The organism is Actinosynnema sp. NPDC023794 (genome assembly GCF_040639675.1).
Lineage (GTDB): Bacteria > Actinomycetota > Actinomycetes > Mycobacteriales > Pseudonocardiaceae > Actinosynnema > Actinosynnema luteola.
Window position 1 is genome coordinate 282,614 of the sequence record NZ_JBFAFR010000002.1, and the last position, 57,046, is coordinate 339,659.

The window sequence follows — 57,046 nt, forward strand, 5'->3', positions numbered from 1 at the left end:
GCGTCGTTCCTGGAGAGCGACCTGGTGGTGGCGCTCGGCGCGCGGTTCGGCGACCGGCACACGGGTGACCTGGCGACGTACCGGGGCGACCGGAAGTTCGTGCACGTGGACGTGGAGCCGACGCAGATCGGCAAGGTCTTCGGGCCCGACCTCGGCGTGGTCTCCGACGTGAAGGCGTTCCTGCGGGCGTTGCTCGCCTCGGCGCGGACCAGGACCGGTCCACGTCCGGACAACGCCTGGACGGCGCGGACCCGTGAGCTCAAGGCGACCCTGTTGCGCCGCGAGGACTTCGACACCGTGCCGGTGAAGGCGCCGCGGGTGTTCAAGGAGATCAACGAGTTCTACGGCCCGGACACGTACTTCGTCACGGCGATCGGCCTGTACCAGATCTGGTCCGGCCAGCACCAGAAGACGCACCAGCCCCGGCACTACCAGGTGTGCGGGCAGGCCGGGCCGCTCGGCTGGGAGATACCGGCCGCGATCGGCGTGAAGAAGGCGCTCAAGCACACCGAGCCGGCCGCCGAGGTGGTGGGGATCGTCGGCGACTACTCGTTCCAGTTCCTGGTGGAGGAGCTGGCCGTGGGCGCCCAGTACGACGTGCCGTTCGTGCTGATCATGCTGAACAACGAGTACCTGGGCCTGATCCGGATGGCCGAGGACCACGGCGGCTACGACATGGAGTACGAGGTCGACATCCACTACGACACCGTCGGGTCGGACAACGTCAAGATCATGGAGGCCTACGGGTGCTCCGGCGCCAGGGTCACCGAACCGGGGCGCATCCGGGAGAGCCTGGAGTGGGCCCGCAAGGAGGCCGAGCGCACCAGCCGCCCCGTCCTGGTCGAGATCATGATCGAACGCGAGGGCAACACCGCCAACGGCACCTCGATCGCCGCCGTTCGCGAGTACGAAGAGGTGCCGTGACGGGGCACGTCGTCGTCGCGCCCGACAAGTTCAAGGGCACGCTCGCCGCACCGCGCGTGGCCGCCGCCGTCGCGCGCGGCCTGCGCGACGTGGTCCCCGACCTGGACGTGCGCTGCCTGCCGGTGGCCGACGGCGGCGACGGCACGGTGGACGCCGCGGTCGCCGCCGGGTTCGTCCGGGTCGGCCGGTGGGTCACCGGGCCTGCCGGCAGGCCGGTCCCGGCGAGCTTCGCGGTGCGCGGCGACACGGCGGTGGTCGAAGTGGCCGCGGCGGCCGGCTCGGCGCTGCTGGACCGTCCCGCTCCGATGACGGCGACCAGCAGGGGCGTCGGGGAGCTGCTGCGCTCCGCCCACGACCTGGGCTGCCGACGGCTGGTCCTGGGCGTGGGCGGCAGCGCGTGCACCGACGGCGGGAAGGGGATGCTCGACGGGCTCGGCGGCCGGGACCTGCGCGACGTCGAGCTGGTCCTGGCCACCGACGTCGACAACCCCCTCCTCGGACCGCACGGCGCGGCGGCGGTCTACGGCCCGCAGAAGGGCGCGACCCCGCGCCAGGTCGAGGAGCTGGAGGCGAGGCTGCGCGACTGGGCCGACGAGATCGACCCGTCCTACGCCGACCACCCGGGCGCGGGCGCCGCCGGCGGCATCGGGTTCGCCGCGCTGGCCGTGCTCGGCGCGACCAGGCGACCCGGCATCGACGTGGTGCTCGACCTGGTCGGGTTCGCCGACCACCTGCCCGGCGCCCGGCTGGTGGTCACCGGTGAGGGCTCGCTCGACCACCAGACCGCGCGCGGCAAGGCCCCGGCGGGCGTGGCGAGGGCGGCCGGCGGCGTGCCCGTCGTGGCGGTGGCCGGCCGGTGCGCCGTCGACCCGGCGGAACTCGGCCTCGACGCCGCCTACGCCCTGCTGGACGTCGAGCCCGACCTGCGGCGCTGCCTGGCCGAACCGGAACCGGTCCTGCGACGTCTGGCCGGTCGCATCGCCGCCGACCGGCTGGGAGAGTGACGTGCATGGACCTGGTGCTACGCGCTGCCCGAGTGATCACGCCGGACGGCGAACGCCGTGCCGACGTCGGCGTCGCGGACGGTCGGATCGTCGAGGTGGCCGACCACCTGGACGCCGGGACCGTCGTGACGCTCGCCGACGACGAAGTCCTCCTGCCCGGCCTGGTCGACACGCACGTCCACGTGAACGACCCGGGCCGCAGCGACTGGGAGGGCTTCGAGACCGCGACCAGGGCGGCGGCGGCCGGCGGCGTCACCACGATCATCGACATGCCGCTCAACAGCGTGCCGCCGACGACCACGGTGGCCGCCCTGAAGGCCAAGCGGGAGGCGGCGCGCGACCAGGCGCACGTCGACGTCGGGTTCTGGGGCGGCATCGTGCCGACGAACCTGGACGACCTGGAGGAGCTGCACGACGCCGGCGTGTTCGGCTTCAAGTGCTTCCTGATCCACTCGGGCGTGGACGAGTTCCCGCACGTCACCGAGGACGAGCTGAGGGCGGCCCTGCTGAGGCTGCGCGGACGTGACGCCCTGACGATCGTGCACGCCGAGGACCCGCTCGAGGTCACCGACTCCGGTCCCGGCTACCGCGCCTTCCTCGACTCCCGACCGCACCGGGCCGAGCAGCACGCCATCACCACCGTGGTCGACCTGGCCAACGAGACCGGGGCCAGGCTGCACGTGCTGCACCTGTCCAGCGGCGAGGCCGTGCGGCAGGTGCGGATCGCCAAGGACCTCGGGCTGCGGCTGACCGCCGAGACGTGCCCGCACTACCTGACGTTCGTCGCGGAGGAGATCGGCGACACCGCCACGGAGTTCAAGTGCTGCCCGCCGATCCGTGACGCGGCCAACCGCGAGCAGCTCTGGCGCGCGTTGCGCGAGGACCTGATCGACCTCGTCGTCACCGACCACTCGCCGTGCACCCCGGAGCTGAAGCAGGGCGACTTCGCCACCGCGTGGGGCGGTATCGCGAGCCTGCAGCTGGGCCTGTCGGCGGTGTGGACCCAGGCCCGGCAGCGGGGGCACGCGCTGACCGACGTGGTCCGGTGGATGGCGACCAACCCGGCCGACCTGGTCGGGCTGGGGGCGAAGGGCCGCATCGCGCCCGGCGCGGACGCCGACTTCTGCGTGTTCGCGCCGGACGACGCGTTCGTCGTGGACCGCGCCGCGCTGCGCCACCGCAACCCCGTCACGCCCTACCACGGCCGTCCGCTGGCGGGCGTGGTGCGGCAGACGTGGCTGCGCGGTCAGCCGATCGACGACCGGCCGCGCGGCCGGCTGCTGAGCCACCACGGCTGAGCCGAGGACCGACAGAGGAGCCGCATGACGGAAGCACCCGGCTGGACCCGACTGCCCGACTTGGCCTGCCGCGCGGTCGGCGGCAGCGTGATGTGGGCCAACGACGAGTTCTTCGCCGAACGCGAGAACCTGATCCGCAAGGCCGAGCCGGAGTACCAGACCTACACGTTCGGGCACAAAGGCCAGGTCTACGACGGGTGGGAGACCCGCCGCCGCCGGGAGAGCGGCGAGGACCGGGCGATCGTCCGGCTCGGCCTGCCGGGCGTGATCAAGGGCGTCGTGGTCGACACCGCGTTCTTCAAGGGCAACTACCCGCCGTTCGCGTCGGTCGAGGCCACCTCCGCCACGGGCTACCCGGCGCCCGGCGAACTGGCCGGCTGGGAGACCTTGGTGCCCAAGTCGCCGCTGGGGGGCGACCGCAAGCACTACTTCGACGTGTCCGCGCGCCGCCGCTACACGCACGTCCGGCTCACCATCCACCCGGACGGCGGGGTGGCCAGGCTGCGCGTGCACGGCACGCCGGTGGCCGACCCCGACCTGATCGTGCCGGACGCGCTGGACCTGGCCGCGCTGGAGAACGGCGCGTCGGTCACGGGGTGCAGCAACATGTTCTACAGCGACCCGGGCAACCTCATCGCGCCCGGTCAGGCCACGGTCATGGGCGAGGGCTGGGAAACCGCCCGCCGGCGTGACGACGGCAACGACTGGGTCGAGGTCGAGCTGGCCGCGCCGGGCGTCATCCGGCTCGCGGAGCTGGACACCAGCCACTTCAAGGGCAACGCGCCGGGCTGGGCGTCGGTCCGGGCCCGCGACGCGCGCACCGGCGCGGAGTTCGACGTGCTGCCACGCACCCGGCTCCAGCCCGACACCCGGCACCGCTTCCGCGTCGAGGACGCCGCCGAGGCCACCCACGCGCGGCTCGACATCTACCCGGACGGCGGGATGGCGCGGCTGCGGCTGTTCGGCCGGTTGACCGCTCACGGTCTCAGGGTGATCACCCAGCGCTACCAGGACTTGCGCTGAAAGGCGTCGAAGTTGTCAGCCCATGGGCTGATTGTTGGTGCGACTTCAGTCGGTTGTGGTGCGTTCGGCCGCCCTGGAAGCCTGCGAAAACCCGATTGGGTGAACAGGAACTAGGGAGGAACCTGTGCGACCGATCATCAGGGCGCTCGGCGGTGTCGCCACCGCGTTGGCGCTCGCAGCGGGGACGACATCGGTGGCGTCGGCCGAAACGGAGCCGGCGGCGCGCGGCGCGGGCGGGATCGACTGGCAGCCGTGCCCGGAACTGGCCGAGGTGGAGTGCGGCACGCTGAGCCTGCCGATCGACTGGGCGAACCCGGGCGGCGAGAAGTTCGACCTGGCCGTGGCCCGTCGCAAGGCCACCGACCCCGCCAAGCGCATCGGGGTCATGGTCGTCAACCCGGGCGGTCCGGGCGGCTCGGGCGTGAACTTCGCCCTGGGGGCGGACGGCTACTTCAGCCCGGAGGTGCAGCAGCGCTTCGACATCATCGGGTTCGACCCGCGTGGCGTCGCCCGCAGCCGGCCGGTGCGGTGCTCGGTCGAGGTGCTGCGCGCCCAGCCGTCGACCCACCCGGCCGACCAGCGGGAGTTCGACCGGCTCGCCGCGTACAACCGCGAGCTGGCCGCCGACTGCCGCGAGCACAGCGGTCCGATCTACGACCACGTCGACACCGGCGCGGTCGTCAAGGACGTCGACGCGCTGCGCAAGGCCCTCGGCGAGCGCAAGATCAACTACTACGGCCTGTCCTACGGCACCCTCATCGGCCAGCAGTACGCCGAGGAGTTCGGGCGGAACATCCGCGCCATGGTGATCGACTCCAACATGGACCACAGCCTCGGCACGTGGCGGTTCACCGAGACCGAGGCCGCGACCGCCGAGGACTCGTTCCGCGAGTTCGTGGCGTGGTGCGACCGCACCGAGTCGTGCGCCCTGCACGGCAGGGACGTGGCGGAGGTGTGGGACGACCTGCTGGCCCGCGCCGACCGGGGCGAGATCGCCGATCCGCTCGAGCCGGACCGCAAGGTGACCGCGGACGACATCATCGGCGTCGCGTTCGGCGCGTTCTACGGCCCGGACTGGCAGCGGCTGTCGGAGTTCCTGGTCGAGCTCGGCGCGGGCACGCGGGCGACGTCCTTCGCGGCGGAGGAGACCGCGCGCAACCCGTTCCCGGCCGTGTTCTGCCAGGACTGGGCGATCCGGGTCAAGGACCACCGCCAGTTCTCCGCCCTGGTCGACCGCGCCCGTCAGCTCGCGCCGCACATGCGCGGCTCGTCGCTCGGGCACACCGCCGTGGCGGGCTGCGTCGGCCTGCCGGAGCGGGTGAACAACCCGCAGCACCGGCTCAAGATCAAGGACGCGCCGAAGATCCTGATGCTGAACGCGCTGCACGACCCCGCCACCGGGTACGAGTGGGCCGTCAACGCGCACCGGCAGAGCCGCGACACCACGGTCCTGCTGACCTACGAGGGCTGGGGCCACGGCGTCTACGACCGCAGCGACTGCACCCGCGGCGCGACGGACGACTACCTGCTCAACCTGAAGACGCCGCGTCCGGGTGCGCGGTGCGCGGCCGTCGAGCCCGCGCCGCAGTCGGTCGCGTCGCCGGACGCCAAGCCCGTCCCGGCGGGCCCGACCGCGGCCATCCCGGGCTGGCTGAAGTAGGGGTCGGCACGGCGCCGCCACCACCACCCGGCGGGGGCGGCGCCGGCCGGTCTGGCAGGCTCGGCCGCGACCACGTGGCACGGCGCCCGACCGTTGGTGACCCAGCGTCGTCAGGGCATTGCGCGGGATCACACGAACCACCGCAAAGGCGAGTCGTGCTCGCACGGTCCGTCACCGCAAATCTCGCGGCGACCCGGCCTGGTTGCGGGCGGAACTGCTTGCTTCAACCCCGCGAAACGTGCCTGTAACACCAGGGGTGGGACAGTTCACCTGCACGAAACCTGAGGCGCAACCGCGTGAAACAGGACATACCGATGCTCCCTGCAACCGACGTGCAGTGGAGGTCGACGTGGATACAGGGGACACCGCCTGGGTGCTCACCAGTGCCGCACTGGTGCTGTTGATGACGCCGGGACTTGCCTTCTTCTACGGGGGCATGGTCCGGTCGAAGAGTGTGCTCAACATGATGATGATGAGCCTGGGCGCAATCGCCGTGGTCGGTGTGCTCTGGGTGCTGGTCGGCTATTCGATGGCGTTCGGCACCGATGTCGGCGCCGGTCTGCTCGGCAAGCCGTTCGAGTTCTTCGGCCTCGACGGCCTGCTCGGCAAGGAGTCGTTGTCGGGGACCATCCCGACCACCGTCTTCGTCGCGTTCCAGGCGATGTTCGCCATCATCACGGTGGCGCTGATCTCCGGCGCGATCGCCGACCGGGCGCGCTTCGGGCCGTGGCTGCTGTTCGCCGGCCTGTGGGCCGTGCTCGTGTACTTCCCGGTCGCGCACTGGGTGTTCGACTTCGACGGCAAGGACGCTGACGGCAACGTCGTCGACGCGGGCGGCTGGATCGCCAACAAGCTGCTCGCCATCGACTTCGCGGGCGGCACGGCGGTCCACATCAACGCCGGTGCGGCGGGCCTCGCGCTGGCGCTCGTCCTCGGCAAGCGCGTCGGTTGGCCGAAGGACCGGATGAAGCCGCACAGCCTGCCGCTGGTCGTGCTGGGCGCGGGTCTGCTGTGGTTCGGCTGGTTCGGCTTCAACGCGGGCTCCGCCCTCGGCGCGAACGCGACCGCCGGCGTCACCTTCGTCAACACCCTGGTCGCCACCGCCGCCGCGATGCTCGGCTGGCTGCTCGTGGAGCGCGTCCGCGACGGCAACGCCACCACGCTCGGCGCCGCGTCCGGCGTCGTCGCGGGTCTCGTCGCCATCACCCCGGCCTGCTCGTCGGTCACCCCGCTCGGCGCCATCGCGATCGGCGCGATCACCGGCGCCCTGTGCGCCCTGGCGGTCAGCCTGAAGTACCGCTTCGGCTTCGACGACTCGCTCGACGTGGTGGGCGTGCACCTGGTCGGTGGCCTCTCCGGCACCATTCTGATCGGCTTCTTCGCCAGCTCCTCCGCCCCGGCGGGCATCGACGGCCTCTTCTACGGCGGCGGTGTCGACCAGCTGTGGCGGCAGGTCGTCGGCGCGCTGGCCGTGCTCGCGTACTCGTTCGTGCTGAGCCTCGTCCTCGGCTACCTGGTCAAGCTCACCGTCGGCTTCCGCGCCGACGAGGAGGCCGAGGTCGCCGGCATCGACGAGGCCGAGCACGCGGAGACCGCGTACGAGTTCGGCAGCGGCATCGGCGCCCGTGGCGGCAGCAAGCCCAGTGTCGCCGCCGGCGCCACTGCGGTCCTCGAGGGGAGCAACAAGTCATGAAGTTGGTCACCGCGATCATCAAGCCCTTCACCCTGGACGACGTGAAGGCGTCCCTGGAGCAGCTGGGCGTGCTGGGCATGACCGTCAGCGAGGTCCAGGGGTACGGCAGGCAGAAGGGCCACACCGAGGTCTACCGCGGCGCCGAGTACGCCGTGGACTTCGTGCCCAAGCTCCGCATCGAGGTGCTGGTGGACGACACCGCCGTGGAGAAGGTCCTCGACGCCGTCGTGGAGGCCGCGCGCACCGGCAAGATCGGTGACGGGAAGGTCTGGGTGACGCCGGTCGACACCGTCATCCGGGTCCGCACCGGGGAGCGCGGCTCGGATGCCCTATAGGGATCCGAAGTAGGAATGGGAGACGGCCGTATGGACAACGCCGAGGCGGCCGTCGTCACGGCTGACGACCTGGTGCGAGCACGCGATCGGCTGCTCGCGCCAGGTCGGCGCCGTTTGACGGGGGAGTCGCTGCGCGAGGCGCTGGTGGACCTGCACGAGTTCTGGCTCACCGCGCACGCCTCGCTGTCGGGCGTCGGCGGACCGGGCAGTGGGGTCGCACTGGTCGCCGTGGGGGGTCTGGGCAGGCGGGAGCTGGTGCCCTATTCCGATCTCGACCTGCTCCTGGTGCACAACGGGCACAAGGGCGTGGACGGGATCGCCGAGAAGCTCTGGTACCCGCTGTGGAACTCGGGCATCGGCCTCGACCACTCGGTGCGCACGGTCGGCGAGGCGCTGCGCGTCGCCGCCGGTGACCTGCGCACCGCGTTGGGGCTGCTGGACATCCGCCACATCGCGGGCGACCAGGAGGTCAGCCGACGGCTGACCGACAGCGCCCGGCAGGCGTGGCGCACGGGGGTGCGCACGAGGCTGGACGAGATGGCCGAGTCGGCGTCGCGGCGGTGGGCGCGCAGCGGGGAGATCGCGCACCGCGTCGAGCCGGACCTCAAGCACGGCCGCGGAGGGCTGCGCGACGTGACGCTGCTGGACGCGTTGAGCGCGGCGCAGCTGACCGATCGGCCGTCGGCCGAGGTCAACGAGGCCCGCAAGCTGCTGCTGGACGTGCGCACCGAGCTGCGCCGGGTGGCGGGCAAGCCGCGTGACGTGCTCCGCGCGCAGGACGGCGACGAGGTCGCCACCGCGTTGGGCCTGCAGGACCGCTTCACGCTGGCCCGTTCGATGTCGTCCGCCGCACGCACGATCGTCTACGCCGTGGACGTGGCCATGCGCACAGCGCGCGCTGCCGTCCCTAAGCGCGGGTTGGGCGTGTTCGCCCGTTCCCCGCTCAGGCGGGCCCCGGCCAGACGACCGCTGGACGAGGGCGTCGTGCTGCACGGCTCCGAGGTGGCGTTGGCGCGTGACGCCGTGCCCAGCCGCGACCCCGCCCTGCTGCTGCGCGTCGCCACGGCCGCCGCACGCAGCAAGCACCCGATCGCCCCGGGCACGTTGGCCAAGCTCGCCGACTCGGCCCCGGAGCTGCGCCAACCCTGGCCGAAGGAGGCCCGCGAGGAACTGCTGGCCCTGCTCGGCACCGGGGTGGGCCTGATCGACGTGGTCGAGGCGCTGGACCGCACCGGCCTGTGGGGCAGGCTCTTCCCCGAGTGGGGCGCGGTGCGGGACCTGCCGCCGCGCGACGCGGCGCACACCTGGACCGTCGACCGGCACCTGGTGCAGGCCACCGCGCACGCCGCACGCCTGGTGACGAGGGTCTCCCGGCCGGACCTGCTGCTGCTCGGCACGCTGGTGCACGACATCGGCAAGGGCAGGCAGGCCGACCACTCCGAGGTCGGCGCGGCGATCACCACGCAGATCGCCGAGCGGCTCGGCCTGTGGCCGCAGGACGTGGCCACGCTCACCGCGCTGGTGCGCCACCACCTCCTGCTGCCGCACACGGCGACCCGCCGTGACGTGGAGGACGAGGCCACCGTGCGCCGCGTGGTGGACACGCTCGGCGGCGACCCCGTGCTGCTGGAGCTGCTCTACGCGCTGGCCGAGGCAGACGCCGTGGCCACCGGGCCGGGCGTGTGGTCGGACTGGAAGGCCTCGCTGATCAGGGACCTGGTCGCGCGCTGCCGCACGGCGATGGCGGGCGACCCGCTGCCCGAGCCGGAGCCGTTGGACCAGCGCCAGCAGGACCTCGCGCGGGCCGTGCTGGCCAGCGGCAAACCGGACGTGCTCGTCGACCCGGGCGACCACGCGGCCACCGTGACGGTGGTCGCGCCCGACCGGCCGGGGCTGCTGTCCCGGGCGGCGGGCGTGCTCGCGCTGAACTCCCTGGAAGTGCACGCCGCCACCCTGCGTTCCCACGAGGGCGCGGCCGTGGACGTGTTCACCGTGTCGCCCAGGTTCGGCTCCCTGCCGGACGTGACCCTGCTGCGCGAGCAGCTCACCAGGGCGCTGGACGGCTCCCTCGCGCTGGCGGACAAGCTCGCCGCGAAGGAACGCGACTACGGCGGCCCGCCGCAGGACCCGCCGCCGCCGAAGGTGCTCTGGTTCGACGACGAGTCGACCGGCGCGGTGGTGCTGGAACTGCGCGCGGCGGACCGGATCGGGCTGCTGCACCACGTCGCGGACGCGTTGGAGCAGTCCGGAGTGGACATCGTCTGGGCGCGGGTGTCCACATTGGGCTCCACGGTGGTGGACTCGTTCGCCATCACCTCGCCCGAAGGCGGGAACGGCGACCAGCGGCGGCGGATCGAGCGCGCCGTGCTGCTCGCCGCGCGCTGAGGTTGCGTAGGTCTACGCACAACCGACCGAGGGTGCTCACGCTGCCGGCGGACCCCCGTGCCGGGAGAGGCTTCTCCCCGTGGCACGGGGGACCGCGCGGCCGGGGGGCGCCGGCGGGGTCAGCGCCACCGCGTGGTCGGGAGCGGCCTGTCGAGGGGTTGGGCCGCTCTCGATCACGCCCGGAACTCGTGGTCGTCCGAAACGTCTCTTTAGTATGGATGCGATGACCGCTGTCGCCGTGAGGCCGCGCTCGCTGGTCGTGCTGGCCGGACTGCCGGGAGCGGGTAAGTCGACGCTGCTCGCCGCCGCCGACGCGGGCGGCGCGCCCACCGTCGTGCTGGATTCCGACCAGGTGCGGACCAGCCTCCGGGCCTTCTTCCCCAAGTCCCTGCCGTACCGGCTCTACCGCCCGTTGGTGCACTTCGTGCACCGCGCCCGGATCGTGTGGTTCGCGATCACCACGAGCGGCCTGCTGCTCGTGCACGAGCCGTCCACCCGCCCGACCACCCGCGCCGGCCTCGTCGCCGTCGGCGTGCTGACCAACCGGCCCAGGCACTTCCTGTGGCTGGACGCGAGCCCGGAGCAGGCCCTGTCCGGCCAGGTGGCGCGGGGCAGGCTGATCCGGTCGCGGTCGTTCGCCCGGCACGTGCGCCGCGCGGCCAGGCTGCGCGCCCGGTTCGCCGAGGGCGTGCCGCCGCGCGGCTGGCAGGGCCTGACCCTGCTGACCCGTCGTGACCACCTGCGCCTGTCGGTGACGCCGGCGTGAACGGCTACCCTGAGTACGAGGAACCCACCGACGACGTGCGAGGTCTGGCGGCATCGTGTTCAACACCCTTTCCGACCGGCTCACCTCGGTCCTGCAGAACCTGCGGGGCAAGGGGCGGCTGTCCGAGGCCGACATCGACGCGACCGCGCGCGAGATCCGGGTCGCGCTGCTGGAGGCCGACGTCGCGCTGCCCGTGGTGCGCACGTTCATCGCGAAGGTCAAGGAGCGCGCCAAGGGCGCCGAGGTCAGCCAGGCCCTGAACCCGGCCCAGCAGGTCGTCAAGATCGTCAACGAGGAGCTGGTCGGCATCCTCGGCGGGGAGACCCGCAGGCTGAACCTGGCCAAGAACCCGCCCAGCGTGATCATGCTCGCGGGTCTGCAGGGCGCCGGTAAGACCACCCTGGCGGGCAAGCTCGCCAAGTGGCTCAAGGGCCAGGGCCACACCCCGATGCTGGTGGCGTGCGACCTCCAGCGCCCCAACGCGGTGACCCAGCTGCAGGTGGTCGGCGAGCGCGCGGGCGTGCCCGTGTTCGCGCCCGAGCCCGGCAACGGCGTGGGCGACCCGGTCGACGTGGCCCGCAAGGGCATCGAGGAGGCCAAGCGGGCGCAGCACGACATCGTGCTGGTCGACACCGCGGGCCGCCTCGGCGTGGACGAGGAGATGATGCGCCAGGCCGTCGACATCCGCGCCGCCGTGCAGCCCGACGAGGTGCTGTTCGTGGTCGACGCGATGATCGGCCAGGACGCGGTGAACACCGCCACGGCGTTCCGGGACGGCGTCGGCTTCACCGGCGTGGTGCTCACCAAGCTCGACGGCGACGCCCGCGGTGGCGCCGCGCTCAGCGTCCGCGAGGTCACCGGCCAGCCCATCCTGTTCGCCTCGAACGGCGAGAAGCTGGAGGACTTCGACGTCTTCCACCCGGACCGGATGGCGAGCCGGATCCTGGGCATGGGCGACATGCTCACCCTCATCGAGCAGGCCGAGCAGGCGTTCGACGCCGACCAGGCCGAGGCCGCCGCGGTCAAGATGGGCTCCGGCCAGCTCACGCTCGAGGACTTCCTGGAGCAGATGCTGGCCCTGCGCAAGATGGGCCCGATCGCGAACCTGCTCGGCATGCTGCCCGGCGCGGGCCAGATGAAGGACCAGCTGGCCAACCTCGACGAGCGGCACCTGGACCGGGTGCAGGCGATCATCCGGGGCATGACCCCGGCCGAGCGCGACGACCCGAAGATCATCAACGCGTCCCGCCGGCTGCGCATCGCCAACGGCTCGGGCGTCCGGGTCAGCGACGTGAACGACCTGGTCAACCGCTTCTTCGAGGCGCGCAAGATGATGAGCCAGATGGCCGGCCGCTTCGGCCTGCCCGGCGGTGGCGGCAAGAACAACCGCAAGGGCAAGGGCAAGAAGGGGAAGAAGGGGAAGGGTCGCGGCCCGACGCCGCCGAAGGTGCGCGGTGGGTTCCCCGGCATGCCCGGGATGATGCCCGGCATGCCTCCCCAGGGCGGCGGTCCCGCGCTGCCTCCCGGTCTCGGCGGCTTCGACCAGCTCCCGCCCGGCTTCGACCCGTCGAAGCTGAAGTTCGACAAGTGAGCGGCCTGCACCTGCGGGGCGTCGTCCTCCCCGAGGGTGGCGACCCGCAGGACGTCTGGGTGGTCAACGGGCGGATCCGCACCCGGCCGGTGCCCGGCGCGACCACCGTCAGCAGCGGCGGCTACCTGGTGCCGGGCCTGGTCGACGCGCACTGCCACGTCGGCCTGGGCGCCAGGGGCGCGGTCGACCTGCCCGAGGCGGTCGACCAAGCCCTCGCCGACCGGCGGACGGGCACGCTGCTCATCCGCGACTGCGGCTCGCCGCTGGACACGCGACCGCTGCAGGAGCGCCTCGACCTGCCCCGGATCATCCGCGCGGGCAGGCACCTGGCCAGGCCCAAGCGGTACATCAAGTACCTGGGCGTCGAGATCGAGGACCCGGCCGACCTGCCGTCCGCCGTGGCCGAGCAGGTCGCCGCCGGCGACGGCTGGGTGAAGCTGGTCGGCGACTGGATCGACCGCTCCACCGGCGACCTCGCGCCCCTGTGGACCGAGGACGTGCTCACCGAGGCGATCAAGGTCGCGCACGAGAACAAGGCCAGGGTCACCGCGCACGTCTTCGGCGAGGACGCCCTGCCCGCCCTGCTCAACGCGGGCATCGACTGCATCGAGCACGGCACGGGCCTGACCGACGACACGATCGCGCAGATGGCCCGCAACGGGACCGCGCTGGTGCCGACGTTGATCAACATCGAGAACTTCCCGGACATCGCGGCCGGCGCGGACAAGTACCCGGTCTACCAGGGCCACATGCGGCACCTGTACGAGCGCAACACCGAGACCATCGCGAAGGCGGTCGAGGCGGGCGTGCCGGTGTTCGCGGGCACGGACGCGGGCGGCGGCATCGAGCACGGCCGGATCGTGGACGAGATCAAGGCGCTGCACGGGGTCGGCCTGAGCACCACCCAGGCCCTCGGCGCGGCGTCCTGGGCCGCCCGCGAGTGGCTCGGCTTCCCGTCGCTGACCGAGGGCGCCGCGGCCGACGTCGTGGTCTACGAGGACGACCCGCGTGAGGACCTCGACGCCCTGCGGCACCCGAAGCTGGTCATGCTGCGCGGCCGGATCCACGCCTGACCTCGCGGCGCCCGGTCGGCGGCGGTAGGAAGTCCGCGATGGGGACGGGTGGCGAGGAGTTCTTCCGCCACCCGTGGTGAGTGCTGCCGCCGTCAGGGTGATCTTGAACGGCCTCGGGCAGCACTCCGCCCCACCGGACCACTACGTTCGGACGAGTGGAGGAACAGCAGGACCAGGACACCGGCCGCGCGCACTGGGGCTTCCTGGCGTTCTTCACCGGGCTCGGCGGCTACCACCTCGCCATCCTCGCCTTCACCGCCGCCACGGCCGACCGCTTCGCCGAGGTGGACGTCACCGACCCCCCGGTGCTCGGCCCGCTCCTGCTGCTGGTCTTCCTGCCCAACGTCCTGCTCGGCCTCGGTCCCGTCGTCATCTCCTGGTACCGGGGCAACGGGCCCAACAAGGACTTCGGCCTGGTGCCCACCCTCCGGGACCTGAAGGTCGGCTTGGCCGCCGGCGGCGCGGCGCTGCTGGCCGCCTGGCTCATCGGCGCGCTGCTGCTGCGCATCAACCCGGACCGGTCCGGCTCGCTCGACGAGATCGAAGCGCTCTCCGGCGGCCGGACGGTCTGGCTGGCCGCCGCGGCGCTGTTCGTCTTCCTCGGCGCGCCGCTGACCGAGGAACTGCTCACCAGGGGAGCGCTGTGGCAGGCGCTGGCCCACTACCGGATACCCAGGATCGCGATCCTGGCGCTGACCGCCGTCGTCTTCGCGTTCCTGCACGAGGAGAGCTGGCGCGTGCTCAGCCTGTTCGCGCAGGGGCTGGCCATCGGCGCGGCCCGCATGATCACCGGCCGGGTGGCCTCCAGCGTGGTGGCCCACGCGACGAACAACCTGCTGCCCGCCGTCTACCTCTACACTGGCTGACTAGGGTGGATGGCTGTGACACGACCGGATGAACCGCCCCCGGGGCTGATCGCCAGCGTCCGCGCGGTGGGACGGGAGCCCGAAGCGGTGCACGCGGGCCAGCGGTGGGGCTTCGGCGCGTTCCTGCTCGTCGAAGCGGTGTTCGTGCTCAGCGCGGTGTTCATCACGGCGGTGGCCCGCACCTCGGGCACGGACATCGGCTCGTCGGTGAGCTTCGTCCTGATCGGGTCCATCGTGCCGACGGTGCTGGCCGCGGCGGTCGCGGTCACCATCACCTACCTGCGCGGCAACGGCCCGTTCCAGGACCTCCGGCTCGCCTGGGACTGGGCGGACGTCAAGGTCGGGCTCAAGCTGGGCGCGCTCGGCCTGGTGCTCACCTACGTGGCCGCGGTGATCTGGTCGAGGGTGGTCGGCGACAAGAACGCCACGTCCGCGATCGGCGAGCTGGTGGACGGCGCGGGGCTGCCCCTGGCCGCCGCCGTGGCGATGTTCCTCTACGTGTGCTTCCTGGGCCCGGTGTGCGAGGAAGTGATCTACCGGGGCCTGCTGTGGGGCGCGATCGAGCGGCAGCGCTGGAGCCGGTGGGCGGCGTTCGTGCTGACCACGCTGATCTTCGCGGCCAGTCACCTGGAACCGCTGCGGACGTCGTTGCTCATCGTCATCGCGCTGCCCATCGGCATCGCCCGCCTCATCACCCGCAGGCTCACCGCGAGCGTGGTGGCGCACGTGATCAACAACTTCCTGCCCGGCCTGACCCTGCTCCTCGTCTCCATCGGGGTGATGCCCGCGTGAGCACCCGCGCGATCGACCTCAACAGCGACCTCGGCGAGGGCTTCGGCATCTGGCGCCTCGGCGACGACGAAGCCCTGCTCGGCATCGTGACCAGCGCGAACGTGGCCTGCGGCTTCCACGCCGGCGACCCGTCGACCATGCGCCGGGTGTGCCGCCAGGCGGCGGACGCGGGCGTGGCGGTCGGCGCGCAGGTCTCCTACCGCGACCTGGCGGGCTTCGGCCGCCGGTTCATCGACGCGGACCCGGCCGAGCTGGCCGACGAGGTGCTGTACCAGATCGGGGCGCTGGACGCGTGCGCCAGGGCGGCCGGGACGTCGGTCGAGTACGTCAAGCCGCACGGCGCGCTCTACAACGCCGCGGTGCACCACGACCGGCAGGCCCGGGCCGTGGTGGACGGTGTGAAGGCGTTCGGCGACCTGCCCGTCCTCGGGCTGCCCGGCTCGCGCCTGCTCCACCACGCCGAACGGGCGGGCCTGCGCCCGGTGCGGGAGGCGTTCGCCGACCGCGCGTACACGCCCGAGGCCACCCTGGTGCCGCGCACCGCCCCGAACGCCGTCCTGACCAGCGCGGACGCCGTGCTGGCGCAGGTGCTCCGGCTCGCCGAGCGGGGTGAGCTGATCGCGACGGACGGCGCCGTGCTCAAGGCGGAGGTCGACTCCATCTGCCTGCACGGCGACACGCCGGGCGCGGTGGAGCACGCGACGAAGATCCGTGCGGCGTTGGCCGACGCGGGCGTCCCCGTGGCCCGATTCGTGGTCCGGTAGACCCGTCTGGCAGAATGGTCGGTTGTTCGCCGAGGTCGGTCCCTCTCACCGTGCCATGGCGCCCCAGACACCTGGGCTTTCACCACCCGTGCCCCACTCGGGTGAGGACTGCCCGCACCTGAGCACACGAGAGCACGAGGAGCACCCACACCCGTGGCCGTCAAGATCAAGCTTCAGCGGCTTGGCAAGATCCGTCAGCCGTACTACCGGATCGTCGTCGCCGATGCCCGCACCCGCCGCAACGGCAAGGCCATCGAGACGATCGGCAAGTACCACCCGAAGGAAGAGCCGTCGTTCATCGCGGTGGACACCGACCGCGCGCAGTACTGGCTGGGCGTCGGCGCGCAGCCGACCGAGTCGGTCCAGCGCCTGCTCGAGATCACCGGTGACTGGCAGAAGTTCAAGGGCCTCCCGGGCGCCGAGGGCACGCTGAAGGTCAAGGAGCCCAAGACCAGCAAGGCGGAGCTGTTCGCCGCCGCGCTGGCCGCCGCGGGCGACGCGCCGTCCACCGAGGCGACCACCCCGAAGAAGAAGTCGGCCAAGAAGGACGACGCCAAGAAGGCTGAGACCGAGGCCGCTCCCGAGGCTGCCAAGGACGAGGCGTGAGCTTGTTGGCTGACGCTCTCGAACACCTCGTTCGGGGCATCGTCGACCACCCGGACGACGTCCGGGTGAACCTGGTCACGACCCGCCGCGGTCGCACGCTCGAGGTGCACGTCCACCCGGACGACCTCGGCAAGGTGATCGGCCGCAGCGGTCGCACCGCGACCGCCCTGCGCACCGTGATGGCCGGCATCGGTGGTCGTGGCGTGCGCGTCGACGTGGTCGACACCGACCGCTGAACGCGCACATGGACGTCGTCGTCGGCCGAGTGGCCAAGGCGCACGGGATCAGCGGCGAGCTCGCGGTCGACGTGCGCACGGACTCACCCGAGACCCGGTTCGCGCCGGGCTCGGTGCTGACCGCCAAACTGCGCGACGGCACCTCCCGCAACCTCACCGTCGCAGCCGCCCGGAACCACTCCGGGCGGCTGCTGGTGCGTTTCGAGGAAGTGCTGACCCGTGACGTCGCCGAGACGCTGCGCGGCACCTTGCTGCTCGCGAGCACCGAGGACCTGCCGCCGACCGGTGACCCGGACGAGTTCTACGACCACGAGCTCGAAGGCCTGACCGCCGAGCTCGCGGACGGCACGAGGATCGGCACCGTGCTGGAGGTCGTGCACGGGCCGGGCGGCGAGCTGCTCGTGGTCAAGCGCGAGAACGGCGACGAGGCCCTGATCCCGTTCGTGCGCGAGATCGTGCCCACGGTGGACCTCGCGGGCAAGCGCGTCCTGCTGGACCCGCCCGAGGGCCTCCTCGATGCGGATTGACGTCGTCACGATCTTCCCGGAGTACCTGGACCCGCTCCGCGCCGCCCTGCTCGGCAAGGCGATCGACAAGGGTCTGATCAGCGTCGGCGTGCACGACCTGCGGAACTGGACGCACGACGTGCACAAGGCCGTCGACGACAGCCCGTACGGCGGCGGTCCGGGCATGGTGATGAAGCCCCAGGTGTGGGGCGAGGCGCTGGACGACGTCGTCACCCCGGCCACCCGCCTGATCGTGCCGACGCCGGCCGGTCGGCCGTTCACCCAGCGGTTGGCGCACGACCTGGCCGCGGAGGAGCACCTGGTGTTCGCCTGCGGCCGGTACGAGGGCATCGACCAGCGCGTCGTGGACGACGCGTCGCGCCGGATGCGCGTGGACGAGGTCTCCATCGGCGACTACGTGCTCGTCGGCGGCGAGGTGGCGGTGCTGGTGGTGGTCGAGGCCGTCGTCCGCCTCCTGCCCGGCGTGCTCGGCAACCCGAAGTCGGCCGCCGAGGACTCGTTCTCCGACGGCCTGCTGGAAGGCCCCAGCTACACCCGGCCCGAGGTGTGGCGCGACCTCGCCGTGCCGGAGGTCCTGCGCTCGGGCAACCACAAGGCGATCGACCGCTGGCGGCGCGACCAGTCGCTGCGCCGCACCCGCGAACGCCGCCCCGAACTGCTCGAGGCCCTCCCCGAAGGTGCGCTCGACAAGCACGACCGCAAGCTGCTCGACGAGCTGGACCGAGGGCTGGACTAGGGGCGATTTCGTGCCGCCGCCCCTCGTCTGGCACACTGGACAGGTTGCTGCACCCGGTTCAACTCATCCGGCGTGCGCTAGGCCCGCCCCCGCGCGTGTGTGACTTGAGTTCGGCCGCGCCCCGGGGGAGTACGCAATACACGTGAGGACGAGGACGGACCACCGATGAACACCCTGGACGCTCTTGACGCCCAGTCGCTGCGCTCCGACATCCCCAGCTTCCGGCCGGGCGACACGCTGAAGGTCCACGTCCGCGTCATCGAGGGCTCCCGCGAGCGGGTCCAGGTGTTCCAGGGCGTCGTGATCCGCCGCCAGGGCGGCGGCATCCGTGAGACCTTCACCGTCCGCAAGGTCTCGTTCGGTGTCGGCGTCGAGCGCACCTTCCCGGTGCACTCCCCGAACATCGCCGAGATCGAGGTCGCCTCCCGCGGCGACGTCCGCCGGGCGAAGCTGTACTACCTGCGCGACCTGCGCGGCAAGGCGGCCAAGATCAAGGAGAAGCGCGAGGCGCGACCGGCCTCCTGACGCCGGACACACGCGGAACCAGTAGCCTGCCCACGTGGCAGATCCCGTGCACCGCTCCGCTGACGAAGACGGTCAGGATCCCGCAGTCGAGTCCACTCCGGACTCGGCTGCGGGCGGCAAGTCGAAGAAGGACAAGAAGAAGCCCCCGCTCTGGCGCGAGCTCCTCGTGCTCGGAGCTACGGCCCTGGTCCTCACCATCCTGATCCAGACGTTCCTGGCGCGGGTGTACGTGATCCCGTCGCAGTCGATGGAGGAGACACTCCACGGCTGCCCCGGGTGCAACAACGACCGGGTGCTGGTCGACAAGCTGGTCTACGACTTCACCGAGATCGAACCGGGCGAGGTCGTGGTCTTCCGCGGCCCCGCGACGTGGGGCAACAACGACTTCAACTCCGGCCGGTCGGACAACCCGATCGTGGCAGGCATCCAGTCGGTGGCCTCCTTGGTCGGCCTCGCGCCGCCGGACGAGCGCGACTTCGTGAAGCGGGTCATCGCGGTCGGCGGGCAGACCGTCGAGTGCTGTGACGAGCAGCACCGCGTGAAGGTCGACGGCAAGCCGCTGGACGAGCCGTACATCTACTGGCAGCCCGGCACGTCACCGGAGAACCACGACCCGTTCGAGCCGGTCAAGGTCCCCGAAGGCCACCTCTGGGTGATGGGTGACAACCGCACGAACTCCACCGACTCCCGCAAGCAGGGCGGTGGCGGCGTGGCGGGCACCGTGCCGGAGGACAACGTCATCGGCAAGGCGCGGGTCATCGTGCTGCCGCCGTCGCGCTGGCAGGGCATCGGCGACCACAACCCGCAGTCCCTCGCGCTCGGCGCGCCCGCGTGGCAGAGCGCCATCCCGGCGGGCGCCGGCCTGGCCGCGGCGTGGCCGCTGGTGTTCTTCGGCCGCAAGGTCCGCAGGCGGTTGACCAGGGCCACACAGCCCTGATCGGTAGGCTGACCGGGTGGTGGACGTCGCGTCGTCCCGGGGCTCCTCCGACGAGGGGGAACCGGAGCACGAGGAAAAGGTCGAGCAGTGGCGTGCCCGCGCGCGCAAAACGGCCAAGCGCAAGGGCTCGTTCTGGAAAGAGCTGCCGATCCTGATCGGCGTCGCGGTGGTGCTCGCGGTGCTGATCCAGTCGTTCCTGGCGAAGGTCTACATGATCCCGTCGGAGTCGATGGAGCAGACGCTGCACGGCTGCTCCGACGGCTGCTTCGGCGACCGGGTGCTGGTCGACAAGCTGGTCTACGACTTCGCCGAGGTCGAACCGGGCGAGGTCGTGGTCTTCCACGGCCCCGACACCTGGATCAACCAGGACTTCGTCGCGCCCGAGCCGACGAACCCGCTGGTCAAGGCGTTGCAAGGGCTCGGCTCGCTGATGGGGTTCCCGGCGGCGAACGAGGAGGACTTCGTCAAGCGGGTCATCGCGGTCGGCGGGCAGACCGTGCAGTGCTGCGACGACCGCAACCGGGTCGTGGTCGACGGCAAGCCGCTGGACGAGCCCTACGTGTACTGGGCGCCGGGCCGCAGCACGGTGCAGGAGTCGTTCGCCGAGCTGAAGATCCCCGAGGGCTACCTGTTCGTGATGGGCGACAACCGCAACGACTCGTGCGACTCGCGGTGCCAGGGCGACGGCCGCGAGGGCGGTCTCGTGCCGGTGGACAACGTGGTGGGCAAGGCGCGGGTGATCGTGCTGCCGCCGTCGCGCTGGCAGGGCGTCGGCGACCACAACCCGCAGGTCGTGGCCATCGGGGCGCCCGCGTGGCAGGACGCGCTGCCCGCCGGTGTCGGCCTCGCGGCGGCGTGGCCGGTGCTGCTGCTGGGCAAGCGGGTGAGGTCGCGGTTCCGGGGTTCACGGCTGGGATAGGGTCGAGGGGTGATCCGCAAGCCGCCTCGCGTCCAGGTCCGGCAGACCGCGGGGATCTGGGCCTTCGAGGCCGCGTTGGACCGGCGCGGGTTCGGCCCGGTGGCCGGCGTCGACGAGGCCGGTCGTGGCGCCTGCGCGGGCCCGCTCGTCGTGGCGTCGTGCGTGCTCAAGCCCGGTGACGCGGCGAAGTTCGACGGGCTCACCGACTCGAAGCTGCTCACCGCCGCCGCGCGGGACCGGATGTACGACCTGGTGCTCAAGCGCGCGCTGGACTGCGCGGTGATCGTGATCCCGGCCGCCGAGGTCGACCTGATCGGCGTGCACGTGGCGAACATCGAGGGCATGCGGCGCGCGGTCGCGCGGTTGGAGGCGCACCCCGGGTACGTCCTGACGGACGGCTTCCCGGTGCCCGGTCTCACGGCGCCGAACATGCCGGTGGTCAAGGGTGACCGGGTGGCGGCGTGCGTCGCGGCGGCGTCCGTGCTGGCCAAGGTCACGCGGGACCGGATCATGACCGGTCTGCACGAGGAACTGCCCGTCTACGGGTTCGACGTGCACAAGGGCTACAGCACCCCCGAGCACTCGGCGGCGCTGGTGGAGCACGGCCCGAGTGCGCAACACCGCTGGTCGTATGCGAACGTGGCCGCCGCGGCGCTCCGGCACGGGTTGGCGGCGCCGCACCGGGTGGCGCGCGGCGTGGTCGCGGGCGCCGTGGTCCAGAATGGGACAACCCCGCAGACCAGCGGTGGCAGGCTCGCGACGAGGAGGGGCGCGGATTCGATGATTACCCGCGCGGAGGCGTAATGAGTGCAGAGGATCTCGAGAAGTACGAGACCGAGATGGAGTTGTCGCTGTACAAGGAGTACCGCGACATCGTCAGCCAGTTCTCGTTCGTCGTGGAGACCGAGCGGCGGTTCTACCTGGCCAACTCGGTGGACGTGCAGGTCCGCAACGCGGACGGCGAGGTCTACTTCGAGGTGCGGATGTCCGACGCCTGGGTGTGGGACATGTACCGCCCCGCCCGGTTCGTGAAGAACGTCCGCGTCATCACCTTCAAGGACGTCAACGTCGAGGAGTTGGACAAACCCGACCTCAGGCTGCCAGAGGACGGCCCGTTCAACTCCTGATACCCGCAAAGTCGCAGGGGCCTGCCCGTGAGGGTGGGCCCCTTTGCGTCTGCCGGCCGCTACCACGCGCCACCGACATTTCCCCGGCGGCTGTCCACAGCCCTTGAAGTTGTCCACAGCCGGCGAACTGCCCGTCGCCGGCCCTCCACCACCCCGGCAAGGTCGAACCAAGACCGATTCCGGAGGAGCGGGACATGAACACGGCAACCGACCTGGGCAGGCGTGGCGAGGACGCGGCGTGCCGGTACCTGGAGCACCAGGGCCTGTCGATCCTGGCGCGCAACTGGCGGTGCGACGACGGCGAGCTGGACGTCATAGCCACCGACGGCGCTCGGCTGGTGGTGGTCGAGGTGAAGTGCCGTTCGGGCACCAGCAGGGGCACGCCCCTGGAAGCCGTGACGCCGGACAAGCTGGAGCGGGTCCGGAAGTCGGCCCTGCGCTGGCTGAGCGCCAACCGGATCGGGCGCGTGGAGGTCCGGTTCGACGTGATCGCGATCGAGTGGCCGCCCGAGGGCAAGGTCCGCCTGCACCACCTGCGAGGTGTGTGATGGCGCTCGCGCGAACGTGGTCGGTGGCGTTGTTCGGCGTGGACGGCGTGCCGGTGGAGATCGAGGCCGACGTCGGTGTCGGCACCGTGAAGACCCAGCTCCTCGGCCTGCCGGACGCCGCCCTGCACGAGTCGAAGGACCGCGTGAAGGCGGCGGTGCGCAACAGCGGGCACGACTGGCCGTCCCAACGCGTGACGCTGGGCCTGTCCCCGGCCACGCTGCCCAAGAACGGCTCCGGCTACGACCTGGCCATCGCCTGCGTCGTCCTGGCCGCCGCCAAGGCGATCCCGGGCGAACGCCTGGCCGACACCGTGCTGCTGGGTGAGCTGGCCCTGGACGGCCGGGTCCGCACCGTCCGAGGCGTGCTGCCCGCGCTGCTGGCGGCCAAGCGGTCGGGCCTGACGGAGGCGGTGGTCCCCGTGGACGCGCTGCCCGAAGCCGTCCTGGTGGCCGGCATGACCGTGCACGGCGCCACCACCCTGACCGACGTCCTGTCCTGGCTGGCCGGCGAGCACACCCTGCACCACACCACCCCGCCCGCCATCGCCCCACCACCGGACGGCCCGGACCTGGCGGACGTGGTCGGCCAGCCGGAGGCGAGGTGGGCCCTCGAAGTCGCCGCCGCCGGCGGTCATCACATCCTCCTGACCGGGCCGCCGGGCACCGGCAAGACCATGCTGGCCCAACGCCTGGCCGGCCTCCTGCCGCCGTTGTCGCCGGAGGAGGCCCTCGGCGTCACGGCGGTGCACTCGATCGCGGGTCTGCTCTCCCCGGAGACCCCGCTGGTCGCCACGCCGCCGTTCGTCTCGCTGCACCCGACCACGTCGACGGTGGCGCTGATAGGCGGCGGCTCCGGCATGGCGAAGCCGGGAGCAATGAGCCGGGCCCACCGGGGCGTGCTGTTCCTGGACGAGACGAGGGAGTTCGGCGCGGCGAAGCTGGACGCGCTGCGCACGGCGTTGGAGGAGGGCGAGGTGCGCCTGGCGAGGCGTGACGGCATCGCCCGCTACCCGGCCAGGTTCCAACTCGTGATGGCGACCAACCCGTGCCCCTGCGCACCGCCGAAGGACATCGACTGCGTGTGCCTACCGGCCGCGCGGAGGCGCTACCAGAGCAAACTCTCCGGCCCACTGCTGGACCGAGTGGACCTGCGGGTGGCGATGCGCCCCCTGACCGCCATGAGCAACGCGGACATCGCCCCACCGGAACCGACAGCCGCCGTCCGCGAGCGGGTCCAGAAGGCCAGGACGAGGGCGACGGAACGCTGGGCGGCCCACGGCTGGCTGACCAACGCCGAGGTCCCAGGCCCCGCCCTCAGGCGGGAGTACGCCCTGCCAGGACACGCGACCACCGTCCTGGACCGGGCGCTGACCACCGGAGCCCTGACGGGCCGGGGCGCGGACAGGTGCCTGCGAGTCGCCTGGACCCTCGCCGACCTGGCCGAGGTCGACCAACCGACAGCGGACCACGTGGCCGCCGCCCTGGAGTTCCGAGAGCGCAGGAAATCATGACCGAACCAACCACCACTCAACCAACCCCCACCCAGCCAACCACTGTCCTGCCCCCGGCCCTGCCCGCACCTCCTCCCTCGAACGCGACCCCGGTTCCCCACCCACTCCCAACCCCGGTGTCAGCAGTGCCGGAGTCCGCGTCGTCCCAGGCCACGTCCGTGGACCCTGCGCGGTCGGCGCTCAGGCCGGGCCTGGCCGTGCCGCCCTCAGCGCTGACCGGAGCCGGCCCCGATCCGGACCCGGCAGCCCCGAGGGCGTCACCGCCGGCCTCCCCGACTGGTGTCCCGCCAACCCCGCCCTCCGTGTCGACCTCGCCGACCTCGCCCGCCATGCCGCCCGACGTCACCTCCACCGCAGCGGCGCGGACCGCGGTCGCTTCCAGTCGGGTTGCGGACAACCACCTTGCGGACAACCACCTTGCGGACAGCCACCTTGCGGGCAGTTGGCTTGCGGGCAGTCGGCTCGTGGGCCGCCCGGTCGAGTCTGGTGCGCATTCCGAGCCGGGCTCCGGAGTGCGGAGCGGGATCGACTCGGCGCCGGCCGAGTCGAAGGCGGCTCGGGTGGCGGCGGAGGCGGACATGGGGCGAAGGCCTGAGCCCGGCGAGGTGTTCGCGCCGGTCACGCGCCCCGGCCCCGACGAATGGTGGCGGTCGCCGTGAACACCGACGAGGTCCGGCTGGCCCGGGCCTACCTGTCGCGGGTGGCCGAGCCGCCCGCCACGGCGCTGGTGCGGTTCGTCGCCGAAGTCGGGCCGGTGCGGGCCGCCGAGTTGGTCAGGACCGGGGAGGTGCCGTCCGGGGTCGACAGCCAGACCTCGGCACGGCGGGCGTTGGACCAGGCCGAGCAGGACTTGGAGGCTGCCGCGAAGGTCGGCGGGAGGCTTCTGGTCCCCGAGGACGACGAGTGGCCTCGCTGGCCCTTCAACGCACTGGCCATCGCCGCCGCCAACGGTCTGCGGTGCGGTGTGGAGCCGTTGGCGTTGTGGGTCCGAGGCGAGGCCGATCTCTCCTCGATCACCGAGCGGGCCGTCGCGGTGGTCGGCAGTCGGGCCGCCTCCGGCTACGGGCAGCACGTCGCGGGCGAGTTCGGCTTCGGGCTGGCCGAGGCCGGCGTCACCGTGGTGTCCGGCGCGGCCTACGGCATCGACGGCGCGGCGCACCGGGGCGCGATCACGGCGGGCGGGCTGACGATCGCCGTGCTGGCCTGCGGGATCGACGTCGCCTACCCGTCAGGCCACCGGGCCTTGCTGGAACGCATTCCGAGCCAAGGGCTGCTGGTGAGCGAATACCCGCCGTCCCACACGCCCGCGCGCCACCGGTTCCTGACGCGGAACCGGCTCATAGCGGCGCTGGCCGAAGGCACCGTGGTCGTCGAAGCGGGACAGCGCAGCGGGGCCAAGAACACCGCCGCGTCGACGGCGGCGCTCGGCCGGGTGCTCATGGCGGTCCCCGGGCCGATCACGTCGGTCAGCTCGTCGGGCTGCCACGAGCTGCTGCGTTCGGGGATCGCGTTGCCGGTGACCAGCGTCGCCGAGATCATCGAGTCGACCGGACGGCTCGGCGTCGACCTCGTCGAAGCCACCAGGAACACCGACACCGGACCACCGCAGGGCGAGGCGATGCGGGTCTTCGAAGCGCTGGGCCTGACGTTCGGGCACAGCCCGGAGGCGATCTCCGTCGAATCCGGCGTCGAGTTGGCCAGGGTGCGCGCATTGCTGCCGCAATTGGAACTGGCCAGTCTCGCCGAACGCACGGAAAGCGGTTGGAAGCGCTCCCAGGACGGGAGTTGGCGTGGCGATACTTGACCAAGAGCGCTTGAGGGCGGAGCGTCAGGGGCTATGTCCCCGCCGCCGCCCGCTCGGACACGTCGTGTCGACCTGGTTCGCCTGCGTCGCGCGCTGCCCGCGGACGTGGCGACGGCCTTGGACCGCTACGAACGCCACCTCGCGATGGAACGCGGCCTGTCACCGCACACGGTGCGCGCGTACCTCGGCGACGTGGTCGCCCTGCTGGTCCACTTAGCCGAGGGCACACCCGACAACGCCACCGTGGAAGCGATCGACCTGCCGGGCCTGCGGTCGTGGTTGGCTTCCCAGCACTCCGCCGGCGCGAGCCGGACGACGATGGCCCGACGTGCCGCCTCCGCCCGGACCTTCACCGCTTGGGCATCCCGCAACGACCTGCTCGCCGCCGACCCCGGCCCGCGGCTCAGCGCGCCCCGCCCCCACCGGACCCTCCCCGCCGTGCTGCGGCCGGACCAGGCCGACGCCGCCATGGCAGTTGCCGAAGTAGGCGCGGAACACGGCGATCCGGTTGCGCTGCGTGACCAAGCCGTGGTGGAGTTGTTGTACGCAACTGGTGTCCGGGTCGCCGAGTTGTGCGGTCTCGACCTCGACGACGTGGACTACTCCCAAAGGGTGATTCGGGTTCTGGGCAAAGGCAGTCGCGAACGCACCGTGCCGTTCGGCGTTCCGGCCGAACGGGCTGTACGGCGCTGGGTGGAGCACGGCCGATCCGCCCTGGTCAGCGACCGTTCACACCGTGCACTGCTGCTCGGCGCGCGTGGTGGGCGGCTCGACCCGCGTACCGCCAGGAGGGTTGTCCACGATGTAGTGGGTGCGGTACCTGAGACGGCCGACACCGGGCCCCACGGCCTACGCCACTCCGCGGCCACGCACCTGTTGGAAGGGGGAGCGGACCTGCGCACCGTCCAAGAGCTTCTTGGTCACGCTACGCTCGCAACGACTCAGCTCTACACACACGTCACCGTCGAACGGCTGAAGGCGATCCATGACCGAACCCACCCCCGCTCCTGACGTCGCAGGGGGAGGTTCGCGGACCGCAACCGTGACCTCTCCCTCCGCCGCGCACGTCGGGACCTCGTCGGCGGCGCGCACCCCGGCTGGGACGTACGGTCACCACGTCGCCGCCGAACCGCCGCGCACGAACGGGCACGCGGGTCCCGCGGCGGTCCCCGGCAGGCCCGCGCACGCGGCGTCCGAGTCGCGCACCGCGGACGACGTGGAAGCCGGGATCATCGCGCTGTGGCACACCTACGGCGAGTCACGTCGGCAGGCCATGCGGGACCGCCTGGTGCTGCACTACGCGCCGCTGGTGAAGTACGTCGCCGGTCGGGTGGGCACCGGTCTGCCCGCGCACGTCGACGTGGCGGACCTGATCCAGTCCGGCATCTTCGGCCTGGTCGACGCGATCGAGAAGTTCGAGCCCGAGCGCGGTCTGAAGTTCGAGACGTACGCGATGCAGCGCATCAGAGGCGCGATCCTCGACGACCTGCGCTCACAGGACTGGGTGCCCCGGTCGGTCCGCAGCCGGGCACGTGACGTCGAACGCGCCCTGGAACGCCTGGGCGGTCGCCTCCAACGCACCCCGACCGACCGAGAGCTCGCCGCCGAGCTGAAGATCGGCCTCGGTGAGCTGCGCGAGCTCTACGCCCAGCTCCAGCTCACCAGCGTGGTCGCCCTGGACGAGCTGATCGCCGCAGGCCGCAGCAGCGGTGGCGCGGGCTCGTCACTGGCCGAGTCCCTGCCCGACGAGGGCGCGGAGGACCCGATCGCCACCCTGGTCGACCAGGACAGCCGCCGCCAACTCGCCGACGCGATCGCCCAGCTCGCCGAACGGGACCGCGTCGTGGTCACCCTCTACTACTTCGAGAACCTGACGCTGGCCGAGATCGGCAAGGTCCTGGGCGTCACGGAGTCCCGCGTGTGCCAACTGCACACCCGGGCGGTGCTGCGCCTGCGCACCAAGCTGAACGAGCAGCTGGAGGCCTAGCCCGGCTCCGCCGACGCTCGGTCGGCAGCAGCTGCCAACCGCCGAACGCCCGCCACGGGCCATCGGCGAACCCCACGCGCGCATGCACCGCTCCGGGATCGGAACACTCGGTCTCGCGGAAACAAGCTCGCGGAAACAAGGTCGTCGGCCCGAAGGTCACGAGGAGCTGTTCGGGGTTCGGAGGCCGCGCCACCCGGTCGGGCCGGGAACCCGGACCCGGGCCAGCACCGTCCGGAACCGCGGGCCTTCCGCTGCCTGGCCGGGCGTGAGCACGAACGCGGCGACGCATCACCCGCAGCACCTGTTGCTGTGTGGGCAACGGAGCCCTTTTCCCTCGGTCAGCGCCTGCTCCAGCGCGTCCATCAACCTCTGGAACACCCCGGCCCTGGCCCAGGCGTTGAACCGGGAGCAGAGGTGGACCAGTGCCCACACTCTCGGGCACGTCACGCCGGCCCGACCCGGTGCGGAACGCCACAGGATCCCGTTGACCTGCTCCCGCACCCGACGCGGCAACGGCCCGTCGCCGCCACCGGCACAGGCGGCTCGATCAACGCCCACTCGGCATCGGTCAGGTCGAAACGCGCCACGTGGGTGTTCTACCGGCACACCACCGGGCCCGACCTAGATCCGAACCCCAACAGCTCCTATCCCGCCGCGACTTCGGCACGGAGACGTCCCGGTATCGCCGACACCCGGTATCGCGCTGGACGGCGGCATCGCGAGGGGAGGTGGCTGGGCTCGGCGAGGAGGTGATGCGGTGGGTGCGGTGCCGGCTTTGGGCGAGGTGGCGGGAAGGGAGGGGTTGGGTGGGGCACCCGGCCCGCGCGGCGGTGGCTTGGTGAGGCGGTGGGGCGAGGTGCGGGGCAGGTAGGTCAGAAGGGCTGCGCAGGTCGCAGGGATGGCCAGGTAGAGGGGTGGACTGGTGGGTGAGCGGGGGTGGGCGCGTGGGGGACCGCTGTCGTCCGGCCTCGGCAGGAGGCGGACTCGGCCGTTGGACACCAGGTGCAGTGGGTTGAGGTAGGTGCGGGATCGGGGTGGGGTGGTTCGGACCGCGCCCCAGTGCAGGCAGGCCTCCGCCGGGCAGCCCTCGTGGCCCGGGTTCAGGGTGCCTATCCGCTCGCCTCGCCGTACTGGTTGACCCCGGTGGACGGTCGGGGTGACCGGTTCGTAGGTGGTTCGCAGGCCGCCGGTGTGCAGCAGTGAGACGACCGTTCGATCGGCTACCGGGCCCGCGTGCACGACCACGGCGTCCGCGGCGGCCAGGACGGCGGCGCCCGCGGTGGCGGCCAGGTCCACGCCCCGGTGACCGGGCCCGTACTCCGTCGCCGGGGCCTCGAAGGCGCGGACGACCTGGTGCGGTGGTGCGAGCGGCCAGGCGAAGCGCGGCGCGCGGTGGGCCCTCGCGGGCGTCGGCAGCGCGGCCAGGGGTAGCGTCACCACCGCTGTCAAGGTCAGGACCAGCGGTGTTCGCATGGTGGGAGACATGGGTCCAGCGTTCCGGCGGGGACCGGGGGCTACCAGTGGCTTCGGCTCACCTGTGGACAACTCGTGGGGCTGTGGACAACTGCAGGCCCGGTTCGTGGTTCTCCGGCTCACCGGCGTACACTCGGAGCGCGGCCCGTGTGAGTGCGGGACGACTTCGCGTGCCAATGCAGATCCGACCAGTTTCGGTGTGGTCGAGTCACGGCGTCCAGCGGTCCTGAGGCGAGACGTCCTCCGGTTCGGACGGCGGCAGGGGCACCAGGGCGGCGGTCCGACCCGGCCCGCCGCGACCAACCGGAACGCGCGCCGGCCCAACGCCAGGCGCGCCTGAACGAAGAGGTGCGAACCCGGCCATGGCCGTCGTCACCATGAAGCAGCTGCTCGACAGCGGCGTGCACTTCGGGCACCAGACCCGTCGCTGGAACCCGAAGATGAAGCGCTACATCTTCACCGAGCGCAACGGCATCTACATCATCGACCTGCAGCAGACGCTGACCTACATCGACCGGGCTTACGAGTTCGTTCGGGAAACGGTCGCGCACGGCGGTTCGATCCTGTTCATCGGCACGAAGAAGCAGGCGCAGGAGGCCATCGCCAACGAGGCCCTCCGCGTCGGCATGCCCTTCGTGAACCAGCGCTGGCTGGGCGGCATGCTCACCAACTTCTCCACGGTCCACAAGCGCCTCCAGCGGCTCAAGGAGCTGGAGTCGATGGAGCAGACCGGCGGTTTCCAGGGTTTCACCAAGAAGGAAATCCTGATGATGAACCGCGAGAAGGACAAGCTGGAGCGCACGCTCGGCGGTATCCGCGACATGTCCAAGGTGCCCAGCGCCGTGTGGATCGTGGACACCAAGAAGGAGCACATCGCCGTCGGCGAGGCGCGCAAGCTGAACATCCCGATCGTGGCGATCCTCGACACGAACTGCGACCCGGACGAGGTCGACTACCCGATCCCGGGCAACGACGACGCGATCCGGTCCGCCGCGCTGCTGACCAAGGTGGTGGCCGAGGCTGCCGCCGCCGGTCTGATGGCGCGCTCCGGCGCCCGCACCAAGGCCGCTGACGGCGCGGACAAGCCCGAGCCGGGTGTCGACGAGCCGCTGGCCGAGTGGGAGCAGGAGCTGCTGGTCGGCGCCGACGCGCCCGCCGCACCGGCTGCCGCCGAGGCCCCCGCTGCCGAGGCGCCCGCCGCCGACGGCAGCGAGCCCGTCCAGTCCTGATCCGTCCGCACGCCGCGCCTGCCCTGATCACGGTGGGCGCGGCGTGCGCACAGGACCAGCGCTGAACAGCTGGAACCGCACCACCCCCAAGCGCGTAAACGCGTCGGCGAGCGAGCCGACGACCAGACCGCAGAAGGAACGGAAATCGCACGATGGCGAACTACACCGCCGCTGACGTGAAGCGCCTCCGCGAGCTGACCGCCGCAGGCATGATGGCCTGCAAGAAGGCGCTCGAGGAGACCGACGGCGACTTCGACAAGGCGGTCGAGCTCCTGCGCATCAAGGGCGCCAAGGACGTCGACAAGCGCGCCGAGCGCACGACCGCGAACGGCCTGGTCATGGCCGAGGACGGCGTGATGATCGAGCTGCGCTGCGAGACGGACTTCGTCGCCAAGAACGCCGACTTCCAGGAGCTGGCGGCGCGGATCGTCGCGGTCGCCAAGGCCACCCGCCCGGCTGACGTCGAGGTGCTCAAGGCCACCGACCTCGACGGCAAGGCCGTCGACGCCGTCGTCCAGGAGTTCTCGGCCAAGATCGGCGAGAAGCTGGAGCTGGCCAAGGTCGCCATCTTCGACGGCACCGTGACCACCTACCTGCACCGCCGTGCCGCCGACCTGCCGCCCGCCGTCGGCGTGGTGGTCGAGTACACCGGCGACGACACCGACGCCGCCCGCGGCGCCGCGATGCAGATCGCCGCGATGCGTCCCCGCTACCTCACCCGCGACGAGGTCCCCGCGGACGTGGTGGCCAACGAGCGCCGCATCGCCGAGGAGACCGCTCGCGAGGAGGGCAAGCCGGAAGCGGCGCTGTCCAAGATCGTCGAGGGTCGCGTGAACGGCTTCTTCAAGGACGTCGTGCTCCTGGAGCAGTCGTCCGTGACGGAGTCCAAGAAGACCGTCAAGGCCGTGCTGGACGAGGCCGGTGTCACCGTGACCCGCTTCGCCCGGTTCGAGGTCGGCCAGGCCTGATTCGCGTGAGGGCGGGGTTGCGCGCAGACGTCGCGACCCCGCCCTTGCCGTGTCCAGAGGAGTACCTGTGAGCGCAGAGGTAGACCACGCGAAAGCGGAGCACGCCGACGACGAGCCGATCCAGGGCTACCGCCGGGTGATGCTCAAGCTCGGCGGCGAGATGTTCGGCGGTGGCGGTGTCGGCGTCGACCCCGACGTCGTGCAGACCGTCTCACGCCAGATCGCCGCGGTCGTCCGAACAGGGGTCCAGGTCGCGGTCGTCATCGGCGGCGGCAACTTCTTCCGCGGCGCCGAACTGCAGCAGCGCGGCATGGACCGCAGCCGCGCCGACTACATGGGCATGCTCGGCACCGTGATGAACTGCCTGGCCCTGCAGGACTTCCTGGAACGCGAGCACGGCATCGAGACCCGCGTGCAGACCGCCATCACGATGGGTCAGATCGCCGAGTCCTACATCCCCCGCCGGGCCATGCGGCACCTCGACAAGGGGCGCGTGGTGATCTTCGGCGGCGGCGCGGGCATGCCGTACTTCTCCACCGACACCACCGCCGCGCAGCGCGCGCTGGAGATCGGGTGCGAGGTCGTGCTGATGGCCAAGGCCGTGGACGGCGTCTACACGGCGGATCCCAAGACCGACCCGGACGCGTTGATGTTCGACAACATCACCCACCGCGAAGTGCTCGAACGCGGCCTGAACGTCGCCGACGCGACCGCGTTCAGCCTGTGCATGGACAACAACATGCCGATCATGGTCTTCAACCTGCTCACCGAGGGCAACATCGCGCGAGCCGTGCGCGGTGAGAAGATCGGCACACTGGTGAGCACCCCCGGTGGTCGCCCGTCCTTCTAGACCTGCTGGGATTCGAGCCGAACTGCGCACACCAAGGGAGTCAGTCGTGATTGACGAGACCCTCCTCGACGCCGAGGAGAAGATGGAAAAAGCGGTGTCCGTGGCGAAGGAGGACCTGGCCGCGGTGCGCACCGGCCGCGCCAACCCCTCGATGTTCTCCCGCATCGTGGTCGAGTACTACGGTTCGCCGACCCCCCTGAACCAGCTCGCCAGCGTCGCCATCCCGGAAGCGCGCATGGCGGTGATCAAGCCCTACGACGCCACCCAGCTCAACGCGGTCGAGAAGGCCATCCGCGACTCCGACCTGGGCGTGAACCCCAGCAACGACGGCTCGATCATCCGCGTGGTGATCCCGCAGCTGTCCGAGGAACGGCGCCGCGAGATGGTCAAGGTCGCCAAGGGCAAGGGCGAGGACGCCAAGGTGTCCATCCGCAACATCCGCCGCAAGGCCAAGGAAGAGCTGGACCGCCTGGTCAAGGACGGCGAGGTCGGCGAGGACGAGGGCACCAGGGCCGAGAAGGAACTGGAGAACGTCACCCACCGCTACGTCGCCCAGATCGACGAGCTGGTCAAGCACAAGGAAGCCGAGCTGCTCGAGGTCTAGTCGGTCACGTCGGTTCGGCGGGTCGGGCCACGAGCCCGCGCGCTTTTCCCCGGCCGGTCTGCGGCCGTGATAGGAGCACAACAGGTGTCAGGCGGCGGTGACCAGGGCGCGCCGGAGAAGAGCGCGTCACGCGCGGGGCGCAACCTGCCCGCGGCCATCGCCGTGGGCGTCGGCTTGGGCGCCGTCATCCTCGTCGCGCTGCTCACGGTGCGGGAGCTGTTCGTCGGCGTCGTCGCCGTCGCCGTCGCCGTGTCGACGTACGAGCTGGCGGGTGCGCTCAAGCGCGGCGCGGGCATCCGGGTGGCCCTGCTGCCCGTGCTGGTCGGCGGGCAGGCCGTGGTGTGGCTGGCCTGGCCGCAGGAGCGCGGCGGCGTGCTGGGCGCGTTCGTGGTGACGATCCTGGTGTGCCTGCTCTGGCGGCTCAAGGACGGCGCGGACGGCTACCTGCGCGACGTCACCGCGTCCATCTTCACGGTCGCCTACGTGGCCGTGTTCGCGTCGTTCGCGGTCATGCTGGTCGTGCCGGACGACGGAGTGTTCCGCGTCCTGGCGTTCCTGATCGGCGTCGTGCTGTCCGACACCGGCGGCTACGTGGCCGGCGTGCTGTTCGGCAAGCACCCGATGGCCCCCACCATCAGCCCGAAGAAGTCCTGGGAGGGTTTCGCGGGCTCGATGGTGGCGGGCATGGTCGGCGGCGCGCTCACCGTCGGCCTGATGCTGGACGGCCAGTGGTGGCAGGGCGTGCTGTTCGGCGCGGCCCTGGTCGTCACCGCGACGGCGGGCGACCTGGTCGAGTCGCTGATCAAGCGCGACCTCGGGATCAAGGACATGGGCACGCTGCTGCCCGGCCACGGCGGCCTGATGGACCGGATGGACTCGCTGCTGCCGTCCGCCGTGGTGGCGTGGCTGCTGCTGCACGCGTTCGCGGTCTGACCGCCTGGCGGCCCTTCGCGCCTCAGTCGTCGTAGGGGTCGTCCACCCGCGTTTCGGTGGCCTCCTCCTCCGACAGCGGCGTGGTGCGGGACGGGTCGATCACCGAGAACACCGCGCCCGTGTGGTCGGCGACGACCGTGATCCGGCCGAACGGCGTGTCGTAGGGCTCCACGGTGACGCGTCCGCCCAGCTCGAGCACCCTGGACGCGGCCGAGTCCGTGCCGATCTCCGGCGCGGCCGTGAAGTAGACCATCCAGTGCGCGGGGGTGTCCGGCGCGAACGCCCGGCCCATCCGCTGGCGCCCGAGCACGGTGTGCCCGTGGACGGCCCAGATCGTGTAGTCGACCGCCTGACCGTCACCGATCTGGGTGATCTCGTACCCGCACAGGTCGCGGAAGAACTCGTCCGCGGCGTGCCCGTCGCGCGTGTTCAGCTCGGCCCACGCGTACGCGCCGTGCCCGTCCGCGCCGAACACCCAATCGGGTGGAACGTGCCGGAACCCGACCACCGCGCCGGTCGGGTCGGCGAGCACGGTGACGGTGTCCGACGGCTCGCCGAGCACCTGACCGCCCAACGCGTGCGCCTTCTCGGCGGTGGCGCGGGCGTGCGGCGTGTTCAGGTAGAGCGTCCACGCGCTCGGCTCGTCGGCGACGACGAGCTCGGCCACCGGCACGCCGTCCACCAGGGCGATCGCGTTGCCGCCCGCGTCGGAGAAGTACCAGCCGAACAGCCCGGAGTAGAAGTCGATCGTGGCCTGGAGGTCCGTGGTGGCGATGTCGACCCAGCACGGCGCGCCGTGGTGCAACTCGGCCAAAGCGGGAGAATTGGGGACGATCGACACCGCGTACCTCCTGCAAGCCGCCTATTCGATCACGCTACGGCTCTAGAGTCGTCCCGTGAAGGGATTCGTCCGTGCCGCGTTGGCCGCTGTCCGGCCTGTCGACGTCCTGCCGAGCCCGAACATCTGGCACTGGCCCGAGCTCTACGAGGTCGAGAACCGCGCCCAGGACGTGGACGGCGCCATCTGGCGCACGCTGCGCGAGCAGTGCGACTGGGCCGGCCGGGACGTGGTCGACGTCGGCTGCGGTGACGGGTTCCACCTGCCGGTGTTCGCGCGGGACGCGCGCTCGGTCATCGGCGTCGAGCCGCACGCTCCGCTGGTGCGGCGCGCTCGGGCGCGTGTGGCGGACGTGCCGAACGCCGAGGCGGTGGCCGGTCCCGCGCAACGCCTGCCGTTGCGCGACGCGACCGCGGACCTGGTGCACGCGCGCACGGCGTACTTCTTCGGTCCCGGCTGCGAGCCGGGCATGCGCGAGGCCGACCGGGTGCTGCGGCCCGGCGGCGCGCTCGCGATCGTGGACCTCGACGGCCTGGCCGAGCCCTACGGGCCGTGGCTGTGCGCCGACGAGCCGCGCTACAACCCCGTGGACGTGGAGCGGTTCTTCGCGGATCAGGGGTTCTCGTTGCGCCGCGTGCGCGCGCTGTGGCGGTTCGAACGCCGTGCGGACCTGGAGGCGGTGTTGCGCATCGAGTTCTCCGAGGAGGTCGCGGAGAAGGCCATCGCGCGCACGCCCGGCCTGTCGTTCGAGGTCGGCTACCGCGTCCACGTGAGGCGCAAGCCGGCCGGGATTGTGCTGCCCTGAGCGCGCTCACCTAGGATTCGGGGCGTGGAGAACAGGAACGCGGGCAGGGTCGGCCGGCAGGTCGGCGTCATCGGTCTCGGCTGCTGGCAGCTCGGCGCCGACTGGGGCCAGGTCGAGGAGTCCGACGCGCTGGCGGTGCTGCACGCCGCCGCCGACACCGGCGTGAACTTCTTCGACACCGCCGACGTCTACGGCGACGGCCGCAGCGAGACGCTGATCGGCAAGTTCCTCCGCGAGCGCGGCGACGCGGGCATCACGGTGGCCACCAAGATGGGCCGCCGCGTCGACCAGACGCCGGAGAACTACAACCGCGAGAACTTCCTGGCCTGGAACGACCGGTCGCGCGCCAACCTCGGCGTCGACACGCTCGACCTGGTCCAGCTGCACTGCCCGCCGACGCCGGTCTACTCGACCGACGAGGTGTTCGACACCCTCGACGAGCTGGTGGAGGCCAAGCGGGTCGCCGCCTACGGCGTGAGCGTGGAGACCGTCGAGGAGGCGCTCACCGCGATCGCCCGGCCGGGTGTCGCGAGCGTCCAGATCATCCTGAACGCGCTGCGGCTCAAGCCGCTGGAGCGGGTGCTGCCCGCGGCGGCGGAAGCGGGCGTGGCGATCATCGCCCGGGTTCCGCTCGCCTCGGGGCTGCTGTCCGGCAAGTACACCGCGTCGACCACGTTCTCCGCCGACGACCACCGCAACTACAACCGCAACGGTGACGCGTTCGACGTCGGCGAGACGTTCTCCGGCGTGCCGTTCGAGGTCGGGCTGGAGGCGGTGGAGCGGCTGCGCGCCCTCGTGCCGTCCGGCGCGACCATGGCGCAGTTCGCGCTGCGGTGGGTCGTGGACCAGCCGGGCGTCACCGTGGTCATCCCCGGCGCGCGCAACGCCGAGCAGGCTCGGGCCAACTCGGCCGCCGCGGACCTCGCGCCGTTGTCGGCGCAGGACCGGGACGAGGTGCGGGCCGTGTACGACTCGCTGATCCGGCCGCTGGTCCACGACCGCTGGTAGATCACTCTTCCGGGTCGTCTTCCTCGACGTCGAGCTCGCCGAGGATCGCGTACAGCTTGCGGCGGGCCTCGCTGAGGACCTCGACGGCCCGCGCCTGCTGCTCACGCGTGCCCGCGTGCGCCATCTGCTGCATGGCCGCGCCGAGGTGCCGTGCCGCCGTGCGCAGTTTCGCCGCGTGCTGGTCGAGGTCGTCGTTGACCTGCTGCCACGGCGGCGCGCCGTCGAGCTTCGCGGCCGTGTCCCGACCGGTCTCGGTCAGCGTGAACAGCTTCTTGCCGCCCGCCTCCTCGGTGGAGGCGACGAGGCCCTCGTCGGCCAGCATCTGCAGGGTCGGGTAGACCGAGCCGGGGCTGGGCCGCCAGAGGCCGTCCGTGCGGCCGGAGATCTCCTGGATCATCTCGTAGCCGTGCATGGGACGTTCGGCGAGCAGCGCCAGGACCGCCGTGCGGACGTTGCCCTTGCGCTGCCTCCCGCCGCGACCCCGTCCCCGGCCGTGCCCCCGGAAGCCGGGCGGTTCGGGCGGGATCGGGGGGCCGCCGAACGGCTCGGGCGGTGGCGGGGGACCGCCGAAGGGGCCGAAGCCGCCGCCGAAGCCGAACCCCTGTCGCGGGTCACCGAAGCCGTGCTCGCGGTGGTGCCGGTGTTCGTGGTGCCTGTGTCCGTGGAAACGCATCTTCGTGCTCCTCGTATCGATCGGTTGCGACGTGTCGACGATATATCGGAATGTATCGCGATGCAACGGTGATGGCGATCGCAGTCGGCGTGGTCATGGGTGCGGCGTGCGCGTGGGACACTGGAGGGCGCTATGACTGCCCTCCCCCTCGTCTTCGACGCGCCCAAGCGCGGGCTGCCGCCGCGCCACCTCGCCGACCTCTCCGCCGACCAGCGTCGAGAGGCCGTCGCCGAACTCGGTGAGAAGCCCTTCCGCGCCGCGCAGCTGTCGAACCACTACTTCGGCCGGCTGACCGTCGACCCCGACGCGATGACCGACATCCCCGCCGCCGCGCGGGAACGCCTGGTGACCGACCTGATGCCGCCGTTGTGGACGGAGCTGCGCAGCGTCGAGGCCGATGGCGGCACGACGCGCAAGACGTTGCTGCGCGCCCACGACGGCACGTTGGTCGAGAGCGTCCTGATGCGCTACCCGGACCGCGCCACGCTGTGCATCTCGTCGCAGGCGGGCTGCGGCATGGCGTGCCCGTTCTGCGCGACCGGTCAGGGCGGCCTGACCCGGAACCTGTCCACGGCGGAGATCGTGGACCAGGTGCGGCGCGGTGCGGCGGCCATGCGTGACGGCGAGCTGCCCGGCGGGCCGGGACGGCTGTCGAACATCGTGTTCATGGGCATGGGCGAGCCGTTGGCCAACTACAAGCGGGTGGTCGAGGCGGTGCACCGCATCTGCGACCCGGCTCCGGATGGTCTGGGGATCTCCCAGCGTTCGGTGACGGTGTCGACGGTGGGTCTGGTGCCGGCGATCCGGAAGCTGACCGAGGAGAACCTCCAGGTCCGCTTGGCGGTCTCGCTGCACACGCCGGACGACGAGCTGCGCGACACGTTGGTGCCGGTGAACACCCGGTGGAAGGTGGCCGAGGTGCTGGAGGCGGCTCGCGGCTACGCCGATCGCACCGGTCGGCGGGTGTCGATCGAGTACGCCCTGATCCGCGACATCAACGACCAGCCGTGGCGTGCGGACATGCTGGGCAAGCTGCTGCGTCGGCACTTGGGCCAGTTGGTGCACGTGAACGTGATCCCGCTGAACCCGACGCCGGGCTCGAAGTGGGACGCGTCGCCGAAGCCGGTGGAGCGCGAGTTCGTCCGGCGGGTCAACGACCAGGGCGTCGCGTGCACCGTGCGCGACACGAGGGGCCAGGAGATCGCCGCCGCCTGCGGCCAGCTCGCGGCCGAGGGCTAGTTTCCTCGATCGAGTGCTTTCCTTGGTCGCGAAACTTGGGTCGAGGCAGAAACTTTCCTGGTGAGCCAATTTTCCTCAGGCAAGAAAGTGGACCCCGGGGAAAGTTTGCTTGGCTCTCGTTGCTCGGCTGTGACAGTGTGGCGCGGTGGACGCTGTGGCCGAGCCAGGTGAAGAGCAGCTACTGCGCAGCGGTGTCGAGCAGCTCGCCGACCTGCTCGGGCCGACCTGGGAGCTGGTGCCGCGCACCGACACCGCGGAACGTGGCGGTGTCGATGCGCTGGTGGACGTGCGACCGTAGGCGCTCGCCGCGCACCGGTCCGCGATCACTGTGATCGGTGCTCAGGCGGTGTACCTGCGCACGACGAACGCGGCGCTCCAGAGCGCGGCGTTCACCTCGGACGGCGACCTCGCCCTCGACCCCGCGGCCCTCGGGGACGAGCCGCTGGTGGACGAGGCGTTGAGCGCGGCCGGGTTCAGGCTCCGCTACGCGAGCCAACCCGGTCTGTGGGTCCGGTCCGAAGTCGTGGGGGAACGCGAAGTCGAGGTCGAGCTGGACATCCTCGCCGGTAGCTCCCTGACGACGGGTGGTCGCGCCGCCAGGATTCCGCCGCACGGCAGGATGTCGGCGAAGAAGGTGCCGGGGATCGAAGTCGCCGTGATCGATCGCTCGCCGATGCTGGTGAAGAGCCTCGACCCGGACGACACCCGCGCGGTGGAAGTCGCCGTCGCGGGCCCGGTGGCACTTCTGGTGTCGAAGGCGTTCAAGGCCAAGGACCGCCTCGATGACGCGGCCCGCAGCCGTCCGGGCCGTCTCGTGAACAAGGATGCGGCCGACGTGTTGCGGATCATGATGTCGGTCCCGCCCAAGGTCGTCGCCGCTTCGTTCGCGGCTGTGATCCGCGATCCCCGGGTCGGGCAGGTCGCGATCGACGGCCTGGAGTTGTTGCGGAAGCAGTTCGGTGCCGCGGGCACGCCCGGCGTCCTCATGGCGGTCGAAGCACTCGCCGGCGACCTGGAGGCCGAGCGGGTTCGCGCGCTGGCGCCTGCCTACGTCCGCAACCTCGGCGGGGCGTAGCAGCCGACCGGGCCCGGATGAGGGGCCGGTCTCGGGTGGGCTAGCGGCGCCAGGAGGTGCGGCTGCGGACCTGGTCCCAGATCAGCAGGGCGGCCATGGTGAGGCCCGTGAGGACCACCCAGAGGTTTTCGGTCTGGCCGTGGTGGTTGCCGATCAGCAGGGAGAAGACCGCCAGGGTGGAGAGCCAGCCCGCGATCTTGATGCCCTTGGGGAAGGTGCCGTGCCAACCCCACTCGGCCGACGGCTCGTCGTGGGGGTCGACCGCCGGACGCTTGTCCAGTTCCGAGGACGAAGACACAGCCGCACGACCTTCCTGCCCGATCACGTTCACCAACGGCGTCATCGTCGCACACCCGCGCGCCAGGCGAGACGTGAGGTGCGCGGCACCGCCGTGACGTCTACCCTCGGCCCTCGCGCGTGTTCGCCGCGTGTTCGCATCGCACCCCGCCAGGCCGGAACGGGCGCGCAGTCGCCCAGAAGGGCGACGAGGTTGACCGAACGGTTCCACCCGGCCGAGGGCCGCACGCCGGACACCTTCGCGCCGGTCGAAGTCGGCCTGCGCGCCGTCACCAAGCGCTTCTCCGACCAGACCGCGGTGGACGACGTCACGTTGCGGATCCACGAAGGCGAGTTCTTCTCCGTCCTCGGCCCGTCCGGCTGCGGCAAGACGACGTTGCTGCGCATGATCGCCGGGTTCGAGGACCCGACCGCGGGCCGGATCGAGCTGGACGGCGTGGACGTGGTCGGCGTGCCGCCCTACCGGCGCGACGTGAACACGGTCTTCCAGTCGTACGCGCTGTTCCCGCACATGTCGGTGTGGGACAACGTCGCCTACGGCGCCAAGCGCAAGGGCGTGCGCGGCGCGCGGCTGGAGCAGGTCGTCGGGGAACACCTGGAGCTGGTCCGGTTGGAGCGGTACGCGAAGCGGCGGCCCGCGCAGCTCTCCGGCGGCCAGCAGCAGCGCGTCGCCATCGCCCGCGCGCTCGCGGCCGGGCCCCGGCTGTTGTTGCTGGACGAGCCCCTCGGCGCGTTGGACGCGGTGCTGCGCAAGGAGCTGCAGATCGAGCTGATGCGCATCCAGCGCGAGGTCGGCACCACGTTCCTCTACGTCACGCACGACCAGGAGGAGGCGCTGGTGCTTTCCCACCGCGTCGCCGTGATGAACGCGGGCCGGGTGGCGCAGGTCGGCTACCCGGAGGACGTCTACGAGCGCCCGGCCACCCGGTTCGTCGCCGGTTTCATCGGCACGTCCAACATCCTCGACGCCCGGGTGTCCGGTGTGGACGGTCGCTGGGTCGTGCTCGAGGCGCCGGGCGTCACCGGCCTCCGGGCGCCGCTGAACGGCCACCGGGTCCGCCACGGGCAACCGGTCGCGGCGACCGTGCGCCCGGAGAAAGTGCACCTGCACGACCTCGCCGACGAACCGCCGACGGGCTGGTGCGTGCTCACCGGCACGGTCCGCGACGTCGTCTACGCGGGCGTGTCCACGCAGTACGTGGTGGATGTGCCGGGCGGCGGGGAGCTGGTCGCGTTCGTGCAGAACACCCGCCGCGTCGCCGACGCGGGCTCGCCGGGGCAGGCCGTGCGGATGGCCTGGGACCCCGACTTCACCGTGTTGCTGGGGAGCGCCGATGACTGAGCGGACACTGCGGATCGCCCGACTCTGGGACCCCGCGGACGCGAAGGTGACCCGCCGGACCGTGCTGCGGTCGACGGCGTTCTTCGCCCTCGCCGCGACCGGGGCGTGCGGCGTCGGCGACGCGCCTCCGACCGGCACGAGCGGCGCGCCCACGTCGAGCGCGAAAGCGGGCAACGCGGTCGACGAGCCGAAGCTCAACTTCTACAACTGGACCGACTACATCGCGCCCGACACGTTGTCCGGCTTCAAGGACGCCTCGGGCATCGAGGTCACCTACGACAACTTCAGCTCCAACGACGAGATGGAGGCCAAGATCGCCTCCGGCGCGGCCGGGTACGACCTGGTGGTGCCCAGCGACAACTTCCTGCGCCGCTTCCTGCGCTCCGGGCTGCTCTCGCCGCTGGACCACGACCTGCTGCCGAACCTGGCGAACCTCGGCAAGCGGTTCACCGAGGCCGACTACGACCCGGGCAACGCCTACTCCGTCCCGTGGGCCTGGGGCACGACCGGCCTGGCGTACTCGAAGTCGCAGCTCGGCGACGTGACCGGGTTCTCGGCCTACGACCTGGCCGCCGCGCAGGGCCGCGCCACGATCCTGGACGAGGCGCGCGACGCGCTGGCGCTCGGCCTGCTCAAGCTCGGCCACGACCCGAACACCACCGACGCCGGGCAGATCGCCGAGGCGGTCGAGGTGCTGCTGGAGCTGAAGGGGAAGCTCGGCCAGATCACCTCGGACGTGATCGAGCCGCTGACCTCGGGCCAGACGCCGCTGGCGCAGGCGTACTCCGGTGACGCCTTCCAGGCCCGCGACGGGAACGACGACCTGGCCTACGCGATCCCGGTCGAGGGCGGCCTGTCCTACGTCGACCTGCTGTGCGTGCCCAAGGACGCGCCGCACGCGGAGAACGCGCACCGGTTCATCGACTACGTGCTGGAGCCGTCGGTCGGCGCGGCGCTGGCCAACGCCATCCGCTACGGCAGCCCGAACGAGGCCGCGAAGCCCATGATCGAGCCGGAGCTGCTGGACGACCCGCTGGTCTACCCGTCGGACGAGCAGCTGGCCAAGCTGCCGTTCACCAAGGACCTCGGCGCGGACGTGGAGGCCCGCTACGCCGACGCGTGGACCAGGGTCAAGACCGGCTGATGGCCCGGCCGCGGTGGCTGGTCGCCACCGGTCTGCTCGCGCCGACCGGGGTGTGGCTCGGCCTGTTCCTGATCGCGCCGCTGGCGCTGGTGGTGCAGTTCAGCTTCGCCACCCGCGACACGGGGGTGGCGCGGGCCGTGCTGCCGTGGACGCTGCGGGCCTACGCGACGGCGCTGGACCCGGCGTTCCTGCCGATCTTCGGCCGCACGCTGGCGTACGCGGGCGTGACGACGGCGTTGTGCCTGCTCCTGGGCTTCCCGCTGGCCTGGTTCATCGCCCGGCACGCCGGGCGGCACCGGACCGCGCTGCTGGTGGCGGTGCTGGTGCCGTTCTGGTCGAGCTACCTGGCCCGGATCTACGCGTGGAAGGCGCTGCTGGACGGCGAGGGGCTGGTCAACCGGCTGCTGGGCGCCGTGGGGCTGGGCCGGGACGGCGGGTTCCTGCTGACGCACGGCGCGGTGGTGGTGGGGCTGACGTACGGCTTCCTGCCGTTCATGGTGCTGCCCCTGTACGTGGCGTGCGAGCGGTTCGACCACCGGCTGGTGGAGGCGTCGTACGACCTGGGGCACGCGCGGGCGTCGACGTTCTTCCGCGTGGTCCTGCCGGGCGTGTTCCCGGGCGTGCTGGCCGGGTCGTTGCTGGTCTTCGTGCCGTCGGCCGGTGACTTCGTCACGCCGAAGCTGCTCGGCGGCGTGGGCCAGTCGACGTTCGGCAGCGTGATCGACGACCAGTTCCGCGGCGGCAACAACTGGCCGCTCGGGTCGGCGATGGCGGTGTTGCTGCTGGTCGTGCTGGTGGCGCGCGGCCGGCGAGGGGAGGACGTGCTGTGAACCGCCGCCCGTGGGCGCTGGGCGGTGTCGCCGCGCTGGTGTTCGCGTTCCTCTACGCGCCGATCGCGTGGCTGGCGCTGGTGTCGTTCAACGACTCGCGGTCGCTCAGCCGCCTCACCGGGCTGTCGGTCCGCTGGTACGTGGCGCTGTTCGGCGATTCTCGGGTGCTCGACGCGCTCGGGCTGAGCCTGCGGCTGGCGGTCACGAGCGCCGTCGTCGCCACGGCGGTCGGCACGTTGGCCGCGTTCGGCCTGCGGCGGGCGTTCCCCGGCCGGGGCGCGTGGACGGTCCTGTTGAGCCTGCCGCTGGTGGTGCCCGAGGTGGTGCTGGGGGTGGCACTGCTCGGGTTCTGCGTGAAGCTCGCGGGCATCCCGCTCGGGTTCGGCGCACTGCTGGCCGCGCACGTCGCGTTCTCGCTGAGCTTCGTGGTGGTCGTGGTGCGGTCGCGGGTGGCGGGCATGGACCACCGGCTCGAAGAGGCCGCCGCCGACCTCGGCGCCGGCCCGCTGGTGGCGTTCCGCACGGTCACGTTGCCGCTGGTCGCGCCCGCGGTGGCGGCGGGTGCGGCGTTCGCGTTCCTGCTGTCGTTCGACGACGTGGTGACGTCCAGCTACCTGACGGGTGTCGGCTCGACCACGCTGCCGGTGTTCGTGTACGCCCAGGCCGGCCGCCGCGGCGTGTCGCCGGAGATCGTCGCGCTGTCGACGGTGATGGTGGCGGTGAGCGCGGCGCTGCTGATCGCCGGCGTGCTCGTGGTCGCCTGGCGGGCCCGCCGCGCGTCACCTGCGTCAACTTTCGTCGGAGACGGTCGAGACCAATGAACGCGGCCGTCCGACGGCTCGTTCTTTACCGTGGTCCCCTGTGACGTCTGTCGTTCAGCGGCTCCGGCCCGCCCTGCCGGATCTCCGGGAGGCGCCCGCCGCGTTCCTGCGCGCCCACGCCGAACGCCTCGGGCAGGTCACGCCCTGGCGCGTGGGGCGCGAGGTGCTGGCCATCGTCGTGTTCCTCGGCCTGGACGTGTTCCCCGGCTTGGTCTCGGGCAACTCGCGGCTGTCCGGCTGGACGCTGATCGCGCTGGGCGTCGGGTACGTGGTGATCTACCTGTCGAGGCTGCTGTTCCCCGCGCTGGCCCTGCTGGCGGTCACGTGGGTCGTCTTCAGCTCCGAGCACGGCGGCGTCGCGCTGGTGGTGATGCTCTCCTACGCCGCCGGCTACCGGATCGCGCCGTGGCAGCGCTCGCTGCTCACCGCCGTCCTCGCGCTCGCCCTGCACATGTTCGCCTGGGGCGTGTCCGCGCCCGGCCTGTCCGGGCCGTTCGGCCAGTGGGTGATGCTGACCGTCTACTGCATGGTCGTGGCGCTGCCGTTCCTGGTCGGCCGGTACGTCGCGCAGCGCAACGCGCTGGTCGCGGCGTTGCAGGAACGCGAGGAACGGGTGGTGCGCGAGCGGCGGATGGTGTCGCGCCAGGTGCGGCTGCGCGAGCGCAACCGGATCGCGCAGGACATGCACGACAGCCTCGGCCACCGGCTCAGCCTCATCTCCGTGCACGCGGGCGCGCTGGCCCTGGACACCGGACTCGGCGAACGCCAGCGCGAGGCCGTGCAGGTGCTGCGCAGCGCGGCCCTCACCGCGATGGAGGAGCTGCGCGGCGTCATCGGCGTGCTGCGGCGCGACGAGGAGCCCGAAGAGGACCAGGTGCGCCGGACGGTCGATGCGATCGACGAGCTGGTCGACGGCGCGCGGCGGGCCGGCGTGCGGGTCAGCCTGGTCCGCGGCGGCCAGCCCGTGCCGCTGCCCGCGAAGGTCAGCCACGCCGCGTACCGCATCGCCCAGGAGGGCCTGACCAACGCGAACAAGCACGCGCCGGGCGCGAGCGTGCAGGTGACCGTGAAGTACGAGCCGGACGCGCTGGTGGTGGAGGTGCGCAACAACCCGCCTCGGGCGAAGCTGCCCAGCGGCGGCGGCTTCGGGCTGATCGGGCTCGGCGAGCGGGTGCGGCTGGCGGGCGGCATGCTGCACGTGGGCGAGCTGCCCACCGGCGGGTTCCGCATCGCGGCCGTGCTGCCGTACGAGGACACCGCCGCGGCGGGCGACGAGCCGTCCGACGAGGAGCGGCCCGAACCCGCGAAGCCCACCGGCATCCGCAAGTGGGCGGGCGTCGGTTCGATCGTGCTGGCCGGGATCGTGGTGCTGGTGGTCGTCGGCGGCTACACGTGGATCGGGTCACAGCCCGTCACCAAGGTGGTGTCCGAGGAGTTGTACGACTCGGTGTCGGTCGGGCAGTCGGAGGCGGAGGTGATGGCCAAGCTGCCGGGCGGGGCCGAGCCGCCGCTGGGCGACATCAACTCCGACGCCGATCCCGAGCCCGCCGGAACGCGGTGCGAGTACCGCGTGGCCGACGTGCAGACCTACTCCTCGCGAGCGACCAAGATCGTGCGGTTCTGCTTCGCCGACGGCACGCTGGTCGAGAAGAACACCCACTTGCAGGAGTTGTGACAGTGATCCGGGTCCTCATCGCCGACGACGAGCCGCTGATGCGCGCGGGCATCAAGGCCATCCTCGGCACCGCCGACGACATCGAACTGGTCGCCGAGGCCGGTGACGGGCGGGAAGCGGTCCGCATCGCCCTGGAACGGCGGGTGGACGTCGCCGTGCTCGACATCCGGATGCCCCGCATGGACGGGCTGGCCGCGGCACGCGAGCTGCGGACCGTCGCGCCCTCGGTGCGGGTGGTGATGCTCACCACGTTCGGCGAGGACGACAACATCGTCCGCGCGCTGTCCGACGGCGCCGCCGGGTTCCTGCTGAAGGACTCCGCCCCGGAAGAGCTGCTGCGCGCCGTGCGCGCCGTTCACTCGGGCGAGGCCTATCTGTCACCCATGGTGACGAGCCGGGTGGTGGGCATGGTCGCGCAGGTGGGTCAGCCCCGCCGGCAGGAGGCGATGCGCCAGGTCGAGGGGCTGACCGAACGCGAGGTCGAGGTGCTGGCCCTGCTCGGGCTCGGGATGTCCAACGCCGACGTCGGGCAGCGGCTGCACATGAGCGAGGCGACTGTGAAGACCTACGTGAGCAGGCTGCTGGCCAAGCTCGGGCTCACGAACCGGGTGCAGGCGGCGTTGCTGGCGCGCGACGCGGGCCTGGCGAACTGAGCCGCGCGCAGGGGTGTGCCCCGTCGGCTTCCCGACGGGGCACACCCCGAGTGGTTATCTGCTCCGAGCGTCGTCATGCCCGAGCACGGTTGCCGCGGTTGCCGGTCACCATGCGGTACACGCCCAGCACGATCAGCGAGCCGAGGATGGCGAGCAGCCAGGTGCTCAGGTCGAAGAACGTGTTGATGTTGGTCCCGAAGATGGCCTGGCCGACGAAACCACCGATGATGGCGCCGACAATGCCGAGCAGCATCGTGATGATGATGCCGCCGGGGTCCCGACCTGGCATGATGGCCTTGGCGATGGCACCCGCGATGAGGCCGAGGACGATCCAACCCAAGATGCCCACGGGGGCTCTCCTTCCTGATGGCCGCGACGGGGGATCCGTCGGGGCGCTTGGTCGAGGAATGCCCACGTTCGAGTGATACCACGCCCTCGTTACCGTTCCGTTATCCAAGTACCGCTGTGCGGGCCATCAGGTCGGCTCGGGAACAATGGGCGGTGATGAGCACACCACGCACGGTCCTGGTACTCGGGTCGACCGGGTCGGTCGGCACCCAGGCCCTCGACGTCATCGCCGCCAACCGCGACCGGTTCTCCGTGGTCGGACTGGCCGCCGGCGGTGCGGACCCGGCCGCCCTCGCCGCGCAGGCCGTCGAGTTCGGGGTCCAGGCCGTGGCCGTCGCCCGGGCCACCGCGGTCGAGGACGTCACGCTCGCCCTCTACGCCGAGGCGCAGAAGCGGGGCTACGCGCGGGGCGCGTTCAAGCTGCCGCGCATCCTGGCCGGCCCGACCGCGATGACCGACCTGGTCGACTCCACCCCCGCCGACGTGGTGCTCAACGGCATCACCGGCTCGATCGGCCTGGCGCCGACGCTGCACGCGCTCAAGGCGGGCGCGACGCTCGCCCTGGCCAACAAGGAATCGCTGATCGCGGGCGGTCCGCTCGTGCTCAAGGCGGCCGAGCCGGGCCAGATCGTGCCGGTCGACTCCGAGCACTCCGCGCTGGCCCAGTGCCTGCGCGGCGGACGGCCCGACGAGGTGGCCAAGCTCGTCCTCACCGCCTCGGGCGGCCCGTTCCGCGGTCGCACCCGCGCCGACCTCGCCGACGTCACCGCGCGTGAGGCCATGGCGCACCCCACGTGGTCGATGGGGCCGGTCATCACCGTCAACTCGTCCACCCTGGTCAACAAGGGCCTGGAGCTGATCGAGGCGCAGCTGCTGTTCGGCGTGCCCTACGACCGCATCGACGTGGTCGTGCACCCGCAGTCGGTCGTGCACTCGATGGTCACCTTCACCGACGGCTCCACGCTCGCCCAGGCCAGCCCGCCGGACATGAAGCTGCCGATCGCGCTGGCGCTGGGCTGGCCCGACCGGATCCCCGGCGCCGCCGCCGCGTGTACTTTCGACGTGGCGACGGCGTGGACGTTCGAGCCGCTGGACGACGAGACGTTCCCGGCGGTGAGGCTGGCCAGGCAGGCGGGCTCCGGCGGTGGCTGCCTGCCCGCGGTCTACAACGCGGCGAACGAGGAAGCGGTCGCGGTCTTCCTCGGCGGCGGCACCTCGTTCACCTCCATCGTGGACACTGTGGCGGGAGTGCTCGCGGAGGCGGACGGCTGGGCGCACGAGCCGGTCGACGTCGACGAAGTCCTCGCGGCGGAGCAATGGGCCCGGGCGCGGGCGCGGGAACTCGTGGCCACTTCGGTGGGGTCTGGAAGGGACTGACGTGCTCGTTTTCCTGGGCATTCTGCTGTTCGCCCTGCTCATCGGCATCTCGATCGCGCTGCACGAGCTCGGCCACCTGGCCACCGCGAAGATGTTCGGGATGAAGGTGACCCGGTACTTCATCGGGTTCGGGCCGAAGATCTGGTCCTTCCGCCGCGGTGAGACCGAGTACGGCCTCAAGGCCATCCCGGCGGGCGGCTTCTGCGAGATCACCGGCATGACCGCGCTGGAGGAGGTCGCGCCGGAGGACCGGCACCGCGCCTTCAACAAGCAGAAGACCTGGAAGCGCGTGGTGGTCCTGTCCGCAGGCTCCATCACCCACTTCATCGTGGGCTTCATCATCCTGTACTTCATGGCCTTCACCATGGGCATCCCGAACCTGCGTGACAGCGCGCTCATTGCCGAGGTCGCGCCGTGCGTGCAGAGCAGCACCGACGCCGAGTGCGCGCCCGGCGCGCCGTCGCCGGCCAAGGACGCGGGCTTCCAGGCGGGCGACGAGATCGTGGCTGTGGCGGGCGCGGCCACGCCCACCTGGGCCGACGTGCTGACGAAGACGCGGGAGCGGACCGGCACGACGGAGTTCAAGGTGCTCCGCGACGGCGAAGAGCTGACCCTCACCGCCGACGTCGCCCGCGTCGAGCGCGAGATGGAGCGCAAGGACGGCACGCGCTACAAGGAGCAGGTCGGCGCGATCGGCGTCATCCAGCAGCGCAACTTCGAGTACAACGCGTTCACCGCGATCGGCGGCGCGACCCAGTTCACCGGCACGATGTTCGAGAACACCTGGCGCGGTCTGATCAACTTCCCGAAGAAGATCCCGGCCGTGATCGAGGCCATCGGCGGCGGCGAGCGCGACATCGACAGCCCGGTCAGCGTGGTCGGCGCGAGCAGGCTCGGCGGCGAGGCGGTCGACCGGGGCCTGTGGCAGCTGTTCTGGCTGATGCTGGCGGGGCTGAACTTCTTCGTGGGTGTGTTCAACCTCCTGCCGCTGCTGCCGCTTGACGGTGGTCACATCGCCGTCAACCTGTACGAACGGGTGCGAAACTGGATCCGAAAGCTGCGCGGCCTTCCGGATGGCGCACCGGTCAACTACCTGCGACTGTTGCCGCTGACCTACTTCGTGATCTTCGTCGGCGGATCGGTCACGTTGCTGACGATCACCGCGGACATCGTCAACCCGATCAAGCTCTTCCAGTGATCACAGTGAGAGGTGCGTAGTTCATGAGTGACGGCGTCATGCTCGGCCTGCCGGCGATGCCTCCTCCGGTGTTGTCGGAGCGGCGCAAGACCCGCCAGCTCATGGTGGGTTCGGTCGGTGTCGGCAGTGAGTTCCCCGTCTCGGTGCAGTCCATGACGACGACGGTGACGGCGGACGTGAACGCCACGCTCCAGCAGATCGCGGAGCTGACGGCGGCGGGCTGCGACATCGTGCGGGTGGCGTGCCCGTCGCAGGACGACGCGGACGCGCTGGCGGCGATCGCGAAGAAGTCGCAGATCCCGGTGATCGCGGACATCCACTTCCAGCCGAAGTACGTGTTCGCGGCGATCGAGGCCGGGTGCGCTGCGGTGCGGGTGAACCCCGGGAACATCAAGAAGTTCGACGACAAGGTCAAGGAGATCGCGGCGGCGGCCCGGGACCACGGCACGCCGATCCGCATCGGCGTGAACGCGGGGTCGTTGGACCCGCGGTTGATGGCGAAGTACGGGAAGGCGACGCCGGAGGCGCTGGCGGAGTCGGCGCTGTGGGAGGCGTCGTTGTTCGCCGAGCACGACTTCCACGACTTGAAGATCTCGGTGAAGCACAACGACCCGGTGGTGATGATCCGGGCGTACGAGCTGCTGGCCGAGCAGTGCGACTACCCGTTGCACCTGGGTGTGACGGAGGCGGGCCCGGCGTTCCAGGGCACGATCAAGTCGGCGGTGGCCTTCGGCGCGTTGTTGCGGCAGGGCATCGGCGACACGATCCGCGTCTCGCTGTCGGCTCCCCCGGTCGAGGAGGTGAAGGTCGGGCACCAGATCCTCCAGTCGCTCAACCTGCGCCCGCGCAAGCTGGAGATCGTGTCGTGCCCGTCCTGCGGTCGCGCCCAGGTCGACGTCTACACGTTGGCGGAGCAGGTCACGGCCGGTCTGGAGGGCATGGAAGTGCCGCTGCGGGTCGCCGTGATGGGCTGCGTGGTGAACGGGCCCGGTGAGGCGCGCGAGGCCGACCTCGGTGTCGCCTCGGGCAACGGCAAGGGCCAGATCTTCGTGAAGGGCAAGGTCGTCAAGACCGTGCCGGAGCACCAGATCGTGGAGACGCTGATCGAAGAGGCGATGCGGATCGCCGAGGAGATGGGCGAGACCGCCGAGGGCGGCGAACCGGTCGTCACGGTCGGCTGAGGGCGGCCGGGAGTGGGCCGGCAGTCGGCTGAGCGGGTGGCGGACGCGCGGGTAACGCGGTCGATCTGGCAGGCTTGACGGCGTGCTGAGGTTGGCTGGCGCGCGCTTGCTCGACGAGCGGGACCTGACCGAGGTCCTCGCCGTGCTCGCGGCCGACCCGGTGGCGTCCTGCATGGTCGCCGCACGGGTCGAGGTCGCGGGTCTCGACCCGTGGCGGCTCGGCGGCGAGGTGTGGGCGTACGACCAGCGGTCGCTGCGCGGCGGCCGGGTCGACGCGCTGTGCTTCGCCGGTCCGAACCTCATCCCGCTGCGCGGCAACACGCAGGCGCTGCGCAGCTTCGCCGACCGCGCCCGCCGCCGGGGCCGCATGTGCTCGTCGCTGGTCGGGCCCGCCGAGCAGGTGCTCGGCCTGTGGGAGGAGCTGTCCCCGGACTGGGGACCGGCCCGCGAGGTGCGCGCCGACCAGCCGTTGATGGCGTTGGGCGGCAGCCCGTCGATCCCGCTGGACCCGCTCGTGCGGCAGGTCCGGCCGGACGAGCTCGACCGGTACCTGCCCGCCGCGATCGCCATGTTCATCGAGGAGGTCGGCGTCGACCCGTGCGCCGAGGACGGCGGCGTGTCCTACCGGGCGCGGGTGGCCGAGCTGATCGCGGGCGGGCGGGCGTTCGCCCGGTTCGAGGGCGGCGACGTGGTGTTCAAGGCCGAGATCGGGGCCATGTCGGCGCAGGTCGGCCAGATCCAGGGCGTGTGGGTGCGGCCGGACCGCCGTGGGCACGGCATCGGCGCGGCGGGCACCGCGGCGGTGGCCGAACACCTGGTCAGGGCCCTGGGCCGGACCGCGTCGCTGTACGTGAACTCCTACAACGACGTGGCCAAGGCGGCGTACCGCAAGATCGGGTTCTCCCAGGTCGGCCAGTACGCGACCGTGCTGTTCTGAGACCGTCGCGGCGTGCGGTCGGCCGCACCGGGCATACTCGGCGCCGTGATCGCGCGCAAGCCGTCCCTGTCCCGCTTGGTCCTTCCCGGGGTGGTCCTGCTGCTCGTCAGCGGCTGCGGCCTGTTCTCGTCCCGTCCCGGTCCGGACCAGGTGGCGGGCGATTTCCTGGCCAAGCTCGCCGCCGGCGACGTCGACGGCGCGGCCGGCCTGACCGACGACCCGGGCGGCGCGAAGGACGTGCTGGGCAAGGTCCGCGAGGTGCTCAAGCCCGAGGGGCTGACCACCAAGGTCGAGCAGGTGCGCTCGGCGGGCGAGTCGACCACCGCCGACGCGACCGCGCAGCTGGACTGGGACCTCGGGCACGACCACGCGTGGAGCTACCAGACGAAGTTCGACCTGCGGCGCGAGGAGGACGACTGGAAGGTGCACTGGGCGCCGTCCGTCGTGCACCCGAAGCTCGCGGTGCAGCAGTCGCTCGGCGTGGCCGAGGTGAAGCCCGCGCTGGCGCCCGTGCTCGACCGGGACGGCACGCCCCTGCTCGCGCCGGAGCAGGTCGTGTCGATCCTGCTCAACGCCCAGGAGGCCGGCGACGTCAACGCGGTGGCCGGTGCGCTGGCCGCGGCGCTGACGCCGATCGACCCCTCGATCACCCAGTCGGCGATCACGGACGGGGTGTCGAAGGTGCCCGCCGGGCAGGGCTACCAGGTGGCGGCGCTGCGGGACGCGGACTACCGGACCGTGAAGCCCGCGATCTACGAGCTGCCGGGGGTGCGGTTCACCACGCAGACGAGCCTGCTGGCGCCGTCGCGCACGTTCGGCTCGCAGGTGCTGCCCGCCGTGCGCAAGGCGGTGGAGGAGGAGATCGCGGGCAAGGCCGGGCTGCGCGTCTACACGGTGAACGCGGCCGGTGACGAGGTGGAGACGCTGCACGAGCAGGCGCCGGAGCCGGCGCAGGCGATCTCGACCGCGTTGAGCCGGAACGTGCAGGTGGCGGCGGAGGACGCGCTGGAGCCCGTGCCGCAGGCCGCGATGCTCGTGGCGCTGCAGGCGTCGACCGGCGACATCCTGGCGGTGGCGCAGAACGACCCCGCCGACGCGGAGGGCCCGATGGCGCTGACCGGCCGTTACCCGCCGGGGTCGACGTTCAAGATCGTGACGGCGGCGGCGGCCCTGTCGTCCGGGCAGGCGACGGCGGACAGCCCGCTGCCGTGCCCGGGCAAGGCGGTGATCGACGGTCGCCGGATCGTGCCGAACGACCACGAGTTCGACAAGGGCACGATCCCGCTGCACTCGGCGTTCGCGTTCTCGTGCAACACGACGTTCGCGCAGCTCGCGGCCGGGATGGCGCCGGACGCGCTGACCAAGGCGGCGGACTCGTTCGGCCTCGGGGTCGACTTCGAGATCCCGGCGATCACCACGATCACCGGCTCCGTGCCGCCGGCCACCGACGTGGTGGAGCGGGCGGAGGACGGCTTCGGCCAGGGCAAGCTGCTGGCCAGCCCGTTCGGCATGGCCCTGGTGGCGGCGACGACGGCGACGGGCAAGATGCCGGTGCCCACGCTGCTGAAGGGCCGGGAGACGAAGGTGGACCACACCCCGACCCCGCCGACGCCCGCCGTGCTGGAGCCGTTGCGGGCGATGATGCGGGAAGTGGTCGAAACCGGCACCGCGCCGCAGCTCAAGCCGTACGGGGACGTGCGGGGCAAGACGGGCACGGCGCAGTTCGGCGACGGCACGAACTCGCACGGCTGGTTCGTCGGCTACCGCGGCGACATCGCGTTCGCGACCCTGCTCCTGGGCACCAACAGCTCCGCGCCGGCAGTCGACGCCACAGCCCGCTTCCTGGCCGCGTTGGGCTGAACGGCCCAACACGGACCTCGACGCGTTCGTGGCCTACGACAAGCCACTCCTGACCGCCGCCGACCAGATGGGGCTGCCGATCGCCTCGCCCGGAACGGTCGAACCGACGGCGTAACGGACACGTGGCGCATGCCCCGTCACGCTGAGCCGTAATCTGGAGGGCATGTCCGTGCGTGCCGTCCTCCAGCCAGGTGTGCTGTCCCCGCGCCGTCCGGTGCCCGCCCAGATCGAGCGGCCCGAGTACGTCGACCGACCCGAACCCAAGCGCAACACCGATCCCTGGGTGCAGCCGCCCGAGGTGATCGAGGCGATGCGCGTCGCGGGCAGACTGGCGGCGCAGGCGTTGCAGGAGGCGGGCAAGGTGATCGTGCCCGGCGTGACCACCGACGAGATCGACGCCGTCGCGCACGAGTTCCTGTGCGACAACGGCGCGTACCCGTCCACGCTCGGGTACCGCGGTTTCCCCAAGTCCTGCTGCACCTCGCTGAACGAGGTCATCTGCCACGGCATCCCCGACACGACCGTGGTCGAGGACGGTGACATCGTCAACGTCGACGTCACCGCCTACATCGGCGGCGTGCACGGCGACACGAACGCCACCTTCCTCGCCGGCGACGTGAGCGAGGAGGCCCGCCTCCTGGTCGAACGCACGCACGAGGCCACCATGCGCGCCATCAAGGCGGTCAAGCCGGGACGGCAGCTCAACGTGGTCGGCCGCGTCATCGAGTCCTACGCCAACCGCTTCGGCTACGGCGTGGTGCGCGACTTCACGGGGCACGGCATCGGCCGCACCTTCCACAGCGGCCTGGTCGTGCTGCACTACGACGCGCCGCACGTGCCCACGGTGATCGAAGAGGGCATGACGTTCACCATCGAGCCGATGATCACCCTCGGCGGCATCGAGCACGACCTGTGGGACGACGGCTGGACGGTCACCACCCGCGACAAGAGCTGGACCGCCCAGTTCGAGCACACCATCGTGGTCACCGCGGACGGCGCGGAGGTCCTCACCGTCTGCTGAGCAGCGGCACCAGGGTCTCCGCCACCTCGTGGGGTGACGTCACCGCGCCGAGGTGGTGGCTGTCCAGCTCCACCACGGGCCAGCCGAGCTCACGTGCCGCCGAGGCGGCGGCGTCGTAGGCGGGGCTGAGCTTCACGTACGAGCACGGCCCGGTCCACGCCACGGTGGGCCGGGGCTCCTTCAGGAACGCCAGCGGCACCTCGGGCGCCTCGGCCACGATCTCCTCCAGCAGCCGCACGTCCGGCACCATCGCCGACAGCACCTCGGGCGCGAACCACAGGTCCCAGCGCGGCATCAGCCCGTCCCGCGCGATGGTCTTCAGGTGCGCCATCCGCTCGGCGGGCGCGTCGTCACGCCAGCTCCGGCCCGGCGTGGGCAGGTCGGCGTCGAGGAACACCAGCCCCCGCACGGGCGTCTCCAGGGCGTCGGCGAACGCGGGCAGCAGCGGACCGGCGCCGCTGTGCCCCACGAGCACCAGGTCGCCCTCGACCAGGGAGTCCTCCACGGCGTCGGCGAACACGCCGAGCAGCCGCTGGTGGACGGGCGCGGCGTTGACCGTCACCCGCAGGTCGAGCAGCACCACGGGGTGACCGAGTTCGGCCAGCGCGTCGGCGAGCGGGCGCATGCTCGCGGGCCCGAGGTAGGGGCTGTGCACCAGGACCGCGGTTGGGGGGACGTCGACCATGCCGTGGATGATGTCAGCCCGGACCGACAACGAGGGGACATTGTGCGCAGTGCGTTGCTGGTGGCCGGCACCACGTCGGACGCGGGGAAGAGCGTGCTGGCGGCGGGTCTGTGCAGGTGGCTCACCCGGCAGGGGGTGAGGACGGCCCCGTTCAAGGCCCAGAACATGTCCAACAACTCGGTCGTGACGGCCGACGGCGGCGAGATCGGCCGCGCGCAGGCGGTGCAGGCCGCCGCGTGCGGGCTGGCGCCGAGCGTGCGGTTCAACCCGGTGCTGCTCAAGCCGGGCGGGGACCGCAGCTCGCAGGTCGTGGTGCTGGGCCGGGCGGTCGGCGAGGTGTCCGCGTTGTCCTACCGCGAGCGCAAGGCCGAGCTGTTCGCCACGGTCCTGACCACGCTGGACGGCCTGCGCGACGATTTCGAGGTGGTCGTCTGCGAGGGCGCGGGCTCGCCCGCCGAGATCAACCTCAGGGCGAACGACATCGCGAACATGGGCTTGGCGCGGGCCGCGGACCTGCCGGTGCTCGTGGTCGGCGACATCGACCGGGGCGGGGTGTTCGCGCACCTGTTCGGCACGGTGGCCCTGCTCGACCCGGCCGACCAGGCGCTGGTCGCCGGGTTCGTGGTGAACAAGTTCCGCGGCGACCCGGCGTTGCTCGAACCGGGCCTGCGGCAGCTGAACGCCCTCACCGGACGTCCGGTGCTCGGCGTGCTCCCGTGGCGGGAGGAGCTGTGGCTGGACGCGGAGGACTCCCTGTCCTACGCGGCGGACGGCGTGATCGGCCGGCCCGAGCCGCCGCGCGGCGACCAGTGGCTGCGGGTGGCCGTGGTGCGGTTGCCGCGGATCTCGAACGCCACGGACGTGGAGGCCCTGGCGTGCGAGCCGGGCGTGTCGGTGCGGTTCGTCACCGAGCCGTCCCGGCTGGCCGACGCGGATCTGGTGGTGGTGCCGGGGTCGAAGGCGACGGTGGACGACCTGCGGTGGCTGCGCGCCACCGGCCTGGCCGACGCGATCGCCGCGCACGACGGTCCGGTGCTCGGCATCTGCGGCGGGTTCCAGATGCTCGGCCGGACGATCGAGGACGCGGTGGAGTCGCGCGCGGGCGCGGTGGCGGGGCTGGGCCTGCTCGACGTGGACGTGCGGTTCGAGCCGGACAAGACGCTGGGCACGCCGCACGGCGACGCGTTCGGCGAACCCGTGACGGGCTACGAGATCCACCACGGCGTGGTCACCCGCAACGCCGAGGAAGGGCTGGTCACCCTGCCGGACGGCACGCCGGAGGGCGCGCTGCGCGGCCGGGTCGCCGGCACGCACTGGCACGGGTTGCTGGAGAACGACGGCTTCCGCCGCGCGCTCCTGCGCTGGGCCGCCGGCCACGCGGGCCGGCAAGGATTCACCCCCGCGCCGGACGTGGACTTCGCCGGACGGCGGTCCGCGCAGCTCGACCTGCTCGGCGACCTGGTCGCCGACCACCTCGACACCGACGCGGTGTGGGCGTTGTTGGAGAAGGGCGCGCCACCGGGACTTCCGGTCATCCCTCCCGCGGGTGCTCCACCTGTCACCTGACGGCATCCGACCGCGGTGCGCGCGACCGACAAGTCGCGCGGTTGTGCCACCGGTGGGCGGAGTCGTGCGGACGACCGGCTCGGCGACGGCGGCGGGCGGCTGCCCGACCGGCAAGCCGGGCGGACCAGCCCGCCTGGACCCGTCGTGGGCCGTGCGGTCGCATCCGTGCGTGAGGGAATCAGGGCGGTCCGAGTGGACGCTTGATTAGATGTCCGCGGTCACGCGGAGGGACGGGCGGAAGACGGCGCACACGTCACACCTCCGCTCACGGGTAGTCACACAGTGAAGGTACCGGGGGCGGGCCGGGGGATACGTCGCCCGTTCGGGTCAAGCGGGTTTGTCGAGGGGCACGAGCTCGGCCCAGCCGGGTTCGGCGGCCCGCTCCACCCACCCGCCGGCCACTTCCGCCGCACGTCACCGGTCCGCGTCCGGGCGTCGGTCAGCTTGGCCGTCGTGCGCACGCCGAAGTCCGTGCGACCCTCGAACACCGCGCCCCGGAACACGGAGTCGCCGAACGTGACCCGCCGGAAGTCGGCCAGGTCGGGGAAGCGCGTGTCGCGGAAGTCGGCCGTGCCGGTGAACTCGGTGCCGCGGAACGCCGCCGGGCCGACGAACGTGGTGCCGGCGAACGACGCGGACTTGACCCGGGCGAGGGTCAGGGTGGGCTTGACCAGCGTGGCGTTGGACAGGTCGAGCGTGATGTCGGCCCAGAACACCTCGGGCGCGTCCGGTCGCAGGTGGGCCGCCGGCAGCGCGGTCGCGGTCTGCCGGACCTCCAG

58 protein-coding genes (2 of these 58 cut by a window edge) are annotated in these 57,046 nt (G+C 71.7%); 51 read left to right on the forward strand and 7 right to left on the reverse strand.

Going from position 1 to position 57,046, the window contains the following annotated elements:
* The 28 genes from gcl to AB0H12_RS05975 all read left to right on the forward strand — a co-directional run.
* On the forward strand, positions 1 to 924 hold the 3' portion of the coding sequence (gene gcl / locus AB0H12_RS05840; RefSeq protein ID WP_499621771.1) for a glyoxylate carboligase. Its footprint begins 774 nt before the window's first position; 924 of the gene's 1,698 nt are visible here — the last part of the coding sequence; its start codon lies off the left edge, out of view; its stop codon occupies positions 922 to 924.
* Positions 921 to 1,928, forward strand: a complete 1,008-nt coding sequence (locus tag AB0H12_RS05845) for a glycerate kinase (protein WP_499621134.1) — start codon at positions 921 to 923, stop codon at positions 1,926 to 1,928. Before gcl ends, AB0H12_RS05845 begins: the two co-directional genes overlap by 4 nt.
* Before the next feature lie 5 nt (positions 1,929 to 1,933).
* Positions 1,934 to 3,226, forward strand: a complete 1,293-nt coding sequence (gene allB, locus AB0H12_RS05850; protein ID WP_499621135.1) for an allantoinase AllB — start codon at positions 1,934 to 1,936, stop codon at positions 3,224 to 3,226.
* A gap of 24 nt (positions 3,227 to 3,250) precedes the next feature.
* Positions 3,251 to 4,249 carry an allantoicase gene (gene alc / locus AB0H12_RS05855; RefSeq protein WP_499621137.1) on the forward strand — a complete coding sequence of 333 codons (999 nt, stop codon included), beginning with the start codon at positions 3,251 to 3,253 and terminating at the stop codon, positions 4,247 to 4,249.
* Between the two features lie 124 nt (positions 4,250 to 4,373).
* Entirely contained in the window at positions 4,374 to 5,909 is a 1,536-nt protein-coding gene (locus AB0H12_RS05860) for an alpha/beta hydrolase (protein ID WP_499621138.1), read from the forward strand.
* 349 nt (positions 5,910 to 6,258) lie between these two features.
* Positions 6,259 to 7,602, forward strand: a complete 1,344-nt coding sequence (locus AB0H12_RS05865) for an ammonium transporter (protein WP_499621140.1) — start codon at positions 6,259 to 6,261, stop codon at positions 7,600 to 7,602.
* On the forward strand, positions 7,599 to 7,937 hold the full coding sequence (locus AB0H12_RS05870; RefSeq protein WP_230567690.1) for a P-II family nitrogen regulator: 339 nt from the start codon (positions 7,599 to 7,601) through the stop codon (positions 7,935 to 7,937). Before AB0H12_RS05865 ends, AB0H12_RS05870 begins: the two co-directional genes overlap by 4 nt.
* A gap of 30 nt (positions 7,938 to 7,967) precedes the next feature.
* A complete protein-coding gene (locus AB0H12_RS05875) occupies positions 7,968 to 10,322 on the forward strand; it encodes a [protein-PII] uridylyltransferase (RefSeq protein ID WP_499621142.1) in 2,355 nt (784 codons plus the stop codon).
* Between the two features lie 223 nt (positions 10,323 to 10,545).
* On the forward strand, positions 10,546 to 11,088 hold the full coding sequence (locus tag AB0H12_RS05880) for an AAA family ATPase (protein ID WP_499621144.1): 543 nt from the start codon (positions 10,546 to 10,548) through the stop codon (positions 11,086 to 11,088).
* A 55-nt stretch (positions 11,089 to 11,143) separates the two neighbouring features.
* A complete protein-coding gene (gene ffh, locus AB0H12_RS05885; protein ID WP_498784882.1) occupies positions 11,144 to 12,679 on the forward strand; it encodes a signal recognition particle protein in 1,536 nt (511 codons plus the stop codon).
* Positions 12,676 to 13,752, forward strand: a complete 1,077-nt coding sequence (locus AB0H12_RS05890) for an amidohydrolase family protein (protein WP_499621146.1) — start codon at positions 12,676 to 12,678, stop codon at positions 13,750 to 13,752. Before ffh ends, AB0H12_RS05890 begins: the two co-directional genes overlap by 4 nt.
* Positions 13,753 to 13,907: 155 nt before the next feature.
* Positions 13,908 to 14,618 (forward strand): CPBP family intramembrane glutamic endopeptidase, encoded by a 711-nt coding sequence (locus tag AB0H12_RS05895; protein WP_499621148.1) that lies wholly within the window; start codon positions 13,908 to 13,910, stop codon positions 14,616 to 14,618.
* Positions 14,619 to 14,627: 9 nt separating this feature from the next.
* Positions 14,628 to 15,410, forward strand: a complete 783-nt coding sequence (locus AB0H12_RS05900) for a CPBP family intramembrane glutamic endopeptidase (protein ID WP_230567684.1) — start codon at positions 14,628 to 14,630, stop codon at positions 15,408 to 15,410.
* Positions 15,407 to 16,174 carry a LamB/YcsF family protein gene (locus AB0H12_RS05905; protein WP_499621149.1) on the forward strand — a complete coding sequence of 256 codons (768 nt, stop codon included), beginning with the start codon at positions 15,407 to 15,409 and terminating at the stop codon, positions 16,172 to 16,174. The genes AB0H12_RS05900 and AB0H12_RS05905 overlap by 4 nt, the downstream gene beginning before the upstream one ends.
* Before the next feature lie 153 nt (positions 16,175 to 16,327).
* Entirely contained in the window at positions 16,328 to 16,780 is a 453-nt protein-coding gene (gene rpsP / locus AB0H12_RS05910; protein WP_499621150.1) for a 30S ribosomal protein S16, read from the forward strand.
* A complete protein-coding gene (locus AB0H12_RS05915) occupies positions 16,777 to 17,016 on the forward strand; it encodes an RNA-binding protein (protein WP_015104447.1) in 240 nt (79 codons plus the stop codon). The genes rpsP and AB0H12_RS05915 overlap by 4 nt, the downstream gene beginning before the upstream one ends.
* An 8-nt stretch (positions 17,017 to 17,024) precedes the next feature.
* Positions 17,025 to 17,543, forward strand: coding sequence for a ribosome maturation factor RimM (gene rimM, locus AB0H12_RS05920; RefSeq protein ID WP_230567682.1), 519 nt, complete (start codon positions 17,025 to 17,027; stop codon positions 17,541 to 17,543).
* Positions 17,533 to 18,279, forward strand: coding sequence for a tRNA (guanosine(37)-N1)-methyltransferase TrmD (trmD, locus tag AB0H12_RS05925; RefSeq protein ID WP_230567681.1), 747 nt, complete (start codon positions 17,533 to 17,535; stop codon positions 18,277 to 18,279). The genes rimM and trmD overlap by 11 nt, the downstream gene beginning before the upstream one ends.
* A 165-nt stretch (positions 18,280 to 18,444) precedes the next feature.
* On the forward strand, positions 18,445 to 18,804 hold the full coding sequence (gene rplS, locus AB0H12_RS05930; RefSeq protein WP_499621153.1) for a 50S ribosomal protein L19: 360 nt from the start codon (positions 18,445 to 18,447) through the stop codon (positions 18,802 to 18,804).
* Between the two features lie 34 nt (positions 18,805 to 18,838).
* Positions 18,839 to 19,741: a signal peptidase I gene (gene lepB, locus AB0H12_RS05935; RefSeq protein ID WP_499621155.1), complete on the forward strand. Its 903-nt coding sequence runs from the start codon at positions 18,839 to 18,841 to the stop codon at positions 19,739 to 19,741.
* 16 nt (positions 19,742 to 19,757) lie between these two features.
* A complete protein-coding gene (gene lepB, locus AB0H12_RS05940) occupies positions 19,758 to 20,660 on the forward strand; it encodes a signal peptidase I (RefSeq protein WP_499621156.1) in 903 nt (300 codons plus the stop codon).
* A 9-nt stretch (positions 20,661 to 20,669) separates the two neighbouring features.
* The gene (locus tag AB0H12_RS05945) at positions 20,670 to 21,464 is read left to right on the forward strand and encodes a ribonuclease HII (protein ID WP_499621157.1); all 795 of its coding nucleotides are present in this window, start codon (positions 20,670 to 20,672) and stop codon (positions 21,462 to 21,464) included.
* Positions 21,464 to 21,787 carry a DUF2469 domain-containing protein gene (locus AB0H12_RS05950; protein WP_015104440.1) on the forward strand — a complete coding sequence of 108 codons (324 nt, stop codon included), beginning with the start codon at positions 21,464 to 21,466 and terminating at the stop codon, positions 21,785 to 21,787. The genes AB0H12_RS05945 and AB0H12_RS05950 overlap by 1 nt, the downstream gene beginning before the upstream one ends.
* Positions 21,788 to 21,981: 194 nt before the next feature.
* Positions 21,982 to 22,335 carry a YraN family protein gene (locus tag AB0H12_RS05955; RefSeq protein ID WP_499621158.1) on the forward strand — a complete coding sequence of 118 codons (354 nt, stop codon included), beginning with the start codon at positions 21,982 to 21,984 and terminating at the stop codon, positions 22,333 to 22,335.
* Positions 22,335 to 23,846 (forward strand): YifB family Mg chelatase-like AAA ATPase, encoded by a 1,512-nt coding sequence (locus AB0H12_RS05960; protein ID WP_499621159.1) that lies wholly within the window; start codon positions 22,335 to 22,337, stop codon positions 23,844 to 23,846. Before AB0H12_RS05955 ends, AB0H12_RS05960 begins: the two co-directional genes overlap by 1 nt.
* A gap of 655 nt (positions 23,847 to 24,501) precedes the next feature.
* The gene (gene dprA / locus AB0H12_RS05965) at positions 24,502 to 25,650 is read left to right on the forward strand and encodes a DNA-processing protein DprA (RefSeq protein WP_499621160.1); all 1,149 of its coding nucleotides are present in this window, start codon (positions 24,502 to 24,504) and stop codon (positions 25,648 to 25,650) included.
* 33 nt (positions 25,651 to 25,683) lie between these two features.
* On the forward strand, positions 25,684 to 26,661 hold the full coding sequence (locus AB0H12_RS05970; RefSeq protein ID WP_499621162.1) for a tyrosine recombinase XerC: 978 nt from the start codon (positions 25,684 to 25,686) through the stop codon (positions 26,659 to 26,661).
* Complete coding sequence (locus AB0H12_RS05975) at positions 26,636 to 27,637, forward strand: FliA/WhiG family RNA polymerase sigma factor (protein ID WP_499621163.1); 1,002 nt, start codon at positions 26,636 to 26,638, stop codon at positions 27,635 to 27,637. Before AB0H12_RS05970 ends, AB0H12_RS05975 begins: the two co-directional genes overlap by 26 nt.
* Before the next feature lie 621 nt (positions 27,638 to 28,258).
* Here the strand turns inward: AB0H12_RS05975 and AB0H12_RS05980 are convergent.
* Positions 28,259 to 29,122 carry a peptidoglycan DD-metalloendopeptidase family protein gene (locus tag AB0H12_RS05980; RefSeq protein WP_499621164.1) on the reverse strand — a complete coding sequence of 288 codons (864 nt, stop codon included), beginning with the start codon at positions 29,120 to 29,122 and terminating at the stop codon, positions 28,259 to 28,261.
* A gap of 350 nt (positions 29,123 to 29,472) precedes the next feature.
* Here AB0H12_RS05980 and rpsB point away from each other — a divergent pair, with 350 nt between their 5' ends.
* From rpsB to AB0H12_RS06005, 5 genes are all read left to right on the forward strand, one after another.
* Positions 29,473 to 30,339, forward strand: coding sequence for a 30S ribosomal protein S2 (rpsB, locus tag AB0H12_RS05985; RefSeq protein WP_499621165.1), 867 nt, complete (start codon positions 29,473 to 29,475; stop codon positions 30,337 to 30,339).
* 152 nt (positions 30,340 to 30,491) lie between these two features.
* Positions 30,492 to 31,307 carry a translation elongation factor Ts gene (tsf, locus tag AB0H12_RS05990; RefSeq protein WP_230567668.1) on the forward strand — a complete coding sequence of 272 codons (816 nt, stop codon included), beginning with the start codon at positions 30,492 to 30,494 and terminating at the stop codon, positions 31,305 to 31,307.
* 139 nt (positions 31,308 to 31,446) lie between these two features.
* Entirely contained in the window at positions 31,447 to 32,157 is a 711-nt protein-coding gene (gene pyrH, locus AB0H12_RS05995; RefSeq protein ID WP_051772088.1) for a UMP kinase, read from the forward strand.
* Between the two features lie 46 nt (positions 32,158 to 32,203).
* A complete protein-coding gene (frr, locus tag AB0H12_RS06000; RefSeq protein WP_230567667.1) occupies positions 32,204 to 32,761 on the forward strand; it encodes a ribosome recycling factor in 558 nt (185 codons plus the stop codon).
* A gap of 84 nt (positions 32,762 to 32,845) precedes the next feature.
* A complete protein-coding gene (locus AB0H12_RS06005; protein WP_499621166.1) occupies positions 32,846 to 33,694 on the forward strand; it encodes a phosphatidate cytidylyltransferase in 849 nt (282 codons plus the stop codon).
* Between the two features lie 22 nt (positions 33,695 to 33,716).
* Here the strand turns inward: AB0H12_RS06005 and AB0H12_RS06010 are convergent, their stop codons facing one another.
* The gene (locus AB0H12_RS06010; protein ID WP_499621168.1) at positions 33,717 to 34,535 is read right to left on the reverse strand and encodes a VOC family protein; all 819 of its coding nucleotides are present in this window, start codon (positions 34,533 to 34,535) and stop codon (positions 33,717 to 33,719) included.
* A gap of 55 nt (positions 34,536 to 34,590) precedes the next feature.
* On the opposite strand from AB0H12_RS06010, the gene AB0H12_RS06015 reads away from it, so the two are divergent.
* Together AB0H12_RS06015 and AB0H12_RS06020 are read left to right on the forward strand one after the other, a co-directional pair.
* Positions 34,591 to 35,337 (forward strand): class I SAM-dependent methyltransferase, encoded by a 747-nt coding sequence (locus tag AB0H12_RS06015; RefSeq protein WP_499621169.1) that lies wholly within the window; start codon positions 34,591 to 34,593, stop codon positions 35,335 to 35,337.
* Between the two features lie 24 nt (positions 35,338 to 35,361).
* Entirely contained in the window at positions 35,362 to 36,345 is a 984-nt protein-coding gene (locus tag AB0H12_RS06020) for an aldo/keto reductase (protein ID WP_499621171.1), read from the forward strand.
* 1 nt (position 36,346) lies between these two features.
* On the opposite strand, the gene AB0H12_RS06025 is transcribed toward AB0H12_RS06020, so the two are convergent.
* On the reverse strand, positions 36,347 to 37,018 hold the full coding sequence (locus tag AB0H12_RS06025; RefSeq protein WP_499621172.1) for a PadR family transcriptional regulator: 672 nt from the start codon (positions 37,016 to 37,018) through the stop codon (positions 36,347 to 36,349).
* Positions 37,019 to 37,150: 132 nt separating this feature from the next.
* Between AB0H12_RS06025 and rlmN the strand changes: the two genes are divergently transcribed.
* The 3 genes from rlmN to AB0H12_RS06040 all read left to right on the forward strand — a co-directional run bounded on the left by rlmN (position 37,151) and on the right by AB0H12_RS06040 (position 39,332).
* Positions 37,151 to 38,257: a dual-specificity RNA methyltransferase RlmN gene (rlmN, locus tag AB0H12_RS06030; RefSeq protein ID WP_499621174.1), complete on the forward strand. Its 1,107-nt coding sequence runs from the start codon at positions 37,151 to 37,153 to the stop codon at positions 38,255 to 38,257.
* A gap of 154 nt (positions 38,258 to 38,411) precedes the next feature.
* Positions 38,412 to 38,555 carry a hypothetical protein gene (locus AB0H12_RS06035; protein WP_499621176.1) on the forward strand — a complete coding sequence of 48 codons (144 nt, stop codon included), beginning with the start codon at positions 38,412 to 38,414 and terminating at the stop codon, positions 38,553 to 38,555.
* Between the two features lie 48 nt (positions 38,556 to 38,603).
* The gene (locus AB0H12_RS06040; protein WP_499621178.1) at positions 38,604 to 39,332 is read left to right on the forward strand and encodes a hypothetical protein; all 729 of its coding nucleotides are present in this window, start codon (positions 38,604 to 38,606) and stop codon (positions 39,330 to 39,332) included.
* A gap of 40 nt (positions 39,333 to 39,372) precedes the next feature.
* Here AB0H12_RS06040 and AB0H12_RS06045 read toward each other — a convergent pair whose 3' ends face one another.
* A complete protein-coding gene (locus AB0H12_RS06045) occupies positions 39,373 to 39,630 on the reverse strand; it encodes a DUF2631 domain-containing protein (RefSeq protein ID WP_499621180.1) in 258 nt (85 codons plus the stop codon).
* 192 nt (positions 39,631 to 39,822) lie between these two features.
* Here AB0H12_RS06045 and AB0H12_RS06050 point away from each other — a divergent pair, with 192 nt between their 5' ends.
* From AB0H12_RS06050 to AB0H12_RS06075, 6 genes are read left to right on the forward strand one after another with little or no spacing between them, the layout of a single operon-like run.
* Positions 39,823 to 40,971, forward strand: a complete 1,149-nt coding sequence (locus tag AB0H12_RS06050) for an ABC transporter ATP-binding protein (protein ID WP_499621181.1) — start codon at positions 39,823 to 39,825, stop codon at positions 40,969 to 40,971.
* Positions 40,964 to 42,115, forward strand: coding sequence for a polyamine ABC transporter substrate-binding protein (locus AB0H12_RS06055; RefSeq protein ID WP_499621183.1), 1,152 nt, complete (start codon positions 40,964 to 40,966; stop codon positions 42,113 to 42,115). Before AB0H12_RS06050 ends, AB0H12_RS06055 begins: the two co-directional genes overlap by 8 nt.
* Positions 42,115 to 42,945 (forward strand): ABC transporter permease, encoded by an 831-nt coding sequence (locus tag AB0H12_RS06060; protein ID WP_499621185.1) that lies wholly within the window; start codon positions 42,115 to 42,117, stop codon positions 42,943 to 42,945. Before AB0H12_RS06055 ends, AB0H12_RS06060 begins: the two co-directional genes overlap by 1 nt.
* Positions 42,942 to 43,766 (forward strand): ABC transporter permease, encoded by an 825-nt coding sequence (locus tag AB0H12_RS06065; protein ID WP_499621186.1) that lies wholly within the window; start codon positions 42,942 to 42,944, stop codon positions 43,764 to 43,766. The genes AB0H12_RS06060 and AB0H12_RS06065 overlap by 4 nt, the downstream gene beginning before the upstream one ends.
* A gap of 40 nt (positions 43,767 to 43,806) precedes the next feature.
* Positions 43,807 to 45,441 (forward strand): sensor histidine kinase, encoded by a 1,635-nt coding sequence (locus tag AB0H12_RS06070; RefSeq protein WP_499621188.1) that lies wholly within the window; start codon positions 43,807 to 43,809, stop codon positions 45,439 to 45,441.
* Positions 45,442 to 45,443: 2 nt separating this feature from the next.
* Positions 45,444 to 46,094 (forward strand): response regulator, encoded by a 651-nt coding sequence (locus tag AB0H12_RS06075; protein ID WP_499621189.1) that lies wholly within the window; start codon positions 45,444 to 45,446, stop codon positions 46,092 to 46,094.
* A 73-nt stretch (positions 46,095 to 46,167) separates the two neighbouring features.
* Here the strand turns inward: AB0H12_RS06075 and AB0H12_RS06080 are convergent, their stop codons facing one another.
* Positions 46,168 to 46,443, reverse strand: a complete 276-nt coding sequence (locus AB0H12_RS06080) for a GlsB/YeaQ/YmgE family stress response membrane protein (RefSeq protein WP_230567651.1) — start codon at positions 46,441 to 46,443, stop codon at positions 46,168 to 46,170.
* 155 nt (positions 46,444 to 46,598) lie between these two features.
* Between AB0H12_RS06080 and dxr the strand changes: the two genes are divergently transcribed.
* The 6 genes from dxr to map all read left to right on the forward strand — a co-directional run bounded on the left by dxr (position 46,599) and on the right by map (position 54,016).
* The gene (gene dxr / locus AB0H12_RS06085) at positions 46,599 to 47,819 is read left to right on the forward strand and encodes a 1-deoxy-D-xylulose-5-phosphate reductoisomerase (RefSeq protein ID WP_499621191.1); all 1,221 of its coding nucleotides are present in this window, start codon (positions 46,599 to 46,601) and stop codon (positions 47,817 to 47,819) included.
* A 1-nt stretch (position 47,820) separates the two neighbouring features.
* Entirely contained in the window at positions 47,821 to 49,017 is a 1,197-nt protein-coding gene (locus tag AB0H12_RS06090) for a M50 family metallopeptidase (protein WP_499621193.1), read from the forward strand.
* Positions 49,018 to 49,040: 23 nt separating this feature from the next.
* Positions 49,041 to 50,198, forward strand: coding sequence for a flavodoxin-dependent (E)-4-hydroxy-3-methylbut-2-enyl-diphosphate synthase (gene ispG, locus AB0H12_RS06095; protein ID WP_230567648.1), 1,158 nt, complete (start codon positions 49,041 to 49,043; stop codon positions 50,196 to 50,198).
* 82 nt (positions 50,199 to 50,280) lie between these two features.
* Positions 50,281 to 51,135 carry a GNAT family N-acetyltransferase gene (locus tag AB0H12_RS06100; protein ID WP_499621195.1) on the forward strand — a complete coding sequence of 285 codons (855 nt, stop codon included), beginning with the start codon at positions 50,281 to 50,283 and terminating at the stop codon, positions 51,133 to 51,135.
* Between the two features lie 45 nt (positions 51,136 to 51,180).
* Positions 51,181 to 52,995: a penicillin-binding transpeptidase domain-containing protein gene (locus AB0H12_RS06105; RefSeq protein ID WP_499621197.1), complete on the forward strand. Its 1,815-nt coding sequence runs from the start codon at positions 51,181 to 51,183 to the stop codon at positions 52,993 to 52,995.
* Between the two features lie 163 nt (positions 52,996 to 53,158).
* Positions 53,159 to 54,016, forward strand: coding sequence for a type I methionyl aminopeptidase (gene map, locus AB0H12_RS06110; protein WP_499621199.1), 858 nt, complete (start codon positions 53,159 to 53,161; stop codon positions 54,014 to 54,016).
* Here the strand turns inward: map and AB0H12_RS06115 are convergent.
* On the reverse strand, positions 54,003 to 54,701 hold the full coding sequence (locus AB0H12_RS06115) for an alpha/beta fold hydrolase (protein WP_499621202.1): 699 nt from the start codon (positions 54,699 to 54,701) through the stop codon (positions 54,003 to 54,005). The genes map and AB0H12_RS06115 overlap by 14 nt on opposite strands.
* Positions 54,702 to 54,743: 42 nt before the next feature.
* On the opposite strand from AB0H12_RS06115, the gene AB0H12_RS06120 reads away from it, so the two are divergent.
* Entirely contained in the window at positions 54,744 to 56,267 is a 1,524-nt protein-coding gene (locus AB0H12_RS06120; RefSeq protein ID WP_499621204.1) for a cobyric acid synthase, read from the forward strand.
* A gap of 275 nt (positions 56,268 to 56,542) precedes the next feature.
* Here AB0H12_RS06120 and AB0H12_RS06125 read toward each other — a convergent pair whose 3' ends face one another.
* A protein-coding gene (locus AB0H12_RS06125) for a pentapeptide repeat-containing protein (RefSeq protein WP_499621205.1) crosses the window boundary here: on the reverse strand, positions 56,543 to 57,046 show its 3' end. The gene runs 528 nt beyond the window's last position; the window shows 504 of its 1,032 coding nt (coding positions 529–1,032); its start codon lies beyond the right edge, outside the window; it ends in the stop codon at positions 56,543 to 56,545.

Coding starts and splice junctions, on each gene's coding strand:
- AB0H12_RS05955 (WP_499621158.1), top strand. CDS start 21,982: ATGAACACGGCAACCGACCTGGGCAGGCGTGGCGAGGACGCGGCGTGC.
- AB0H12_RS05900 (WP_230567684.1), top strand. CDS start 14,628: ATGGCTGTGACACGACCGGATGAACCGCCCCCGGGGCTGATCGCCAGC.
- map (WP_499621199.1), top strand. CDS start 53,159: ATGTCCGTGCGTGCCGTCCTCCAGCCAGGTGTGCTGTCCCCGCGCCGT.
- allB (WP_499621135.1), top strand. CDS start 1,934: ATGGACCTGGTGCTACGCGCTGCCCGAGTGATCACGCCGGACGGCGAA.
- dxr (WP_499621191.1), top strand. CDS start 46,599: ATGAGCACACCACGCACGGTCCTGGTACTCGGGTCGACCGGGTCGGTC.
- AB0H12_RS06060 (WP_499621185.1), top strand. CDS start 42,115: ATGGCCCGGCCGCGGTGGCTGGTCGCCACCGGTCTGCTCGCGCCGACC.
- rplS (WP_499621153.1), top strand. CDS start 18,445: ATGAACACCCTGGACGCTCTTGACGCCCAGTCGCTGCGCTCCGACATC.
- rpsB (WP_499621165.1), top strand. CDS start 29,473: ATGGCCGTCGTCACCATGAAGCAGCTGCTCGACAGCGGCGTGCACTTC.
- AB0H12_RS05970 (WP_499621162.1), top strand. CDS start 25,684: ATGTCCCCGCCGCCGCCCGCTCGGACACGTCGTGTCGACCTGGTTCGC.
- ispG (WP_230567648.1), top strand. CDS start 49,041: ATGAGTGACGGCGTCATGCTCGGCCTGCCGGCGATGCCTCCTCCGGTG.
- AB0H12_RS06055 (WP_499621183.1), top strand. CDS start 40,964: ATGACTGAGCGGACACTGCGGATCGCCCGACTCTGGGACCCCGCGGAC.
- AB0H12_RS06115 (WP_499621202.1), bottom strand. CDS start 54,701: ATGGTCGACGTCCCCCCAACCGCGGTCCTGGTGCACAGCCCCTACCTC.
- rlmN (WP_499621174.1), top strand. CDS start 37,151: ATGACTGCCCTCCCCCTCGTCTTCGACGCGCCCAAGCGCGGGCTGCCG.
- alc (WP_499621137.1), top strand. CDS start 3,251: ATGACGGAAGCACCCGGCTGGACCCGACTGCCCGACTTGGCCTGCCGC.
- AB0H12_RS05875 (WP_499621142.1), top strand. CDS start 7,968: ATGGACAACGCCGAGGCGGCCGTCGTCACGGCTGACGACCTGGTGCGA.
- tsf (WP_230567668.1), top strand. CDS start 30,492: ATGGCGAACTACACCGCCGCTGACGTGAAGCGCCTCCGCGAGCTGACC.
- AB0H12_RS05960 (WP_499621159.1), top strand. CDS start 22,335: ATGGCGCTCGCGCGAACGTGGTCGGTGGCGTTGTTCGGCGTGGACGGC.
- trmD (WP_230567681.1), top strand. CDS start 17,533: ATGCGGATTGACGTCGTCACGATCTTCCCGGAGTACCTGGACCCGCTC.
- AB0H12_RS05975 (WP_499621163.1), top strand. CDS start 26,636: ATGACCGAACCCACCCCCGCTCCTGACGTCGCAGGGGGAGGTTCGCGG.
- AB0H12_RS06025 (WP_499621172.1), bottom strand. CDS start 37,018: ATGCGTTTCCACGGACACAGGCACCACGAACACCGGCACCACCGCGAG.
- AB0H12_RS05870 (WP_230567690.1), top strand. CDS start 7,599: ATGAAGTTGGTCACCGCGATCATCAAGCCCTTCACCCTGGACGACGTG.
- AB0H12_RS05880 (WP_499621144.1), top strand. CDS start 10,546: ATGACCGCTGTCGCCGTGAGGCCGCGCTCGCTGGTCGTGCTGGCCGGA.
- rimM (WP_230567682.1), top strand. CDS start 17,025: ATGGACGTCGTCGTCGGCCGAGTGGCCAAGGCGCACGGGATCAGCGGC.
- AB0H12_RS05980 (WP_499621164.1), bottom strand. CDS start 29,122: ATGTCTCCCACCATGCGAACACCGCTGGTCCTGACCTTGACAGCGGTG.
- pyrH (WP_051772088.1), top strand. CDS start 31,447: ATGCTCAAGCTCGGCGGCGAGATGTTCGGCGGTGGCGGTGTCGGCGTC.
- AB0H12_RS05950 (WP_015104440.1), top strand. CDS start 21,464: ATGAGTGCAGAGGATCTCGAGAAGTACGAGACCGAGATGGAGTTGTCG.